This is a genomic window from Streptomyces sp. NPDC059166 (genome assembly GCF_042755185.1).
In the GTDB taxonomy this organism is placed as follows: domain Bacteria; phylum Actinomycetota; class Actinomycetes; order Streptomycetales; family Streptomycetaceae; genus Streptomyces.
In genome coordinates this window covers 1-56630 of the sequence record NZ_JBHZCI010000044.1, presented here as the reverse complement: position 1 = coordinate 56630, position 56630 = coordinate 1, and the positions used below count along the sequence as shown (strand labels likewise).

Here is a 56630-nt window from a genome sequence, read left to right as displayed (position 1 = left end):
CGCTGAGGGCCCGCGGCTTCGAGGGCCGCGTCACCCTGGTCGGCGACGAGCCGGGCGCCCCCGTCGGGCGCCCGCCGCTGTCGAAGGGGTTCCTCACCGGCGCGGTCGGGGACGAAGAGCTCGCGCTGCGCCCGGCCTCCTTCTACCGCGACCAGGACATCGAACTGGTGCCCGGCGAACGGGTGGAGGCGATCGACCGTGACCGCCGCGCGGTCCGCCTCGGGTCCGGGCTGTGGCTGCCCTACGGCGCGCTGGTGCTGGCGACGGGCTGCCGGCCGCGCGGCCTCCCGGTTCCGGGGGCGTCCCTGTCCGGGGTGCTCTCGCTGCGCGGTACGGCCGACGCCCTGCGGCTGCGCCGGGGGCTCGACGGCCCCGCGCGGCACGTCGTCGTGGTCGGGGCGGGCTTCATCGGCCTGGAGGTCGCGGCCACCGCGCGTGGCCTGGGCCACCGGGTGACGGTCGTGGAGGCACACAGCCGCGCCCTGGCCAGGGCGCTCACCCCCGCCATGTCGCAGCGCGTCGTCGACGAACACCGCGCCGCGGGCGTCCGGGTGCTGCTGGACCGGGAGGTCACCGCGCTGTACGGCGACGCCGAGGGCCGGGTCCAGGTCATGGAGCTGGACGGCGGCGAGCGGATCGCGGCGGACCTGGTCGTCGTGGGTATCGGTGTGCTTCCCAACACGGATCTGGCGCTCGGCGCCGACCTGGTGGTCGGCGACGGCATCGTGGTGGACGACCACCTGAGGACCGAGGACCCGGACGTGTACGCGATCGGGGACTGCGCCCGGTTCCCCAGCCCGCACGCCGGCCGCCACATCCGGCTGGAGTCGGTCCAGAACGCCACCGACCAGGCCAGGTGCGTGGCCGCGGCGATCTGCGGGGCCCCGGCACCGTACACAGCGGTGCCCTGGTTCTGGTCCGAGCAGTACGCGCTGCGGCTCCAGATGGTGGGCCTCACCTCGGAGCACGACGAGACGGTGACCGTCGGCGACGTACCCGGCGGCCGCTTCTCCGTCCTGTGCTTCCGCGGCGGACGGCTGATCGGGGCCGAGTCCCTCAACCGGCCCGCCGACCACGGGATCACCCGCAAGCTGCTGGCCTCCGGCACCGGCCCGTCACCGCACGAGGCCCGGCGGCCCGGCTTCGACCTCAAGACCTTCGTCCGGCCCCCCACACCCGCTCCGAGCGGCACAACCGCTCGCGGCGACACATCTGTTCGGAGCGCCGCACCTGTTCCGGGCGACGCACACACCAAGGAGAGGCAGACCGTCCATGTCTGAGAACACCACGTCGCCGGATCACCTGGCGCGGGCCGGCACACACCGTCCACGTCCGGCCGTCCTGCGGGTCATAGGCGTCTGGCTCGCGGTCCTCGCGGTCCTGGCCGGGGTCGGAACGGCGAGCGCGTCCGCCGGGGAGTCCGCGCGCCACCGCTCCGTTCCGACGTCCCTGGAGGGCGTCTGGGACCTGACCGTGACCGTCCACACGCCGGACGGTTCCTCGACCACGACCCCGCGCTTCGTCTTCCACGCCGACCACCAGCTGTCGGCCGAGGGCCCGCCGGACGAGAACGGCCTGCCGCAGTACGAGGCCAAGGGCTTCTGGAACGAGAAGAAGAACGGCTCCTTCGCCTTCTACGTGACCCACCCCGGCCGTGAGGACGGCGCCTACCTGGGAAGCGTCCAGGCCGTGCACATGGGCAAGATTCGCGGCACGCACTTCAGTTCGGCCGCGTACGCCTTCGTCACCACCAGCGAGAACGGCGCCCCGCAGGGGCCGATCGACGTGGACACCAAGGCCACCTGGGTGTCCGCTCTGCCGGCCTCCTGACCGCCAGGCCCTCCGCACGCCCACGGCCCGCGCCCGCGGCCGGCTCACCCGAGCCGGACGCGGGCGCGCCTCGTCCCCGGCTCCAGCGGCCGCCCCTAGCGTCGGAGCATCGTGACCACCCCCGCTCAGCCTGCGCGGACGAGCCCGCGCAGACGAGAAAGGCGAGACATGACCTCGTTCGATGCTGGAGCCCCCTGCTGGGTCGACCTGGCCGTCCCCGACCTGGAGGCCGCCAAGCGCTTCTACGGCGAGCTGTTCGGCTGGACCTTCGAGGCCGGCTCCGAGGAGTTCGGCCACTACACGCCCGCCCTCAAGGACGGCAAGGACGTGGCCGCGCTCGTGCCCGCCCCGGACGCCCCGGCCGCGTGGAACCTCTACCTGTCCACACCCGACGTCGAGGCCCTGGCCGTACGGATCGGCGAGGCGGGGGGCAAGGTGACCGCGGGTCCGCTCCCGATCGCGGACGCCGGCACGGTGCTCGTGGCCACGGACCCCGGAGGGGCGGCGTTCGGCGCCTGGCAGGCCGGCGCCCGGGACGGGTTCGCGCTCAAGGGCGCTCCCGGTTCCTTCTTCTGGCCCGAGATCTACACCCGCGACAAGGGCGCGGTGGACCCGTTCTACGAGCAGGTCTTCGGCTACGAGGGGCAGCAGGTCTCCGAGGGCGAGTTCGACTTCAGGCTCTGGTCGCTGCCGGGCGCCCCGTACCCGGTCGCCGCCCGCCTCCAGATGGGCTCGTACATCCCCGCCGAGGTGCCGGCGCACGCTCTCGTCTACTTCTCCGTCGAGGACACCGACGCCACCGTTGCCAAGGTGCGTGAGATGGGCGGCGACGTCAGCCGGGAGCCGTCCGACAGCCCGTTCGGCCGTTCCGCACTGGTCTCCGACGACCAGGGCGCCCGGTTCGCGGTGATGGGCCCCGTCAAGGACGCGGGCTGACCGCTCACGGCATACGGACGCGGAAGCGGACACGGCCCCGGGGATCTCCCCGGGGCCGTGTCCGTGTGCGGGAGGCGTCCCCGGTCCGGGCCCCGTCCCCGCGCGCGGATGCGTTCCGGCCCTGCCCGCAGCTCCCGTGCCGGCCGGCCGCCGTCGTGTCCGGCGCACGCGAAAGCCGGCTCCCCCGCACGGGAGCCGGCTTTCCTCGGTCGGGGGCGCCCCAGCGGCGGCTCGGCCGGGGCGCCCCCGGGGTCAGGCGCCCCGGACCACCGGGAGGCTGGTCAGTGTGTGGTTGATCTCCCCCGTGTGCCAGGGCAGTTCGCTCTCCGGTACCGCGAGCCTCAGGTCGGGGAAGCGCCGTACCAGGCCCTCGATGGCGATCTCCATCTCCATCCGTCCGAGGTGCTTGCCCAGGCAGTAGTGCATGCCGTGGCCGAAGGAGATGTGCGGGTTGCGCTCGCGGGCCAGGTCGAGCCGGTCGGGGTCGGCGAAGACCTCGGGGTCGCGGTTGGCCGACGCCAGGGACAGCAGGACCGCGTCGCCCTCGGGGATCGTCACCCCGCCGACCTCGATGTCCTCGGCGGCGATCCGGGGGAAGCCGGAGGTGTCGGTGGCGAACAGGTTGACGTGCCGCAGGAGTTCCTCGACGGCGGTGGGGATGCGGGAGGGGTCCTCGACCAGGTACCGCCACTGCTCCTGGTGGTCGACCAGCAGGGCGAGCACGGAGTTCGCGAGCTGGTTCGCGGTGGTGTCGAAGCCGGCGCCGATCAGGGTGAAGCCGAAGGTGACGAGCTCGGCCTCGCTGAGCCGGTCGTCGTCGTCGCGCGCCGCGATGAGCTCGGAGAGCATGTCGTCGGAGGGGTTGGCCCGCTTCTCGGCGATCAGGCCCACGATGTACTCGCTGAGCTTGCCCAAGGCGTGCAGGGACGCCTCGCCGCCGGCCCGGTCGTCGACGGTGGCGAACGCCCGCGCCCACTGCTCGAACTCCCGCAGGTCCTGCGCCGGCACTCCGAGCAGCTCGCCTATGACGGTCAGCGGCAGCGGTACCGCCAGCTGCTGGACGAGGTCGACCGTGCCGCCCTTGGCCTCCATGTCGTCCAGCAGTTCGTCCGTGACCCGCTGGACGTTGTCGCGCATCCGCTCGACCCGGCGCATCGTGAAGGCTCCGGCCACGAGCTTGCGGAGCCGGGAGTGCTCGGGCGCGTCCAGCGAGATGATCATCTCCGGGGTGGTGTGCATGGTGCCGCCGACCCGCGGGGCGCCCTCACCACAGGCCCGGGCACGGCTGAGCCTGGGGTCGGCCGACAGGCTGCGTACGTCCTCGTAGCGGGTGACCAGCCACGCGTCCACACCGCCCGCCGTCGGGACCTTGACCACCGGCTGCCCGGCCCGCAGCGCGCGGTAGGCGGGCGCCGGGCCCCGGTAGCTGGATCCCTCGAAGGGGAAGGTGTGGGCCACCGGGCAGCCGGTGCCCTGGGGCGCCGTCTCCTCGGTGGCTGTCTCCTGGGTGACTGTCACGGTGAAACCTCCGCTCGGGATTACGGGTCTTGGCCAACGTACGTACGGGGGATGGAGGCCACCTCGCCCGTTGCTCGAGCCCGCGGCGCGGTCAGGGGGTGAGCCGCTGGGGCGCAATGGCGTACGGGCGTACGGGCGTCGGGGCGTACGGGCGGTGCATACGGGCGGGGGCGCCCGGAAGTCCCGGACGCCCCCGCCGCGCACACGGCTCTCCGCTACGGCCGCCGGTCACGGCCCCCGGTCAGAGGAGGGCTCTCACTCGGCGGGGCCGAGCAGTACGGCCGAGTAGTTCTTCCGGGCCGCCGTGTCGTACTGGAGGGCGACATGGCTGGCGGCGGAGGTGATGTCCCGCCAGAAGCGCTGGAGCGCGTGCTCCTCGCCGAGGCCGCCCGTTCCCGCGGCACCGACGAGCAGGGTGACCGCCTCGCGCAGGCTCTCCGCCGCGTAGGTCGCGTTGCGTTCGTTGCGCGCCATGTGCTCCGGCGTGAACAGCCGGCCGTCCAGCACCTCGGCGTTCTGCCCGACGAGGGCGCGTGCGGCGTCGATCCGGCCCGAGGCGCGCACCACGGTCAGTTCGGCGGTCTCGTTGCGCCGCCGCCCGGTGACCGAGCCCGCGCACGCCGTCAGGGCTCCGAGGGCGGCCCCGACGACCGGGGCGATGAAGGTGAGCCCGCCGACGGCCTGGAACGGCACGTTGTGGGCGGGGACCCCGGAGGTCGCGTTGCGGCCGCTGAGCATGTCGGCCCGGTCGAAGGAGAGGTGCGCCGGCACCAGCACGTCGTCGACGACGACGGTGTGGCTCCCGGTCGCCCGCATCCCGACGCTGTCCCAGGTCTCCTGCACGGTGTACGTGCCGCGCGGCAGCGTGAAGAAGCGCAACCGGGGCGGTCCCTCGCCGCCCGGGACGGCGGCGCAGAGCATCACCCAGTCGGCGAAGTCGATCCCGCTGACGTAGGACCACCGGCCGGTGACCTTCCATCCGCCGTCCACGGCCCTGGCACGGCCGGCCGGCATGAGGCCGGTGGCCACCACGGTGTCCGGGCTCGCCCCCCAGAGCGCCTGGTGCCCCTCCTCGGGCAGGTGGGAGGCGAAGCGGGCGGAGTACGCGGCGAGCGAGGCGCACCACGCGGAGGCGGCACAGCCCTGGCCGACCGAGACGACGGCGTCGGTCAGTTCGGCGAAGGTGCCTTCGGAGCCGCCGAAGCGGGCGGCCACGAAGTGCCGGGCGAACCCGGCCTCGCGTATCGCCTCGGTCACCTCACGGCTGAGGGCACGGCCGGTGTCGGCGGCGGGGGCGTGCAGGGCGGCGAGCAGCCGCAGCCGGTCGGCGGCGGCGACCAGGCCGGTGTCCCCGCCCGCGGCGGTGACGGGTGCGGCGGGGGCGTCGACGCTCATGCGTCCACCCCGTCCGCCACGGCCTTCTCGAAGAGTGCCAGCGTCTCACCGGGGCTCGGACCGTCGAGCGCCTTGAAGATCCTCTCGGCGCCCGGACCGTGCTGGTCGAGCTTGACGTGTGCGAGCGACACCCGGGTGTGGGTGGCGTCCACGGCCTCGAAGTCGACGTGGATCTCGCTGGCGCCCTCGTCGGTGGGCAGGGACTGCCAGTTGGGGTCGATCCGCCAGGTCATCGCGACCCGTCGGCCCGGCACCCACTCGAGCACCCGGCCCCAGGCGATCTCGGTCCCCTCCACGTCCCATTCGTAGTACCGCCCGCCCACACCGGGCTCGAAGGCCAGTCCGGCGCGCTCCTTGCGCACGAGGATGTGGCTCGGCGGCCACCATGCGGCGGGCCGCTCGGTGAAGATCTTGAAGCACTGGTCGGGTGTCGCCGCCACGGTCACCGACTTCCTGACGTCGGGCAGGGTCTGCGTCTGCTCGGGCACGGGGCCTCTCCTCGCTCCAGCCGGGTGTCGGACCGCCCGGTCGCCGCATCGAATTGCCGCCCACACTGACGTCCCGCACTCGTCCCCTTGTCGAGCGCGGCTCGAACGGGTGCCGTCCACCCCGGCTCCACCGCGGTCCGAGAACTCCGCAAGGAGACGGGCCCACCGTCGACCGGACCGATACGAGCGATGGGGAGAGCACGATGACTGACACAGGACGACGCGTTGCCTTCGTCACCGGCGCGACCAGCGGGATCGGTCTCGCCGTCACGGAGCTGCTGGCCCGGCAGGGGGTCGCGGTGTTCGGGGTGGCGCGCGGCGCGGAGAGCGTGGCCACGGTGGTGAAGGAGCTGCGCGAGGAGGGCCTGGAGGTGGCCGGAACCGTCTGCGACGTGACCTCGCCCGCCCAGATCAAGGCGGCGGTGAGCGCGGCGGTGGCTGAGTACGGCCGGATCGACATCCTGGTCAACAACGCCGGCCGGGGCGGCGGCGGGGTGACGGCGGAGATCGAGGACTCCCTCTGGGACGACGTCATCGAGACCAACCTCAACGGCACGTTCCGGGTGACCCGGGAGGTTCTGAGCACCGGTCGCATGCGGGAGGGCGACTGGGGCCGGATCATCAACATCGCCTCCACCGGCGGCAAGCAGGGTGTCGAGCTGGCCGCCCCGTACTCCGCGTCCAAGCACGGTGTCATCGGCTTCACCAAGGCGGTGGGCAAGGAGCTCGCGGCGACCGGGATCACCGTGAACGCGGTCTGCCCCGGGTACGTGGAGACCCCGATGGCCCAGCGGGTGCGCCAGGGGTACGCCGGGCACTACGGGGTCAGCGAGGCGGAGATCCAGGACAAGTTCAACGCGAAGATCCCGCTGGGCCGCTACTCCACCCCCGAGGAGGTCGCCGGCCTGGTCGGCTACCTGGCCTCCGACACGGCCGCCTCGATCACGGCCCAGGCCATGAACGTCTGCGGCGGGCTCGGCAACTACTGACCGGGCGCACGCCCGGCGCACCTCCCCCCCGTCCTCCGACGTCGCAGCCCTCCACGGCACCAGTCCCGACGGCACGAGCCCTGATGTCCCGAGCCCTGATCTCCCGAGCCCTGACGTCCCGAGCAGAATCGGAGTTACCGACATGACCGCTGTCACCGCCGGCACACTGCTGGCAGAGCCCGATGTGGCCGCCTTCCGCAACGCGATGGGCCGCTTCCCCACCGGTGTCACACTGCTCACCCAGGGCAGCGGCGACGACGCCATCGTGATGACCCTCAACAGCCTGACCTCGGTCTCGCTGGACCCCATGCTGATCCTGGTGTCGGTGAAGGCGGACGGCCGGATGCGGCCGCGGATATCGCGCGCCGGGAGTTTCGCGGTGAACGTACTGACCGAGTCGCAGCGCGACCTGGCACAGGAGTTCTGCCGCCCGGACCGCTCGGAGGGCAGGGCGGCGATGCTCCGGCTGTCCGCCGAGGAGGGCGTCACCGGCAACGCCGTGCTGCCGGAAGCGGAGACGTACGTGGAGTGCGTGCTGGACGCCGAGTACGCCGCAGGGGACCACACGCTGCTCATCGGCAGAGTCGTGGCCCTGTCCGGCGGGCGCCCTTCCGCCGACCCGCTCCTCTTCCACCAGGGCCGCTTCGGCAGGCTGCCCGCGCAGGAGGCCGCCGCATGAGCACCGCCACCGCCGCGCACGTCGCCCCACCGGGCTCGCTGACCGAGGTCGCCGACGGGGTGTACGCCTTCGTGCAGCCCGCGGGCGGCTGGTGCCTGAACAACGCGGGCCTGGTCGTCGGCCGGGACTCCGCGGTCCTGGTCGACACGGCGGCCACCGAGTCACGCACCCGGCGGCTGCGGGAGGAGGTCACCCGGCTCGTGCCCGGTGGTCCCGACCACGTCGTCAACACCCATTTCCACGGCGACCACACCTTCGGCAACGGGCAGTTCGCCCCGCGCTCGGTGATCGTGGCCCACGAGGGAACCCGCGCCGACACGGCGGAGGCCGGACTCGGTCTGCGTCACCTGTGGCCGGACGTCGAGTGGGGTGAGACCCCGCTGACCCTGCCGACGCTCACCTTCAGCGAGCAGCTGACCCTGCACGGCGGCGGGCTCCGCACCGAACTGCTCCACGTCGGCCCCGCCCACACCGCGAACGACATCGTGGCGTGGGTGCCCGAGAGGGCCGTCCTCTTCACCGGTGACGTGGTCTGGTCCGGGGTGACGCCGTACGTCCTGATGGGGTCGGTGAGCGGTTCGCTGAAGGCCCTGGACCGGTTGCGGGCGCTGGCGCCGGCCGTGGTGGTGCCCGGACACGGGCCGGTCGGCGGTCCCGAGCTCATCGACGCCACCCGGGAGTATCTCGTCCGGCTGCGGGAGCTGGCCGTGGAGGGCCTGCGTCGTGGGGTGGACCCGCTGCGGGCGGCCCGCGAGGCCGACCTCGGCGTGTTCGGTGAACTCCTGGACCCCGAGCGGCTGGTGGGCAACCTGCACCGTGCGTACGCGGAGCTGGAGGGCCTCGCTCCCGGCGCCCGCATCGATGTGGCGGCCTCGTTCAAGGAGATGGTCGCCTTCAACGGCGGGCTGCCCGCCTGTCACGCCTGACCTCGCACCGCACATCCTGAAGGAGGACTCGTCGATGGAGACGATTCTGCTGGACCGCGAGACACCGATGCCGTCCCTCTCGGCCCCGCCTCGGGCCGCCCTGTTCGCAGCCGCCCCGCCACAGGCGGCCGTGGCCCGGGCCGGCCGGCCTCCGGCCGCCCCGGGCCCGGCCGCGAGGCCCACGGCCGAAGTGCCGGGCTGGGCGCCGCTGCTGCTGGCCGGGGACCCGGACGACGACGGGAGCGAGCCGCACATCTGCCGGGGGATCGACTGAGCGGCACGCCGGGACCGCGCCCGGCACATGGATGAGGGGCCCTGCGAGCAGGGCCCCTCATCCATGTGCCGGGCTTCGGACCGACGGTCTCTCAGCCGACGGGCAGGGTGACCGGGGTGTCACGGTGGATGACCCGCGAACTGGTCAGCAGCCGGCCGTCACGGCGGACCAGCACGTCGTCCACGGTGAAGGTCGGCTGGAAGGCGACCTTCCCCTCGCGGTCGGTCTGGGTGACCAGGGTGTAGTACGAGACGTGCAGGGTGTCCTCGTCCGTCACGTCGGGCTCGATGATCAGGTGACCGAACCAGTGGCGTACGGCGATGTCCCGGTAGCGGGGCAGGCTGGCGCGCATCCCGGCGAGCATCTCCGCCTTTCCGCTCTGCCGGTGGCCACCGGCGTGCACGATCTCACCGTCGTCCGTGAACGTGGCGGCGAAGCCCTCGATGTCCAGGGCGTCGACCCTTCGCATCTGCTGGGCGTAGAAGGTCTGCACCTCTGCGTACAGGTCTCCGGTGACCTGCTGGCGGAGGGTACCGGCCGGCTGAGACATGGTGAGCTCCTCTCGCGGCGTCCGCCCTCGCGGCTGTCCGCCGTGCACACCAGGCTTCCGTGCCGGGCTGCATTCCCGCTGGAGAGCGGCTCGGGGTCGCAGGGCGCGGGTGGTCCGGGGCGCTGTGATCCCCCGGCGGGCAGGGCGGCGGCCGGGCAGGGGCCGGGTGTGCGGGGGCGCTGCGGACGGCGTGGGCCCGGGAGCGGTGGCGGTGCTCCCGGGCCTCGGACGGCCGCTCGTCTCAGCCCTCCAGCCATGCCTCCGCGTTGCGTGCGACGTCGTACGCCCGTTCCACCTGGGTGGGCGTCAGCACACCTGCCGTCGGGGCCAGGGCGGACACCTGGCGTTCGCCGTACACCCGCACACCGGCCGGCGCGGCGGCCACCTCCAGCGTTGCCGCCCCGGTGAAGACCCGTACGGTCTCGACGGGTACGGCGAAGGCGCAGTAGGCCTCCAGCACCGTCCGCGCGTACCGGGCCTGGTGGTGGCCGGGCTCGTACGGCCGGGGCTCGCCGTCGCCGACGCGCAGGGTGCCGCCGTCGACGCGTACCGACTCGCCGGGGTGGTGCTCGGTGCCCACAGCGAAGACACCTCCCGGCCCGATCAGCAGGTGGCCGATCTCCGTGCCGTCCGGCAGCGGCACCGAGTGCAGGAGCCGCCAGCCGTGCCGTGTCAGCCGCCTGAGTTCGGCCCCGACCCGGCGCTCACCCGACAGGGCGCCCCGGCGTGGATCCGTCTCCCTGGTGCGCCGCAGCGCCGCCGTCGCCGTCCTGACCAGCGTCCCGGCCCCCGACTCGCCGAGCTGCTCGCGCAGTCCGGCACCGGGGCGCCGCCCGGCGAGGTCGCTCGCGGCGGTCAGCGCCGGCAGCACGACGGGACGCCGGCGCCGCCCGTCCTCCGCCGTGGTCACCTCCGGTACGGCTTCCGTCCGGGGCCCCGTGCCCTTCCCGCCTTCCGAACCTGGCCCCGCCTCCCGGCCGGGCCCGGCTTCCGGACCTGGCCCCGCTTCCCGGCCGGGCCCGCCTTCCGAACCTGGCCCCGCTTCCCGGCCGGCCCCGGGCCGGGGTGAGGTCACGGCGTCCGGTGGGGGCGCGTGCACCACGGCGGGACCGCGCTCCCGCACCGACACGGTGACCGGTGCCTCCGGTGCGGGCGCCGCGGCCTCCGGTGCGGATGCCGGTGCCTCCGGTGCGGGCGCCGCGGCCTCCGGTGCGGATGCCGGTGCCTCCGGTGCGGGTGCCGTGGCCTCCGGTGCGGGGGCCTCCGCCGAGGTGGTGCGCCGCTTCCGCAGCCCCCGCACCGGCCCGATCCTCGGGACGGGCGGAGGTATCGGCGGGCCCTGCACCACCGGCTGGAGGTCCTCCCCGACGAGCGCGGGCAGGTCCGGGACCTGGCGCGCGAGGGCGTCGGTCACGGCGTCGCGGTAGCGCGGGTGCAGCACCGTGATCGTGCCGTTGCCCCGGTCCGCCCACCCGATCGCGGTGCCGTCCGGCAGATTCACATAGAGCCGGTCGTGCCCGAAGAGCTGCCATGACGTGACCTTGAGATCCTGCATCGTGCCCCCTCTGTTCACCCGCCGGCTTCCTCGCTTCCCCCAGCCTGTACGGCGGTCCGGCCCTCGCACAGGGCGCAGAGCGGGCGCGCGGGATCGGGGACACGGCGTTCCGTGGCGGCCCGGGCCCGGTGTGCCCCGTCCCGGACCGCCACGGCGCCCTGCTCAGAGCAGCGGAAGGCCCGGTGCCGGATAGGCGTCCATCATGGTCCGTACCTCGTCCCGGACCTTGGAAACCGTCGTTTCGTCACCTGTACGGGCGGCGTCGACGACGAGGTCGATCCACTGGGCGACCGTCCCCATCTCCGAGGCGGGGACACCCCGGGACGTGAGGGCCGGGGTGCCGATGCGGATACCGGAGGGGTCGAAGGGCTTGCGGGGGTCGTAGGGGACGGTGTTGTAGTTGACGACGATCCCGGCGCGGTCGAGCGCCTTCGCCGCGACCTTGCCCGAGACCCCCTTGCCGGTGAGGTCGGCCAGCAGCAGGTGGTTGTCGGTGCCGCCCGAGACGAGGTCGAAGCCGCGTGCGGCCAGCTCCTCGCCCAGCGCCCGGGCGTTGCCGACGACCCGGTGGGCGTAGGCGGCGAAGTCCGGCCCGGACGCCTCCTTCAGCGCGACCGCGATCGCTGCGGTCGTCTGGTTGTGCGGGCCGCCCTGGAGTCCGGGGAAGACGGCCCGGTCGACGGCTCTGGCGTGCTCGGCCCGGGTCAGGAGCATCGCACCGCGCGGCCCGCGGAGCGTCTTGTGCGTGGTGGTGGAGACGACGTCGGCATATGGGGCGGGCGAGGGGTGCGCGCCGCCGGCGATCAGGCCGGCGATGTGCGCGATGTCGGCCACCAGGACGGCGCCCACCTCGCGCGCGATCCCGGCGAACCCGGCGAAGTCGATCACCCGGGGCACGGCGGTCCCGCCGCAGAAGATCAGCTTGGGGCGTTCGGCGCGGGCCAGGTCGCGCACCTCGTCGAGGTCGATGCGCCCCGTGTCCCGCCTGACGCCGTAGCGCACGCCGCGGAACCACGTGCCGGTGGCCGAGACGCCCCAGCCGTGGGTGAGGTGACCACCCATGGGCAGCGACATCCCGAGCACGGTGTCACCGGGTTCCAGGAAGGCCATGTAGACGGCGAGGTTGGCCGGGGAGCCGGAGTAGGGCTGGACGTTGGCGTGGTCCATCCCGAAGAGCGCCTGGGCGCGCTCCACCGCGAGGGTCTCCACCTGGTCGACGACCTGCTGGCCCTCGTAGTAGCGCTTGCCGGGGTAGCCCTCGGAGTACTTGTTCTGCAGCACCGTGCCGGAGGCCTCCAGCACGGCGGCGGAGACGTAGTTCTCGCTGGGGATCAGGCGCAGGGTGTCCGCCTGGAGCCGTTCCTCGTCGTTCACCAGGGCGGCGAGTTCCGGGTCTGCGGCGGACAGGGCGGGGCGGCGGTCACAGGACGGCTGTACGGCCACGGGTTTCCTCCCGGGTCGGTCGCACGCGGGCGACATGGACCCGGATTGCCCAGGCGGACGGCCCTCCGGCGACGACGCCCCGGGCGCGCCCGGAGTGTGCCGCTCCCTCGTGGTCGTTTCCACGGAGCACCCTGCCGGGTACGCGCCAGTCGCGGCGTTCCGTACCCTACTGCGCTCCCGGCCCGCGCGGGCCCCTTTCAGGCCGAGGTGCGCTTGCGCGTACCCGGGGAGGCCTTCTTCGCCGCGGTCTTCCCGGCGGAGGACTTCGCCGCCGCCTTCTTCGCGGGTGCCTTCTTCGCGGGCGCCTTCCTCTGCGCTGTCGTCTCCTTCTCCCGCGCGGGCTCCTCCCGCGGCGTCTTCTTCCGCGCGCCCTGCTTCTTCGCCGCCCTGCCGCCCCCGCTCCCGCCCGTCCGCGGGGTCCGCCCCTTGATGGGGTGGACCTCGGCGTGGGTCCCGTCGTCCTCGGCGCCCGCCTTCGCGTCCTCGGCCGCCCGGACGCTGCTCTCCAGGGCCGCCATCAGGTCGATCACCTTGCCCTCGGCCTCCTCGGGCTCCTCCTCCGCGACGGGTTCGCCCGCCGCCTTCGCCGCGACGAGTTCCTCGACCGCCTCGCGGTAGTCGTCGTGCAGGGTGTCCATGTCGGCGTCCCCGAGCGTGTTCATCAGGGCGTCCGCGAGGTCGAGTTCGGCGTCGCGGACCTTGACGCCGGAGTCCGGGGCGATGCCCTCGGGGGTGCGGATCTCGTCCGGCCACAGCAGCCCGTGCATCGCGATCACGTCGTCGACGACCCTGAGCATGCCGAGCCGCTCCCGGCCGCGGATCGCGAACCTCGCCACGGCGACCTTGCCGCTGCGCCGCAGCGCCTCACGCAGCAGGGCGTACGGCTTGGCGGCCGGGACGCCGTTCGCCGCCAGGTAGTACGCCGAGTCGAGCTGGAGGGGGTCGATCGCCGCGGGGGGCACGAAGCCCTCGATCTCGATGGTCTTCGCCGTCGGCAGCGGCAGCGACGCGAGGTCCTCGTCGGTCACCGGGACGACCGAGCCGTCCGCGTCCTCGTACGCCTTGACGGTCTCGGAGGCCGGCACCTCCTCCTCGTCCAGTTCGCAGACCTTGTGGTACCGGATGCGGCCGCCGTCGGACAGGTGGATCTGGCGGAAGGAGATCGAGTGGTTCTCCGTGGCGTTCATGAGCTTGACCGGGATGCTGACCAGCCCGAACGAGATGGAGCCGTTCCAGATGGACCTCACCGTTCACCCCTTACGACTGGTACGCAAGCATTCATCCGATTTCATGTGATTCTTATCGTATGACGCCGATCACGGAGGTGGAGGGGCGGCGGCTGTCGCTCAGCAATCTCGACAAGGTGCTGTATCCGGCCACCGGGACGACCAAGGGCGAGGTGCTGCACTACTACGCGGCCACGGCGGCCGAGGTCATGCTGCCGCACCTGCGTGACCGTCCGCTGTCGTTCCTGCGGTACCCGGACGGCCCGGAAGGACTCCGCTTCTTCACGAAGAACCCGCCACCGGGTACACCCGACTGGGTCGGCACCGCACCCGTCCCCCGCAGCGACGATCCGGAAGCCCGCCAGGTGCTGGCCCAGGACCTGCCGTCGCTGATGTGGGCGGCGAACCTGGTCGTGGAGTTCCACACCCACCAGTGGCTGCGGGACTCGCCGGCGATCGCCGACCGGATGGTGTTCGACCTCGACCCGGGCCCTCCGGCGGGAGTGGTCGAGTGCTGCCGGGTCGCCGTCTGGCTGCGGGAGCGGCTGGCCGCCGACGGGCTGTCCGCCTACGGGAAGACATCCGGCTCGAAGGGCCTGCACCTGCTCGTCCCGCTGGAGCCCACCCCGTCCGAGGACGTGACGGCCTACGCGAGGCGGCTGGCCGTGGAGGCCCAGGACGCGCTGGCCGGACTGGCCGTCCACCGCATGACGCGTTCGCTGCGCCCGGGCAAGGTGTTCGTGGATTTCAGCCAGAACGCCGCGGCGAAGACGACGGCGGCCCCGTACACCCTCAGGGCGAGGTCCGGCCCCACCGTGTCCGCTCCCGTCACCTGGGAGGAGATCGAGGCGTGCGAGACCCCGGAGGAACTCGTCGTGCTCGCCGGGGACATGCCGGCACGCCTGGACCGGTACGGCGATCTGCTCGCTCCGCTGCACGACTCCCGGCAGGCCGGGAAGCTGCCCGGCGACTGAGCGGAACGGGGCGCGCACAGCCTGTTCACGGACCGCAAAGCAGGCCGGGGAATGGCCGCACGAGGAGGGCGGATCGCCCCGGGGGTGGTGCACACTCTGCCCAGACACCGGGTCGCGGGCGACGGTCCGTCCGGGGGCCGCCAGCGGGCAGGACACGGGGAGGGCGTGGCGTGTTCACGGGGATCGACGAGGTCGACTGGGCCTCGATGAGGCATGCCTACGGGCCGGCGGACGATGTGCCGGTTCTCCTCCGCGGACTCGCCTCGGCCGATCCGGCCGAGCGGGAGAACGCGCTGGACGGCATGTACGGCGCGGTGCACCACCAGGGCGACGTGTACGCCTGCACGCTCGCCAGCATCCCGTTCCTCTTCGAGCTGGCCGTCGATCCGGCGATACCCGACCGCGGCGGTGTCATCGAGCTGCTGACCAGCATCGGCGGTATCGAGCTCGACGAGGACGAGGAGGACGGGCTCGACGATCTGGACGCCGAGGAGATCGAGGGCGTCGCCAACTACGCCATGGCGGCGGCGGCCGTCTCGGCCGGCTCACCGGTCTTCTTCGAACTGGTCGCCGACGAGGACCCCGGGGTGCGGCTGGCCGCCCCGCTGGCGCTGGCCACCCTGCACCCCGCGCCGGGCAGGGTCCTCACCCTGCTGCGGGAGCGGCTGCCCGTCGAGTCCGACGGCGAGGTGCGGCGGGCTCTCGTGGAGGCCGCCGGGCGGATCGCCCTGCGGCACCGGTCGCTGGCGCCCGGCGCGGCCGACTGGCTGAGCCGGCTCGCGTCGGAGGCGTACCCGCCCGGGCTCCGCCTCGCGGCACTCGCGCAGCTCGCCCGGTGCGCCCCCGACGCGCTCCCCGGCGACGTCGTGCCGGTGGTGTCCGGGCTGCTGCGGGACCTGCGCTCCGGTCCGGGCCGGCCGGCCCGGACCGGTGGCGTCCCGGCCGGAGGGGACGGCGCGGGGTCCGGTGGCCTGACCGGCCTGCTGCGGGAGCTCTCCGCCGGGGAGTCCGCCGGGCGGAGCGCTCCGTGGACCGCCGATCTGCTGCGGACCCTGCACGCCGGACTCGGCGACCGCGTGGCGGACCGCACGGCGCTGCTGAAGGACCAGCTGGGCAGCCCCGACCCCGGGCAGCGGCTGGACGCCGTACGGATGAGCGGTGGACTGATCGGGGGCTGGCGCGGGTCCTACGAGGAGCTGGTCCGGCTGGTCGGGACACAGCTCTCCGACCCGGAACCCCGGCTGGCCGAGGCCGCCGCGTACACCCTGGACGGGCTGTGCGCGCTGGCCGTACCGGCCGGTGACGCCCTGGCGCGGCGGGTGGCGGCGGATCCGGGGGCCTGGGTGAGGGAGTGGGCCAGTGGCCCCCCGGGGCTCGACCCGGCGGTGAAGGCCCTGGCCAAGGCGGGGGACATACGGGCGCTGCCCGCCCTGGAGGCCGCGCTGGACCGGCCCGAGGTGCCGGGAGACGTGGGGTTCGTGATCGGCTTCCTGGGCGATGCGGCCGCCCCGCTCGCCGGGCCGCTGCGCCGGAGGCTGGGTGAGGTCGGTCTGGACGAGGACGCGTACGACCGGGCGAGCCCGCTGCTGGCCGGCCTGACGGCGTTGCGCGCCGGTGAGGCGGCACCCGAGGTGCTGCGGGTGCTGCGGGAGGCGCCGGAGTACCGGGGCGAGTGGCTGCGCACCGCCGCGCTGCGGGCCCTGGGCTCCTTCGGCCCCGCGGCTCGCTGCGCGGTGCCGGAGCTCCGGCGGCTCGCGGGGCGGCCCGGTACGTCCTCGGCGGCCGAGGCCGCCGAAGCCCTGTGGGCGGTCACCGGGGACGCCGACGCGGTCCTGCCCGCGCTGGCCGAGGGACTGCGCGCCGAGCAGGCGCGGGACTGCCGGACCGCGGCGAGCGCGCTGGGCGCGCTGGGGCCCCGGGCCGCGGTCGTGGCGCCCCGGCTGCGGGCCCTGCTCTCGCACGGCGAGCTCTGGCTCCGGGTGGACGCGGCGATCGCCCTGTGGGAGATCACGGGACGGGCCGCCGAGGTGGTGCCCGTGCTCCTGAGCGCCTGGGAGGAGAACTGCCACGTCAGGATCCGGGTGGCGGAATGCCTGGCGCGCATGGGCCCCGGCGGTGCAGGCTCGGAGGCGACACGGGTGCTGCGCGCCGAGCTTTTGTCCGTACGCCGGCACACGGCGTCGGACGGCGGATTCGGCGCCGGGCACAACGCCCATGGGGACGAGAGGCTGCTGGCGCTGTGCCGGCGGGCACTTCAGGAAGACACGGGGAAGGGAACGACATCATGATCATCTTCGGTACGCGAGGCTACCTCTACCAGCTGGCGGTCCTCACGATGGTGTGCGGCTGGTGCGGCAACCCGGCGGCGCACACCCTGCGCAAGCGGGTCACCAAGTTCACGCTGTTCTTCGTGCCGCTCTTCCCCTTCTCCACGAAGTACGCGACGCAGTGCACCTTCTGCGGCGGGGAGCGGCAGATACCGAAGGAGCAGGCGGACCAGCTCCTGGCGCAGGCCCAGGGCGGCCAGGACGGCGCCAATCCCTTCGGCGCGGCGCCGCAGCAGCCCGGTTACGCGCCCGGCGGCCAGAACCCCTACCAGAACTGACCCGGCCGGGCGGGCCGCCGAGTGGTGCCACGAAGCTGACATAAGGGAAATAACACTCACCTCTTGCTACGTTGCGGAGCATGACCGCACCGACGGCGGACACACGCCCGCCCGAGCTACGCCTGCCCAAGCGGCGCGGGGTCGAGCTGTCGCTCCTGGTCGGGGCGGTGCTCATCTCCGTATACGGCTACGCCGCCGTCGGACTCGCCCGCAACGGCGCGGTGCCGCCGGATGTCGCCGGGTACGGCGCCGGGCTCGGGCTCCTCGCCCTCCTGGCCCACCTCGCCGTCCGCTTCCGCGCCCCCTACGCGGACCCGCTGCTGCTGCCCATCGCCGTCCTGCTCAACGGGCTGGGCCTCGTACTCATCTACCGGCTCGACCTGGAGACCCCGGGTGACCAGGCGGCGACGACGCAGCTGGTCTGGTCCACCCTCGGGGTCGCCTTCTTCATCGCCGTCGTGGTCCTGCTGGAGGACCACCGCGTGCTCCAGCGCTACGCCTACCTCTCGGTCGCGGCGGCGCTGGTGCTGCTGATCGTGCCGATCTTCTTCCCCGCCGTGAACGGCGCCAAGATCTGGATCCGGATCGGCGGACTCTCCTTCCAGCCCGGCGAGTTCGCCAAGATCCTGCTCGCCGTGTTCTTCGCGGCCTACCTCGCCGCGAACCGCAACGCCCTCGCCTACACCGGCCGCAGGATCTGGCGGATCCAGTTCCCCACGGGCCGGGTGCTCGGGCCCATCGTCGCCATCTGGCTGCTCAGCGTCGGTGTCCTCGTCCTCGAACGGGATCTCGGCACCTCGCTGCTCTTCTTCGGTCTCTTCGTGATCCTGCTCTACGTGGCGACCGGACGGACGGGCTGGATCGCCGTGGGGCTGCTCCTCGCCGCGGCCGGGGCCTTCGCAGTCGGCTCGTTCGAACCCCATGTGCACAGCCGGGTGGAGGACTGGCTCGACCCGTACGCCACGATCGACGCCGGACAGGGCCCCAGCCAGCTCGCCCAGTCGCTCTTCGCCTTCGCCGCGGGCGGCATGCTCGGCACAGGTCTCGGGCTCGGCCACTCCGTCCTCATCGGGTTCGCCGCGAAGTCCGACTTCATCCTGGCCACCGCGGGAGAGGAACTCGGACTGGCCGGGCTCACCGCGGTCTTCCTGCTGTACGCGCTGCTGGTGGCCCGCGGCTTCCGGGCGGGGCTGGCGCTGCGGGACCCCTTCGGGCGGCTGCTGTCCGTCGGGCTCGCCTCGATCCTGGCCCTCCAGGTCTTCGTGATCGCGGGTGGGGTGATGGGACTGATCCCGCTGACGGGCATGGCGATGCCGTTCCTCGCGCAGGGCGGCTCGTCCGTCGTCACCAACTGGATCATCGTGGCGCTGCTGATCAGGGTCAGTGACGTGGCCCGGACCCCCGACCCCGGCGCCGCGCCGGCCCCCGCCGTGGAGGAACGGTGATCCCCTACATCCGGCGTGCCGCCGCGTTCTGCCTCCTGCTGCTGCTCGCCCTGCTGGCGAACGCCGCCCGGGTCCAGCTCTTCGAGGCCGACGAACTCGACGCGAACCCGGCGAACCGCCGTACCACCATCGACCGTTACGACCAGCCGCGCGGCGACATCCTGGTCGGCGACGAGCCGGTCACCGGCTCGAAGGACACCGGAGAGCAGCTCGCGTACGAGCGCACCTACCGGCACGGCCCGCTCTACGCGCCGGTGACGGGCTACGCCTCGCAGACGTACGGCACCTCGCTGCTGGAGAACGCCGAGGACGACGTGCTGTCCGGCACCGCCGCGGTCCTGGCCCCGCTCCCGCTCTGGGGTGACCTGACCCGCAGCCGGCAGCCCGGCGGTGACGTCGTCACCACCGTCGACGACCGGGTGCAGCGCGCCGCCTACGAGGGCCTGGACGGCCGGCGCGGCGCGGTCGCGGCCCTCGACCCGGCCACCGGCCGGATCCTGGCCCTGGTCTCCTCGCCCTCGTACGATCCCGAGGTGCTCTCCGGCACCGGGTCCGCGGTCACGGACGCCTGGACCCGGCTGAACCGCGCGTCGAGCAGGCCGATGCTGAACCGGGCCATCCGGCAGACCTATCCGCCCGGTTCGGCCTTCAAGATCGTGACCGCTGCGGCGGCGCTGGACTCGGGCGTGGTCACCGACCCGGACGCGGAGACCGACACCCCGTCGCCGTACGTCCTGCCGGGCACCTCGACCGTGCTGCCCAACGAGGCACGGGGTTGCGAGAAGGCGTCGCTGGCGGACGCGATCCGGGTCTCCTGCAACACGGTGATGGCCCATCTGGGCGTCCAGGTGGGCCTGGACGGGATGGTGGAGACGGCGGAGGGCTTCGGTTTCAACGACGACGGCCTCGGGATCCCGTCACGCGTGGCCCGCAGCAACTTCGACACCGACATGAGCGACGACCAGCTCGCCCAGTCCTCGATCGGCCAGTTCGACACGGCGGCGACACCGCTCCAGATGGCGATGGTGGCCTCCGCGGTGGCCAACGGCGGCGAACTGATGCGTCCGACGCTGGTCGACCGGGTGACCACCGACGACGGCGACACGGTCCGCCGGCAGGGTACGGACTCCTACCACCGGGCGATGGAACCGACGACGGCCCAGCAGCTCCAGCGGATGATGGTGGACGTCGTGGAGAACGGCACCGGGGCCAACGCGGCGATCGACGGGGTGACCGTCGGCGGCAAGACGGGCACCGCACAGCACGGGGTGGACAACTCCGGCACCCCCTACGCCTGGTTCATCGCCTGGGCGCAGGCCCCGGACTCCGGCCGGCCCGCGGTCGCGGTGGCGGTGGTCGTGGAGGACGCGGCGGCCGACCGGGCCGACGTCAGCGGCGGCGGCAACGCCGCCCCGATCGCCCGGGCGGTGATGGAGGAGGCGCTGCGGGGCTGAGGCCGCTCCACCGACACTGGGTGCATGACATCGGCCCTGGAGGAGTCACTCGCCCGGATCGACCGGCTCGACCCGGAACTGTGCGCCTTCACGGAGGTGTGGCACGAGGAGGCGCGGGCCCGCCTGGAGACCGCCCTGCGCCTTCCGCTCGCCGGGCTGCCGTTCGCCGTCAAGGGCCGCACGGGGATCCGCTCGTACACCGCCCGCCGGCTCATCGCGGCCGGCGGCATCCCGGTCGGCGCGACGTCCGTCCCCGGCCCGGGCACGGCATGGCGGACCTGGGGGCAGGGGGCCCACGGACGTACGGTCAACCCCTGGCGCCGCGACCGGACTCCGGGCGGCTCGTCGGCCGGCTCGGCGGTGGCCGTCGCCGCGGGCATGGTGGAGCTGGCGACGGGCGCGGACGGCGCCGGGTCGGTGCGGATCCCGGCGGCGTGGTGCGGGGTGTTCGGGCTGCGGACGACGGCCGGCCTCCTGCCCTCCCCGGACCGTACGGGGCTGGCCTCCGCCGGGCTGCTCGCGAGGTCGGCCGCGACCGCCGCGCGCTGCCTGCCCCATCTCGTGGAGGGTTACGCACCGCGCCCGGCCCGGCTGCCTGTTCCGGCGGTCTACAGCCCGGACCTGGGCTTCGCACGGGTGGATCCTGAGGTGGAGCGGGTGACCCGTGGCGCCGTGGAGGCACTGGCTGCGGCCGGCGCGGTCCGCCTGGTGCCGGGCGTGTGCGACCTGCTCGACCCGGCGGAGGCATGGCAGGCGGTGCGCGCGGGAGCGCCGACGCCCGCCACGGACCGGCTCCGGGCGGCCAACAACCGCACCCTGGATGCCCTCTTCGACCGCGTACCCCTGCTGCTGACGCCGGTCACGCCCTGCCCTCCCCACGGCCACGAGGGCCCGGGGGACGTCTACTCCACAGCGCTCACCTGGGCGTTCAACCTCAGCGGCCACCCAGCCGCGAGCCTGCCCGCCGGCTTCACCGGCGACGGCTGTCCCGTCGGCCTCCAACTGGTCGCCGGCCGGGGGCAGGACGCGGCGCTGCTCGGCACGGCGTGCGCGCTGGAGCGTGGCCCCGGCCGGGTGCTCCCGGCGGGCACCGCGCCTCCGCTCATCCGGTGAGCAGCCCCCGCGCGGATGCCAGGGCGTAGGCCGCCAGCGTGTAGGCATCGGTGATCCGGTGCTCCGTGAGCAGGGCGCGGAACGCGTCGGGGGACACGGCACGGTAGGCGTCGATCCCCTCGGCCCGGGGGCCGGCACCGGGCTCGGACCGGATCTCCGTCCCCTCCAGGCGCGCCAGGTAGAGCTGGTCGGTTCCGGCCTTCAGACCGGTGTCGCTGTGCAGGGGACCGAGGTGGACGAGTTCCCCGACCGGCATGCCCAGTTCCTCGAAGAGTTCCCTGCGAGCGGTCTGCGTACCTCGCTCCCCCGGATCTCCGAAGCCCCGGGGAATCTCCCAGTGCCAGGCGCGGGCGGCGTGCCGGAACTGCCGGAGCAGGACGATGCGCCCGTCGGCGAGGACGGGGAGTACCGCGGCCCCGTCCGCGTCCCCCTGCGGCACCACCCGGACGTACGTGCCGAGATCTCCGGTACGGAACCGCACGGCGTCGCGGACCAGGGTGAAGTAGGGGTCGCTGTAGACGACTCCGATGTCGGCGTAGTGGGCCGGCAGCCCGCGCGCCGCCATCCTCCGCGCGGTGCTCTCGTACGCTCGCTCCTGGTCGGCCGGATCGAGCAGGATCTCGTAGGCCGCCCCGGGAGGGTTGACGAACATGCCCGGGCGGCCGGCCCTCAGCGCGTCGTACGCGGCGAGTTTGACCCGCCTGCCGGATGTGGTGCGCTCAGCGTCCACGCGGGCTCCTGTCCCCTCCGCACTGTCCCGTCGCGATGCCGTTCCGGGCCGGTTCGCACCATCATAGGTAGAGGGCCAGAGGCATCTGGTCGATCCGGGTGCCCAGTTGTGTGTAGGTGTCCACCGCGCGCCGGTAGTGCTCGTGCAGCGTCAGGACGACGTCGAAGACTCCGGTACCGGAGCTGTCCAGGGTCTCTCTGCTCGCCCTGAGCAGGGTGCTCACCGTGGACACCATCGCCCCGTCGGCGACCGACCAGAGCGGTACACCGATCGCTCCGGCTCCGCTGATGATCAGGGAGCGCATGAATCCGAGGACGTCACCGCCGTCCGAACGCATGCCCTGTCCGGCCAGGCAGGCCCCGAGCACGGTCAGTTTGTTCCTCGGCAGAGTGACCCGCAGTGCCACGTCGTACTGGGTGAGCCGGTCCGTGGTCCCCAGGTAGAGGAGCGGGTCACCCGACCCCCCGCTCCACTCCACATAGGTGCCGTGACCGGCGTAGACGAAGAACTCCGGTTCGGTCGCGACCAGTTCGGCCAGACCGTCCCAGTCGGCACGGTGAGCACCCGGGATGCGGCCCTCCAGAGCCGGCGGGACCCTGCCCGCGACGTGCACACGGTCCTCGGGCCATCCGGACGCGGTGAGCTCACCGCCCGTGGCGGCTTCGTCGGTGGACATCAGGGCGGCCAGATCGTCGTCGTCCTCCATGAGCTGCTTCTTGAGGAGGTGCCTCCCCCGCGCGACGAACGTCGTCACGCTCACGGAGTGCGAGAGCGGCACCCGGGCGGCCAGCGGGTCGAGACCGCCGGGCTCGGTGGCCACGTGCAGGGGGATCGCGAAGAGGTCGTCCGTGGGGACGAGGGTGAGGTGGGTGAGTGCCTCGCCTCGCCCGGCATGGGGCCAGAACGGGGCGATCAGCAGGTCCCAGACCTGGTGGCAGGTGTCCGGCAGCGGCACGTATCCGGTGCGGATGTCCGCGAGCACGCGTTCGGCGAGCGCGGCGACGTCCTGGTAGGGAAGGGGGCGGCACAGGGTGAGCAGCCCCGCCTTGCACACCATGATGCCGAGGGAGTCCGGCTCCGGCGTCTCCCCACCGTCGAAGCGCGGGTCGACGGGCCCGCCGTAGCGGAAGTACCGCACCACGCAGGCGCCCGGATGGTTGAGGGTGTACTGCACCAGCTGGTGCGCGATGTCCTCGTCGTGTGTGGCATTGCTGAGCGGGTGGCGGAGGAAGTGCTGCTCGTACTGCTCCTCACGTTCCTCCAGGAGCTTCCTCGCCGCGAGGGTCTCCGCCTCGCCCATCGACCCGAGCGCCGAGCGCCTGCCCGTCCCGCCGGCCCCGGCGGGGGCCGCGGTACCGGCCAGCATGGTGGAGGGCGGGCCGAAGGCGGGGGGTGCGGACGAGGCGAGCAGGTCCAGCAGTTCGCGGCCGGAGGACTCCTCGACGAGCGACAGAATCCCTTCGAGGCTCCTCTGCCGGTGGTCGCACGCGGTGACCCGCCTTCCGATCGCCCGGAGGAACACCGGCCGGACGTGGCGGGAATACGTCCTCTTGTACACGGGCAGGGCGATCGCCTCGCGCACCGAACGGGCCATCCTCAGCCACCGGTCGACCACGTCGCCGGGCCGGCTGCCGGCGGGCAGCTTCGCCGCCGCCTGGCTGTACAGGCCCAGCGTGTAGGCGTAGAAGTCGACGTCGAGTCCGGAACGCCGCTCGGCCCCGGCGGCGTCACGCTCCAGGTCGTCCAGCAGACGTGTCAGCTCGGGCAGCCCGTCGGCGCCCGCCCTCCCGGCCAGCTGCTGGCGCGCGATACGGCGTCCCCTGGGCCAGCCGGGGCCGGCCGTCCCGTCCTCGGCGGTGCCGAGGTCGCGCAGCGCCTCGAACAGCGGCGTCGGGTCGCCGGGGTCGCAGAACGCCTCGTTGAGCAGCGACTGGGCCATGCGGTAGACGTCGCCCAGCCCTTCCGAGACCGCCTTGGAGGCCCTGGTCTGCTGGAGCGACTGCTCCGTACGCCCTTCCTGGCGAAGGGCTGTGGCCACGTTGTGCAGGGCGTTGGACCAGCCGCGCAGGAACTCCCGGTGCCGGGCCGGGGTCGAGGAGGTGGGAACGGCCTCCAGAGTGACCCCTCGGGCCTGCGCGAGGCCGACGACGCGGTCCCGGGTCCGCCGCATCGGCGAGGCGAAGTCACGTGGCGCCCCGCCGCCGCCCTGCCGTGCGGCCTGGCCCTGCTCCTCGAACTCCGCCCGCGCGTGGTTGCTGATCAGATCCGGCCAGGCCCACCACACCCCATGGGCCTCGGCCACCCCGACCGCGGTCTCGAACGCGATCCTCGCCGCGGTGTAGCTCCCGAGCCGGTAACGCACCCTGCCCACGCCGTCGTACCAGCGGGCCACGACGTACGCCGTGAAGGCATCGGAGCCGGCCGGCGGCCGCCCGCCGGCGGTCAGGTCCGCGAGCAGCCGCTCGGCGTCAGGCCGGGACGCCTCGATGAGCCGCAGGGCGGTCAGCGGTTCGTACGTGACATCGGCCCGGACGATCTCGCACCAGTGGGCACCCACCCTCCGTGCGAGACCCCGGGCGCCTGTGGACGGATCGGGGGAATGGGCGCCGGCGAGGTGCAGCAGGCCGATGGCGGTCGCCTGCCTCATGGGGGCGTCGAAGTCGACGTCGTACCGGAGGATCAGGTCCTCCACGTCGAGGGAGCCGACGAAGTCCTCGATCGCCTCGACGTGCTCGCCTGCACGGCCGCCGCTCATGTGGAGGACCCCTGGGTCCGGCGTGCCGAGGTCGTGCGCCGCGGTCCTGACGGGGCGCCCTCGACGTGCGTGGCGCCGGACGAACGCCGCAGCAGCCGGTCGACGGCGAGGACCGCCGCCCCCGCGGCCGCCACGGCGCCGGGCAGGGTCCAGACGGCCTGCGTCGGTCCGGCCCCCCACACCACCCCGTAGCCGGTGACCGCGAGCCATCCGACGGCTGCCCCCGCCAGACCGGCCACCACCCGGTCCAGCCAGCGGTGCCGGTGGACGCCGAGTGCGACCCCGGTCCAGCGCAGCACCGATACCGGCAGGGCGAGCGCGAAGGCGGTCAGCACCGCGATGAGCGGGGACTGGAGCGGCTTGGGCAGCGGGAGTTCGTACTCCAGCGTCTGCACCGCGGCCAGGCCGGTGAGTACGGCGCCGAGCACGGAGGTCTGGATGAGCGTCAGCAGGCTGCGCTCGTCCGACATCGCCCGGTCGGTCGCCGCGCGGGCCTGCGCGCGCACGGAGTCCGCACGTTCCCGGGCCGCCTCCAGATGGAGGCGGTCGTCGTCGACCCTCTGGATCAGGCGCTCGGCGAAGGCCCGGTCGCTCTCGGGCCAGCTGGGACCCGTACCGATCCGCCGCACCGCCGGGGTGTAGGGAAGCAGGTTGTCCATACCGGCGGCAACCGTGTTGCTGAACTGCCTCTGCCGGGTGATCGTCCACAGCATGCCCTGGGGGCTCGTCTGGGTGCTGTCGAGCTGCGCCGCCGTCCGGACGACGCCCTCGAGCGACTGGCGTCCGCCGGCGGAGTCCAGCTCGCGCAGCAGGGCGTTGGTCCAGCGGTCGCTCTCCTCGATACGGCTGGGCACCGAGTCCCGTTCGTCGTACCGCTGCGCCTGGTACCGGATCTTCGACATGTGCATCAGGTAGCGGGCGAGCGGCCGCAGGCGGTGCTCGCCCGGGGCGTACCACACCCATTCGTCCAGAGCCGCTTCCCGCTCGGAGGGCGCCAGGACGTAGAAGCGCCCCGGGGTCTCCGGGGTGCCCGTCTGTTCCCGCCAGACCGAGAACCCCTGGTCGGTCCGGTCGAACCCCGCCCACCAGGCTCCTCGGCCGTGCCCTCCCGCGGGCGCGTGCGCGCGCACGGCCTCGCGGAGGAACCCGTCGTCAGCGGGCCCCTCGACGAGGGCCTCGAAGACGTGGTGCCGGCCGAGCAGTCCTCGGAGCACGTCCGGAGGCCCGGCCGCCCGTACAGCCCGCTCCCAGCCGTCGTGGATGTCCGCCCACTGCTCGGGGCCCGCCGCCGTGTCGTTCGGCGCGAGGACACAGACGAGCCCGGTCACGTCGCGGTCCGCGAAGGAGTAGGCCTGGTACACCGCCTGCGGATCCGGGCGGTACGCAGCCGACAGGAACCGGAGGCCCGGTACGACGGATTCCGCGCGGTCGAAGCCGCCGTGTTCGGCGGGCAGTCCGGTTCCCGGCACCTGCTCGGTCATGCCGAGCTCCCGGCACGCCTCCCAGAGGCACTCCAGTGCTCTCCGGCCGTCTCCGGTCCCTCCGGGGCCCTGCGCCGCGAACGCCATGGCGACGAGGGCCGGCTTACGGATCGCAGCGCGTCCGGAGCCGGTCACCTCGTGGTTTCCCGGGCCGGTGGCTCACCGGGGCCGTCCGGATCGGTACCCACCTCCGCGATCAGCAGGCTGCGCCGTTCGTCCAGTTCGTCGCCGATGGGGTGAACGCCCGGCCCCAGGGTGTGGGTGACTCGACGCGGCTGCTTCCGTTCGAGCGGCTCCAGCGCCGCGAGCGCGGTACGCACACCGTCGGTGTCCCCGGTGGCATGGGCCTCGTGGATCGCGCGGAAGACGTCGTCGACGATCCGCCAGTCCGCGTCGTCCAGGACCCACTGCCCGGTCTTGGCGATGCGTTCGATCAGTTGCCCTGTGTCCATGAGCCCCCCAGCACGACGAACGGCCCCGTCGTCGCCCGGCGCCGGCACGGCTGCGGCGGATGGGTGCACGGCCCGGCGGACGGGCCGTCAGAATAGCCGCAGGACGGCCTGTCCCGCCGTCGAATTCCCGTCAGTCACCGGGTGCCGGGGGCATCGGTCCCTCCGGTCAGGTGTCCGATGCGCCGCCGTCCGCGATCGCCTCCGCGACCTCCGCCACCCGGGCCTGCTCCTCGACGGCGAACCGGTCCCGGTCCAGCTGCTCGGCGATCTCCTCGTCCTGGGCCATCAGCAGGTCGAGGTCGGAGTCGCCCAGCTCGAGGACGCCCATGTCGACGTACGCCTTCTGGAGCCGTGCGCCCCAGAGACCGATGTCCTTGACGCAGGGGACGATCCTGCTGAACAGCAGCTTGCGGAAGAGCTGGAGGTACTCCGAGTGCTCGGAGAGCTCCTTGGCCTCCTGCCTGGCGATACCGAAGTTCTCCAGGACCTCGACGCCGCTGAGCCGGTCGCGCATCAGGTAGCAGCCCTCGATGACGAACTCCTCGCGCTCGCGCAGTTCGGCGTCGCTCAGCTGCTTGTAGTAGTCGCGCAGCGCCATGCGTCCGAAGGCCACGTGCCGCGCCTCGTCCTGCATGACGTAGGCGAGGATCTGCTTGGGCAGCGGCTTGGTGGTGGTGTCGCGGATCATGCCGAAGGCGGCCAGCGCGAGCCCTTCGATGAGGACCTGCATGCCGAGGTAGGGCATGTCCCAGCGGGAGTCGCGCAGGGTGTCGCCGAGCAGCCCCTGGAGGCTGCCGTTGACGGGATACAGCATCCCGACCTTCTCGTGGAGGAAGCGGCCGTAGATCTCCGCGTGCCGCGCCTCGTCCATGGTCTGGGTCGCGGAGTAGAACTTCGCGTCCAGGTCGGGGACCGACTCGACGATCCTGGCCGCGCAGACCATCGCGCCCTGCTCACCGTGGAGGAACTGGCTGAACTGCCATGAGGTGTAGTGCCTGCGCAGCGCACCGCGGTCCCGCTCGGTCATCTTCGCCCAGTGCGGGGTGCCGTACAGGGTGAGCGCCTCGTCGGGGGTGCCGAGCGGGTCGGCGGGATCGACCTCCAGGCTCCAGTCGATGCGCTTGTTGCCGTCCCACTGCTTGTCCTTGCCCTTCTGGTAGAGGGCGAGGAGGCGTTCGCGGCCGTCGTCGTAGTCCCAGTTGAAGCGGGCGGCCCCGGTGGCCGGCACCTGCCAAGTCGGCGCGGCGGGCGGGGTGGTGTAGAGGTCGTGTGTCGACACGGACAGCTCCTTCGCCTGGCGAGGGTCGTGCATTCCGTGGTGCTGACGTCAGTTGGCAGGTTCACACGTTGGTAGACGGGCGGTCAACAAGTCGCGCACGGGGGATTGACTGCCTTGCTGACAAGCAGTCTCATAATCCTGACCGGAAACCTGACCGCCGGTAACCCCTGTGCGAGGTGCGTTCAGCCATGACGACCGTGACCGACGAGGACATCCGGGCGCTGCGTGACGCGCTCGGCCCGCTCAAGGACCGCGAACAGGTCGCGATCCGCCTGCTCGAGGCCTCGGCCAAGCACTCCTTCGACCCCGACACCGACCTGGACTGGGAGTCCCCCGTCGAGGACGGCAAGTGGTTCTGGCCGCCGGAGCTGGTCTCCCTCTACGACACCCCGCTCTGGCGCCGGATGTCCGAGGAACAGCGGATGGACCTGGCCCGCCACGAGGCGGCCTCGCTGGCCTCGCTCGGGATCTGGTTCGAGATCATCCTGATGCAGCTGCTCGTGCGCCACATCTACGACAAGTCGGTGACCAGCAAGCACGTCCGCTACGCGCTCACGGAGATCGCCGACGAATGCCGGCACTCCATGATGTTCGCCCGCATGATCGAGTGGGGCGGCACGCCCAGCTACCCCGTCCCACGGCGCTACCACAACCTGGCGCGGGTGCTGAAGACGGTCTCCACCACTCCCGGTTCCTTCGCGGCCACCCTCCTCGGCGAGGAGATCCTGGACTGGATGCAGCGGCTCACCTTCCCGGACGACCGCGTCCAGCCGCTCGTCCGGGGTGTGACCCGCATCCATGTGGTCGAGGAGTCACGGCATGTGCGCTACGCTCGCGAGGAGTTGCGCCGCCAGATGGTGACCGCCCCCGCCTGGCAGCGCCGGCTGACCCGGATCAACTCCGGTGAGGCGGCCCGGGTCTTCTCCGTGTGCTTCGTCAACCCGCAGGTCTACGAGAACGTCGGGCTCGACCGCCGTGAGGCCGTCGCCCAGGTGAGGGCGAGCGGTCACCGGGCGGAGGTCATGCAGACGGGCGCCAAGCGCCTCACGGACTTCTTCGACGAGATCGGGGTGCTGAACGGAGTGGGGCGCAGGCTGTGGAAGAGCTCGGGACTGCTCGCCTGAGGGCCCTCCCCCTTCCGCGGGGAGCGCTTAGGCTTCGGAGTATGACCTCCGCACCCGCAGCACCCCCGGCCCGCGCCTACCGACGCCTCGGCGTCGAGGAGCGCCGCGCCCAACTGCTGGGCGCGGCACTGACCCTCTTCGCCCACCGGGCGCCCGACGACGTGTCGATCGACGAGGTGGCGGCGGCCGCCGGGGTGTCCCGTCCGCTGGTGTACCGCTACTTCCCCGGTGGCAGGCAGCAGTTGTACGAGGCCGCCCTCGGGTCGGCCGCGGAGCAGCTGACGCTGTGCTTCTCGGAGCCGGCCGTCGGCCCGCCCACCGAGCGCGTCAGCCGGGTCCTGGACCGCTACCTGGGCTTCGTCGACCAGCACGACGCCGGTTTCAGCGCACTGCTGCGCGGCGGGAGCGTCGCGGAGACCTCGCGTACGGGCACCATCGTGGACGGGGTGCGCCGGTCGGCCGCCGAGCAGATCCTGCTCCACCTCGGCCGGGGCGGCGGCCCCGGCCAGGAGCCGGCCGGACCGCGGCTGCGGATGATGGTGCGCACCTGGATCGCGGCGGTCGAGGCCGCGTCCCTGATCTGGCTGGACGAGGGCAAGCAGCCGGAGGCCTCCGACCTGCGGGACTGGCTCGTCGACCACCTGATGGCGCTGCTCGCGGTCACCGCCGCCTCGGACACCGAGACGCGGGCCGCCGTCGTGGACCTGCTGGGCCTGGAGACCGCCGACGGACCGGGCGGCCGGCTCGCGGCGCGCATCGTCCCGGTGGTGGGGCACGCGGCGCACCTCCTGCCGCCCGGGTGACACTGGCCGGGTGAAAAGCGAGAACACCTCCTTCCGCGGCGGCCCGCTGGACGGCCGGGTCCTGCCCGTGCTGCTCGGGCCGACCGGCCATCCCCCGAAGTGGTACGAGGTACCGGTTCCGGACGCCGACGGCGGTCCCGCCACCGTGTACGCCTACCGGCGTGTGCCCGCCGGCTACTCGAAGCGGCTCGGCCTCCAGCGCGGCTGGGTGTACGAGTTCGCCCCCGGCGGCCGCGAGCGATTCACCCCCAAGTGGCCCTGGAGCAAGCCCCGTAGCGGGTCCTGACGGCCGCGCGGCGCGGCGCCCGTAAGATCGGCGGTCAGGTGGCCGAGAGCACGGTGACAAGGGGGTGCGCCCATGGAGGCGCTGCGTCAGGACGATCCACGCCGCTTCGGCCCGTACACGGTGCTGGCGCGCTTCGGCGCGAGCGCGAGCGCCGTGCACTACCTCGCGCGTGACGTGTCCGCGCGGGACAGCTCCGGGACGGACTCGCTCGCCGTCGTGACGGTCGCGCGGCCCGGCCTCGCGGACGTTCCGGCCTTCCGGCGCCGTTTCCTCTCCGAGGCGCGCACGGCGGAGCGCCTGGCGGGGGGCTGGGTACAGCCGCCCCTGGTTCCGGTCACGGACGAGACGCTCTGGACGGTTTCGGAGTACGTGCCCGCGGTGACGCTCACCGAGGCCATCGGCCTCGCGGGTCCGCTGCCCGAGCGCGCCGTTCGGATAATCGGCGCGGGCCTGGCCGAGACCCTGTCCCGGGTGCACGCCACCGGGGCCGTGCTCCAGGGGCTTGCCCCCGGGACGGTGCTGCTGGCCGGGGACGGGCCCCGGCTCACGGCGTTCGGACCGCTGGGGGCCGCGGCTTCGGCCGAGGTCCGGGCGGGCGGGCAGCTCTCGGTACGGCTGGGCTACCTCACCCCTGAGCAGATCGGCGGCGAGGAGGCCGGCCCGGCCTCCGACCTGTTCGTCCTGGGGCTCCTGCTGGCGTACGCGGCCACCGGCACGACCCCGCTCGCCGACGGCCCGCCCGAGGAGGCGGCCGAACGCATCGCGCACCGGCCGGCCGAACTGGACTCGGTTCCGGCGGAGTTGCGGCAGCTGATCGCCGACTGCCTGGCGAAGGCCCCGGAGGACCGGCCCACCGCGGGATCGGTCGCCGCGGAGCTGGCGCTGGAGGGCGCGGCCGGTCTCGCCAAGGGCGGCTGGCTCCCCGCCACGCTGTCCGCGGCCCTGAGGGACCAGGCGTCGCGGGCACGGGCGTCGGAGGTCCCGGCGGATCCGGTCCAGGACGTCGAGGACGGCGGGCCCACGGACGCGAGGCCCGACGGCAGGGAACCCGAGGACCCGACGCCCGGCGACGCGACTCCCACGGACGCGACGCCCCACCACACGACTCCCGAAGACGCCAAGCCCGACGACGCGACTCCCGCAGACGCCAAGCCCGACGACGCGACTCCCGCAGACGCGACGCCCGAGGGTGGTACGGCCTCGGACGCCGTGCCGCCGGGCTACACCCCCTCCTCGAAGGCCGCGCCTTCGAACTCCCCGTACGGCACCGGGCAGGAGACCACCGGGGACGGCCCCGAGGACAGCGGGACCACCCGCTTCCTGGGGACCGGGGCACGTCCGCCGCAGACCGACCGGGCCACGACCCAGCTCGCCCTGCCCCGCGAAGCAGCCGGCATCGCGACCGGGCCGCAGGCGGTCGCCGCGCTGCCTCCCGCCGGGTCGCAGCCGCCGGCCCTGCCGCCCGCGACGCCGGTGCCGTCCGCACCCGCACCCGCACCCGCACCCGCACAGCCGTATCCGTACGCCTACCCGGCGGCGGCACCGCAGGGGCCGGCGGCGCCCGCGTCGCCGCCGTCGGCCCCGCCCGCCGCGTCCGGACCGGCTCCGGGGCGGCGGGCGGTGATCACCGCCGTCGCCGCAGGGGTGGCAGGACTCGTCCTCGGCGGTACGGCGGTGTCCGTCCTCGGGTCGGACGAGCCCGCCTCGGCGGCCGACGACAAGCCCGCGGCGGAGCCGGGACCCACGCTGCCCGGCCGCGCTCCGGATCCCCGTTGGATCCACACGCGGCCGGCCGGATCCCCCGTTCCCGCGACCGCGGGCATCTGGCGGAACAGGCTGCTGGTCCTCACCGACACGGCCGGGGCGACCGCCCTCGATCTGCGGACCGGGCGGAAGCTCTGGGACCGGGCCGACGCCGCGGGAGCCCAGACGGTCCTGGCGGCGGGTGACGACCTCTGCTTCCTCGCGAGCCCGACCGAATTCCTCTGGCTGTCGCCGAAGGACGGACGGATCGAGCACCGGGTCCGTTTCGTGGACCAGTTCACGGACGTGCCGAACATGAAGGTCGCTCCCCTCACCGGACTGTCCGGCTCCGTCCTCTGGTTCACCGGATCGCACACGGTCACCGTGAAGGCGCCGAAGCCGAAGAAGGGCAAGAAGCCCGGCAAGGACACCCAGGTGGCGAAGGCGTACCTCTTCGCCTACGACATCGTGCGGCGCGAGGAGCTGTGGCGTACCGCGATCCCGGCGGGCCGGGCACCCGGCACCCCGGCCTACCGTCTGACCGCGGTCCGTGACGCCGACTTCGTCGTACGGCAGACCGCGGACACCCTCACCCCCGCGGACGTCACCGCCGGCAAGGGCAAGGCCGTGTTCCGCTGCTTCGACCGGGCCACGGGCAAGCAGCTGTGGAGCCGTCAGTTCGGCACGGTCACCCTGGGCGGAGGCGCCGCAGGTGACGAGGAGGGGCGGCTGTTCGGAGCCGTCGGCGACGACCTCCAGGCCTTCGAGACCGGCACCGGAAAGCCGGTGTGGACCCTGAACGGCACCGCGTCCTCCGTCTTCGGCACTCCGCTCCCCGCGGGGAGCCTCCTGCACACGACCAACCGCAACCAGGAGGTGGGCGCGGTCGAGCGTGCCACCGGGAAGCCGGTCTGGCGGCGCTCCACCGAGGTGCCGCTCGGCGGCGGCACACCCGCGCTGACCCTCGGCGGAAGCGGGAAGACCCTCTTCGCGTCCGACGCCTCCCAGGTCACCGCGTTCGCCGCGGCCGACGGACGGCGGCTCTGGAAGTTCCAGGACATCGGGGTCCAGGACCCCGAGGGGGCAACCGTCACCGCGCCCTACCGGGTCCTGCCCGCGGAGAAGGCCGTGGTCATCCAGCGCGGCGGGGTCTTCTACTCCCTTCCGGCGGAGTGAGCCCCCGGACGGCGGACGGCGGGCGCGGCCCGGCGTCCGCCGTCCGGGGCACAGCCCGGGTGGCGCACCGGGAGGTCCTTGCATCGCCAGGTGGCGGATGACCGGATGGACGACATCCGAGCATTTGTGGGGTAGTCCGATTATTCGGTGCCGCCCCTGACACCGGAGGTGAGTCGTGTCGGGACGCGTCGTGCGCGCTCTCTGCTCGACGGCGCTGGCCGCCGTCGTCGTCGCCGCCTCCCCCGCCGTCGCCGAGCCACCGGGCCCCTCGCCCTCGCCGGAGGCCGGCACCGCTCCGGCGGCCGGCCCGGCGGCCCAGGGTGTGGCCGGGCTGCTCGAACAGCTGCAGACGCTCTACCGGAAGGCCGAGGAGGCCGGTGAGCTCTACAACGGCACCGAGGAGGAGCTGAGGAAGCGCACCGCCGAGGTCGAGCGACTGCGCACGGAACTCGCCGAGGCCAGGACAGCGCTGGACTCCGGCCGCCGGGACGCGGGACGGCTGGCACGCGACCAGTACCAGGGGCGCACCGACTTCTCCGTCTATCTGCGCCTGCTGCTCGCCCAGGACCCGGCGCGCGCCCTGGAGCAGAGCCATGTCATCGAACGGGCCCAGGCGGGCCGGTCGGCCGTGGTGGACCGCCTGGCCGGTGCCGAGCGTCACGCGGAGGACCTGGCGGCCAGGGCCAGGACTGCGCAGGGCCGGCAGCGCGCACTGGCCGCGCGGCGCAAGGAACAGCGGGACACCGTGGAGTCCCGGATGAAGGGCATCGAGGCGATGCTGGCGTCCCTGTCACCGGAGCAGATCGCCGCCCTGTCCGCGCTGGAACGCAGGAATGTGGGCAAGGCCCAGGACACGCTTGCGGCCTCGGGGGCGCTCAGCTCGGTCCGCCTCCCGTCCCCGGCGGGCAGCGAGGCCGTGCGCTTCGCGATCGAGCAGATCGGGAAGCCGTACGTCTGGGGTGCCGAGGGGCCGGACTCCTTCGACTGCTCCGGTCTCACCTCCCAGGCCTGGTCGGACGCCGGCCGCACCATCCCGCGCACCTCGCAGGAGCAGTGGAGACAGCTGACGAGGGTACCGATCGGCTCGCTGCGCCCGGGAGACCTGGTGGTCTACTTCCCCGGGGCGACCCATGTCGCCCTCTACATCGGCGACGGCCTCGTCATCCAGGCGCCCCGGCCCGGTGCCACCGTCAAGGTCTCGCCCCTCGCCTCGAACCCGCTGCTCGGAGCGGTCCGCCCGGACCCGGGCGGCGTGTCGTTGAGCTCGTACACCCTCCCCGAACTACCCGAAGGCGCGTCCTCCGGGGCCGACACGGGGTACGACGCCCCCGGCTCCTGAGCAGGCGGGGAGCGGGGGCGCGCCGTCCGTGGACCGCCGGAGGACGGCCCACGGACACCACGGAGACCGGCGTCCGCCGGTGCGGCCCCCTGCTCGGCGGGCCGGATGCCTACTGGCCGCCGGTGAGCGAGGCCAGGTAGGCGTTGGTCTTCTCCGGCTCGAAGAAGAAGTTGTCGAAGTCCGCCGGGTTGTTGAACCCGTTGGCGAACCGGTCGGCGGCCGGCTGGATCTGGCCCGAGGCGCCGATGAGGTTCAGGACGTGCTCCGGCGGCGGGCCGAGCATCGCGTTCGTCCACTTCACGACGTGCTGGGTGTTCTCCCAGTGGCGCTCGAAGGTCGCCTCCATCCACCCCTCGTCGAACGGCTGGTCGCCGTGCTCGAGGATCGAGTGGAGGTAGGAGTGGGCGCACTTGGACGCCGTGTTCGAGCCCTGCCCGGTGATCGGGTCGTTGGCCACGACCACGTCGCCGACACCGAGGACCAGGCCGCCGCCGGGCAGCCGGCCCACGGGCTTGCGGACGGTCGGGGCGTAACGGCCCGCCAGCGTGGCGTTGGCGTCGGTCAGCTCGACCTTGGTGGCGCGCGCGTACTCCCACGGAGTGAACTTCTCCATGAGCTCCAGCGTCTTGGCCAGGTGCTCGGACGGGTCCTTGATGCCCTGGAAGGCGTCCAGCGGACCGCCGGGGATGCCCTCCCAGAACAGGATGTCCGCGCGGCCGGAGGTCGTCAGGGTCGGCATGATGAAGAGTTCGCCGACGCCCGGGACGAGGTTGCAGCGCACCGCGTCGAACTCCGGGTGCTCCGGGCGGGGACCCAGGCCGTGGACGTAGGCGACGGCCAGAGCGCGCTGCGGGGTGTCGAAGGGCGAACGCGAGGCGTCGCGGCCGAACATGGAGACGAGTTCGCCCTTGCCCGCCGAGACCATCACCAGGTCGTAGGTACGCGAGAAGTAGTCCAGGTCCGACACGGCGGCACCGTGGATGACCAGCTGCCCGCCGCGCTGAGCGAACGTCTCCATCCAGCCGGCCATCTTCACCCGCTGGTCGACGGACTGGGCGTAGCCGTCGAGCTTGCCGACCCAGTCGATGACCCGCGAGGAGTCGGGGCCGGCCACCGACACGCCGACGCCCTCGATCCGCGGGGCCTGTGACTCCCAGAAGTTGAGCTGCAGATCGCGCTCGTGCTGGAGAGCGGTGTGGAACATGCACTGCGTCGACATGACCCGGCCGGACCGGATCTCGTCGGCGGTGCGGTTGGACATCAGGGTCACTTCGTAACCGTGGGACTGCAGCCCGAGGGCCAGCTGGAGACCGGACTGGCCGGCTCCGACAATGAGTATCTTCCGCATCGCGGTATTTCTCCGTTACGTGTTCAGGGTGCGTAGGTCGTTACTCGGGGGCGACGTCGAGGGCGTGGCCCACCAGGGCGAGCAGCGACTCGACGACCGTGATCCTCTTACGCGCATCCATGATCACAACAGGCACGTGCGGCGGCACGGTCAGGGCCTCCCGGACGTCGGCCTCCTCGTAACCGGTCGTGCCCTCGAAGTGGTTGACCGCGACGATGTACGGCAGGCCGCAGCTCTCGAAGTAGTCGAGCGCGGCGAAGCAGTCGGCGAGACGGCGGGTGTCGGCCAGGACCACGGCGCCGATGGCTCCGCGCACCAGGTCGTCCCACATGAACCAGAAGCGCTGCTGACCGGGGGTGCCGAAGACGTACAGGACCAGGTCGTCGTCGAGCGTCAGACGCCCGAAGTCCATGGCGACGGTCGTGGTGACCTTGTCCGGTGTGGCCGTGAGGTCGTCTGTCTCCTCACTGGCCTGCGTCATCAGCGCTTCGGTCTGCAGCGGGGTTATCTCGGAGACCGAGCCCACGAAGGTCGTCTTGCCGACGCCGAAGCCGCCCGCCACCACGATCTTGGTGGCGATCGGCGCGCGCGTGTGGTCGAGCTGCCAGGCCTGCACCGACTCCTCGGGCCGGGCCTGCGGGTCCCGCTCGCGCGGGGTGAAGAGCGGCGCCTCAGAGACGGCGGAGTCCATTGAGCACCCTTTCGAGCAGCGCGCGGTCGGGCTGGCCGGCACCGTGGCCGGTCCCGTAGACGCGGATCTTTCCCTGGTCGGCCAAGTCGCTGAGCAGCACCCGGACCACGCCGAGCGGCATCTTCAGCAGCGCGGAGATCTCGGCGACCGTACGCATACGGCGGCAGAGCTCGACGATGGCGTGGAGCTCCGGCATGACGCGCGAGGCGAGATTGCCGTTGGTGAGCTCTCTTCGTTCCTCCGGTGCGTCCAGCGCGGCAACGAAGGTCTCCACGAGCAGGACGTGCCCGAAACGGGTGCGGCCCCCGGTGAGGGAGTACGGGCGGACCCGCGCGGCCTTGCGGTCGGCACCCCGGACCGGGAGTTTTCGTACGGGTTCAGCAGCTGAGGTCACTGGGTGCTCTCCATCGATTTGCGCAGCTCACTGCGGAGTTCGGGGGTGAGTACATGTCCGGCACGGCCGACGAAGAGCGCCATGTGGTAGGCGATGACGCTCATGTCGCAGTCGGGCGTGGCGTGCACACCGAGCAGAGAGCCGTCGCTGATCGACATGACGAAGACACTGCCCTCGTCCATCGCGACCATCGTCTGCTTGACGCCGCCGCCGTCCATCAGCTTGGCGGCGCCGATCGTGAGCGATCCGATGCCGGAGACGATGGTGGCGAGGTCGGCACTGGAGCCGCGGGGCCCGGTCCGCCGTCCTTCCGCCCTCGCCGCCGCGAGACCGGGGTCCGAGGAGAGCAGCATGAGTCCGTCGGACGAGACGACGGTGACCGAGTGGACCCCTGGCACCTCCTCCACGAGATTGCTCAGCAACCAGTGAAGGTTCCGGGCCTCGGTGCTCAGCCCGAACGTGCTGGGCGCAGTCAACTGCGTGCCTCCTCGACTGTGTCCCCCGTCTCATCGATACGGCCGTCGGTACGGCCGCCGTCGCTCTGTGGGCCGCTGTCGGCGATCTCCGCCTCGACGTCGCGGCGGCCGTCCTTCGCACCCTGGTGGAAGCCTCCGAGCCGACGGCGCAGGGCCTCCTTGTCCAGGCCGCCCTTCCGCTGGGCGACGGGGGCCGGCGGCGGTGCCGAGATCTTGGGGGTGCGCTTGGGCAGCCCCTTGTCCGTGAGCCGCTCCGGCGAGGGCGCCGGGTCCGGCACCTCCTCGCCGAGCCCGGTCAGGGGCTGCCGGGGACCGGGAACGCTGTCGGCGGCCGGGGCGGGCTCCGGCGCGGGGGCCGGTTCCGGCGCGGCCGCCGGGCTCGTGTCCGCGGCACGCTCGTGGCGGTCGGGTCCGACGGCGTACGGGCTCGGCGCGGCCTGCTGCGGGGGCAGCCGGACCTGCATGGTGGTCTCGGACTCGGACTCCTCGGGTACCGCCCGCTCCTCGCGCGCACCGGCGGGGGCCTGCGGGGGTGCCTGGGCCGCCGCGGGTTCCGTGCCCGCCGCCTCGATGGTCCGCTCCGCGGCCGCGATCAGCGGATCGCCGCCGGGTGCCGCCGAACGGGGCGGCAGGGCGTTGGAGTTGGCCTCGGCGACCGACCCGGGGAGGTTGAGCGTGGGGGCGTCACCAGGACGCGGCACCGGCGGCGGCGAGGCGGCCGGCGGCGCCTTCGGCAGCAGCGCCTGCGGAAGGACGACCACCGCGGCCACCCCGCTCCCCTTCTGTTCCCGCAGCTGGACCCGTACCCCGTGGCGGGCCGCGAGCAGCGAGGTCACCTGGAGTCCCAGCCCCGCCCCGTCCGCGGCCTGTTCACCCGCCTCGAAGGACGCCGGGTCGGCGAGCCGCGCGTTGAGCTCGCTCATCCGGACCGCCGACATGCCGATGCCCTCGTCCTGCACGGAGAGCATCACCTCGCCGGTCTCCAGCAGCCAGCCGGAGAGCTCTACATGGGAGTCGGGCGGGGAGAAGGAGGTCGCGTTCTCCAGGAGTTCGGCGACCAGGTGGCTCAGGTCGTCCGCGGCGAATCCCGCGACCTGGGCGTGCGGCGGCAGGGACTGGATGGTGACCCGCTCGTACCGCTCGATCTCGCTGACCGCGGCGCGCAGGACGTCGACCAGCGGGATCGGGTTCGCGTGCCCCTGGTTGTGGTCCGTTCCCGCGAGGACCAGCATGTTCTCGCTGTGGCGCCGGATGACGGTGGCCATGTGGTCCAGCTTGAACAGGGTCGCGAGACGCTCCGGGTCCTGCTCGCGCTCCTCCATGCCCTCGATGACGCCGAGCTGGCGTTCCACGAGACCGAGCGTGCGCAGCGACAGGTTGACGAAGGTGTGGTGGACCGTGTTGCGCAGCCGTTCGAGCTGCCCGGTGAGTTCGGCCACCCTGACCTGGAGTTCGGCCCGCTGCAGGGTGAGGGCCTCGCGGCCCGTGATCAGTTCGGCGCGCTCCGTCTGCATGGTGCCGAGCCGGTCGCTGACGTCGTGGTGCAGCTCGTGCAGCTTGCCGTGCAGGGCGTTGATGGACCGCACGACCTGGGCGAACTCGTCGTTGCGCCCGGTGTAGCGGACCGGTTCGGCGGTCTCGGGCTCCGCCGCGATGCGGCCGGCCCCGATCCGCAGTACGGCGAGGGGCTGGGTGAGGGTGCGGGCCACGGCGGTGGAGACACCCACGGCGATCAGCAGACAGCCGCCGAGCAGCGCGAGGCGCAGCTCCAGCGCGGTCACGTCGTCGTCGCGGAGCGCCTCCAGGCGCTCGACCTGCTCCGTTCCGAGTGCGGACTCGACCCCTCGCATCCGGTCGATGCGGGAGGAGAGCGCGGCCGAGACCTTCTCGGGGTCGGCCGCGCGGTCGTCGTCCGAGAGTTCGGGGCGGTCGGTGAACCGGGTCAGGTACTTCTCGGCACGGGTGACCTCGGAACCGGTCACCGTGGAGGAGAGCTTGCTCCGGGCGGTGGATCCGGCCGCCTGGTCGAAGTCCGCGAGGAAGGCGAGCTCACGCACCCGGGCCTGCTGGGCAGCGGCGCTGAGCTCGTCGCGCGTACGGTCGTCCTCGCTGTCGCCGTCGTCCTGGCCCTGGACCGGCAGGCCGGTGAACGGGTCGGTCTGCGGCTGCCGGGGCTGGGTGCCGGGCACGGCGAGCGCGGCGAGGATCAGCCCGCGCGTGGCGGACGCCTGCTCGACGGCGTTGCCGAGGGCGAGCGGGGCGCGCGTGGCGTCGGCCGCGCGCGGCGGCGTCTTCTCGGCGAGTTCGTCCGCGAGGTCGTGGAGCTTGGCGATGACCTCGGAGTAGGCCTGGTAGGCCTCCATCGCGGAGCCCTTGCCGGTGAGCGCGGCACGCCGGAGCGAGGGGATCTCGGCGAGGTCCCGGCGCAGCGCCGCGGGCGCGGCGTCCCGGATCTCGTCCACCTGCTGGTCGACACGGGTCGCCGGGTTCGCGGCGCCGTCGGCGCCCTTCTCGTCCTCGCGGCCGCCGGCGATGTGGGTGACGACCTGGTCGCGCTCGTCCGCGAGGGAGTGCGCGAGGGTGATCGCCTGCTGGTTCAGTTCGGAGAGGGTGACCAGCCGCTGGGACTCGTTGAGGTCGGAGGACGCGCCGATGGCCGCCGGGGCTCCCGCCGCGATGACGGTGATCCCCACGACGGCGACGCCGGCCACGAGCCGGCTGCGCACCCGCACGGTCCGCTTGGCGGCACCCGCTGCCTGAGGCATCGCCCCGGGCTCCTCACGCGTGGTGTCCTTGCTCCGAGGCCGCTTCTTCTGCACCGGTGCTCGCAATCTTGACTCGTCCGCCCTTGAAGCAGAGATGACGCACGGTCACGTGGATGGGCACCCACCCCGTGCGCCCCGTACGGCTTCTGACCATTCCAGCGCTTTTGAGGGGGGGCCGTGCATCAACCGCTCCGCCACTCGAACGAGTGAACATCACTCCGGAGTTGGCGAACAAGTCTCCCCACCGGCGCCACGGCGCATGCGCGAAGGGCCGGGTGGAACTTACGGCCAGGCTTTGGCAGTATGCCCGCCCGCATATGCCTGGAGCCCTCGATTCCACGGCCGGTGGCCACCCTGACCTGCTGGTACGGTCCAACCCCCGGTTCGTGCAGGCTCCGTGAAGGCATCGTGCAGACTGGCTGGATGCGCATCGAACTCGCCACCGAACCGGGCAGCTCCGAACGCCCCAACGAGGACTGGGCATCGGCCTCCGTCCCTGCGGAGGGACGGGGCGGCACCCTCGTTCTGCTGGACGGCGTCACGCCCCCCGCGGGAAGCGACGGCTGTGTGCACTCGGTGCCGTGGTTCACGGCGAGGCTCGGGGGCTCCCTGGCCGAACTGTCCGCTTCGCGGCGGGATATGACGCTGGCCTGGATCCTGTCGGAGTCCATCCGGCGCACCGCCGAAGCGCACGGTTCACCGTGTGACCTTTCTCACCCCCGCACGCCTCAGGCGACGGTCGTTCTGGCGCGTTGGGACGAGGAGCGGGTCGAGCACCTCGTGCTCTCCGACTCGGCCCTGCTCGTCGAAGCGCCGGACGGCGGGGTCACACCGGTCCTGGACGACCGTATCGACAGGCTGCCGCCCGGTTCGCTCGCCTCGGAGGAGATCGCGGACACCCGTGTGCGGAACAAGGAGGGCGGTTTCTTCACGGCCGCCGCCGACCCCGGGGTCGCCTCGCGTGCCGTGACGGGCGAGACCCCCCGGAAGGACGTACGCGCCCTGGCCGCCCTGACCGACGGCGCGAGCCGCTGGACGGAGCGGTTCCAGGAGGGCGACTGGGGCGCCGCCCTGAAGATGCTGCGCGCGACGGGACCACAGGGGCTCATCGACCGGGTCCGGGAACTCGAGCGGGCGGACACGGACAGCGGCCGCCCGCGCCGCGGGAAGCCGCACGACGACGCGACGGCGGTCCTCGTCGAGCTCTGAGAGGGCCCCGAAGGCCCGACGGGGGCTCAGGAAGCCGCCGCCCTGGCCGCTCAGTCCTCGGAGCGCTCGTTGAAGTGGTGGAGCAGGCGGGCCAGTTCCGCGATCTCGGCACGGTCCCAGTCCGCGAGCTTGAGGGCGTAGCGCCCGCGCCGGGCGTCGCGGACGCTGGTGAAGCGTTCGAGCCCCTCGTCCGTGAGGTGGACCAGCGAGGCCCGGCCGTCGGCGGGATCGGTCTCGCGCGCCACCAGCCCGAGCCGCTCCAAGGCGTGCAGCTGCCGGCTCATCGTCGCCTTGCCCACCCCGAAGTAGACGGCGAGGTCGGTGGCGCGCTGCGGTCCGGTGGACTCCAGCCGGACGAGCAGCCCGTAGGCGGCCGCCTCCAGGTCCGGGTGGACCTCACGCGCCATCTCCCCCGAGTTGGCCCGCGCCCGGCGCAGGAAGACCGACAGCTCCCGCTCCAGGGCCAGGAACTCGTGGTCCACGCCCTGTCCGTGTTCGCCGCCGCTTCCGCTCGCGTGCACGTCAGCACCCCTCATACGCTTTCCCGACTCCGGCCTTCACCCCAGCCGGGCCAGTATTTCGCAGGTGCGGACCTGAGGGGTCCGGCCCCCTGGAGACGGAGGGCCGCGCGCGTCGGCGGCGCGCCCGGATGCGTGGGTGGCACCGGCGGGCGTCCGACCCGCCGGTGCGCACATCCCGCCCCGCACGCGGAACGTCCCGCCCTCCGGGGAGGGCGGGACGTCCGTACCGGCCGGGGACGTGGCGCCACGTCCGTCACAGCGTGAGGCCTACGCGGCGGCCGGGACCATCTCCCTCACCTCCGCCGAGGCCGGGGCGAGGGCGATCTCCAGCACCTGGCGCACATCGGTCACCGGGTGGACCTCCAGGGCGTCGAGGACCTCGGCCGGGACGTCGTCCAGGTCGGCCTCGTTGCGCTGGGGGATCACCACGGTCGTGATGCCCGCGCGGTGGGCGGCGAGCAGCTTCTGCTTCAGCCCTCCGATGGGCAGTACCCGTCCGGTCAGCGACACCTCGCCCGTCATCGCCACGTCCGTGCGGACCAGCCGCCCGGAGAGCAGCGAGGCCAGCGCGGTCGTCAGGGTGATACCGGCGCTCGGGCCGTCCTTGGGCACCGCGCCCGCCGGGAAGTGGATGTGCACGCCCCGGTCCTTGAGGTCCGCGACCGGGAGCTCCAGCTCGGCACCGTGCGAGCGCAGGAAGCTCAGGGCGATCTGCGCGGACTCCTTCATGACGTCGCCGAGCTGGCCCGTCAGGGTCAGACCGGACGCCCCGGTCTCCGGGTCGGCCAGCGAGGCCTCGACGAACAGGACGTCACCGCCCGCCCCGGTCACGGCGAGACCGGTGGCCACTCCCGGCACCGCCGTCCTGCGTCCCGCGGGGTCCTGTGCGGACTCCGGGACGTGGCGCGGCCGCCCGATCAGCCCCCTCAGATCCCCGTCGGACACCGTGAACGGGATCTTCCGCTCACCCAGTTCGTGCTGTGCCGCGATCTTGCGCAGCAGGCGTCCGACGGCACGCTCGAGGTTGCGCACCCCGGCCTCACGGGTGTACTCACCGGCCAGCTTGCGCAGCGCGGACTCGTCGAGGGTGACCTCACCCTCCTCCAGTCCCGCTCGCTCCAGCTGCCGCGGGAGGAGGTGGTCACGCGCGATGACGACCTTCTCGTCCTCGGTGTACCCGTCCAGCGTCACCAGCTCCATACGGTCGAGCAGCGCCTCCGGGATGGATTCGACGACGTTGGCGGTGGCCAGGAACACCACGTCGCTGAGGTCGAGTTCGACCTCCAGGTAGTGGTCGCGGAAGGTGTGGTTCTGGGCCGGGTCGAGCACTTCGAGCAGCGCGGCCGCGGGGTCGCCCCGGAAGTCGGAGCCGACCTTGTCGATCTCGTCGAGCAGGACGACCGGGTTCATCGAGCCGGCCTCCTTGATCGCGCGTACGATCCGCCCGGGGAGCGCGCCGACGTAGGTGCGCCGGTGTCCCCTGATCTCCGCCTCGTCCCGGACCCCGCCGAGCGCGACCCGGACGAAGGAGCGGCCCATGGCGTGCGCGACGCTCTCGCCGAGCGAGGTCTTGCCGACCCCGGGAGGCCCGACCAGCGCGAGCACCGCGCCGCCCCGCCGGCCGCCGACGACGCCGAGTCCACGGTCCGCGCGGCGCTTGCGCACCGCGAGGTACTCGGTGATGCGTTCCTTCACGTCCTGCAGGCCCGCGTGCTCGGCGTCCAGGACCTCCTGCGCGCCCCGGATGTCGTAGGTGTCCTCGGTCCTTTCGTTCCACGGGAGTTCGAGGACGGTGTCCAGCCAGGTCCGGATCCACGAGCCCTCAGGGCTCTGGTCGGAGGAGCGCTCCAGCTTCTCGACCTCCTTGAGGGCCGCCTCGCGGACGTGCCCGGGGAGCTCCGCCGCCTCGACGCGTGCCCGGTAGTCGCCCGACTCGTCGTCCGGCTCGCCGTTGAGGTCGGAGAGCTCCTTGCGCACGGCGTCGAGCTGACGCCGCAGCAGGAACTCACGCTGCTGCTTGTCGACGCCCTCCTGGACGTCCTTGGCGATGGACTCCGCGACATCCTGCTCGGCGAGGTGCTCGCCGAGCCACCGGATCGCCAGCCTCAGGCGGGCGACCGGGTCCGTGGTCTCCAGCAGCTGGACCTTCTGGGCGACGGTGAGGAAGGGGGAGTACCCCGAGTTGTCGGCGAGGGCGGAGACGTCCTCGATCTGCTGGACGCGGTCCACGACCTGCCAGGCGCCCCGCTTCTTCAGCCAGCTGGTCGCCAGGGCCTTGTACTCCCGGACGAGCTCGGCGACCGGACCGGGACCGGGTTCACCCCGGCCGGGGGAGGCCGAGGCCGGGGAAGGCCCGGGCACGGGTACCTCGATCCTGGTCCCCTCCACCCACAGCGCGTTCCCGGGACCGCTGGTTCCGGCGCCGATCCGTACCCGGTCGCGGGCCCGGATGAGCGCCCCGGGGTCACCGTCCGACAGGCGTCCGACCTGTTCGACGGTCCCGAGGACACCGGTCCCCGTGTAGTTGCCGTCGATGCGCGGCACGAGGAGCACCTCGGGCTTGCCGCCCTCGGGCCGTGCCACCGACTGCGCGGCCTCCACCGCTCCACGGACCTCCGCGTCCGACAGATCGAGCGGCACCACCATCCCGGGCAGCACGACCTCGTCGTCGAGCGGCAGCACGGGCAGGTCGACCGGCGTGGACACCTTGGACGCGGACTCTGAAGTCATGATCTCCCCTTCGGCAGGCAAGTTGAGCTATGCCGACTCAATGCTTGTGAGCGCCCGAATGTTCCCCGGCACCTGTTCGCTCAGAGCGATCAACCTGGAAGCACCTCCCGGCCTGCGAGGTTCCATGGGTGCCGACCGGCCCGGGAGCTCACCCCCCGGCGACGGCCGGGCAGCCCTCTTCCACCCGAGCATCCCCGAGCCTGCGGGCATTCCCGGCCGGAGGCACCCACCCGCCGCGGTGAGCCGGGCCGCCTTGCCCGGCTCACCCGGAGAGGCGCCGCCCCGAAGGGTGGCGCGGCGCGAATTCGCTGGCCCCGCGGCGGGACGACAAGAAAGATGGACGCGCACCGATGACCCCGAGCGCCCACCGGAGACCTCTCCCATGTCCGCCACAGATGCCAGCAGCCCCGTCGTCCTGGACCGGCGGGACGGCCCCTTCGGGGAAGTCGTCCTGCGTGAGCGGGGCGAGCACTTCGAGATCATCGCCAACGGCTGCTTCCTGATGGACACGTCCGACGGGCGCTCCGAACGGCTCCTGGTCGACGCCGCGCTCGGCGCCCTGCCCGAGGACCGGCGGGACCCCTCGGTCCTCGTCGGCGGTCTCGGCGTCGGGTTCTCGCTCGTACGGGCGGCCGAGGAGGACCGCTGGGGCCGGATCGTGGTCGTCGAGCGGGAGGCGGCGGTGGTCGACTGGCACCGCACCGGCCCGCTCGGCCGGATCACCGGGCCCGCGCTCGCCGATCCCCGGACGGAGATCCTCCGCGGCGATCTCGTCGAACACCTCCGTACGACCACGGAGCGTTACGACGCACTGTGCCTGGACATCGACAACGGCCCGGAGTGGACGGTCACCGAGGACAACGGCAGCCTCTACTCCCCCGCCGGACTCGCGGCCTGCCGGGCCCGCCTGACGCCGGGCGGGGTCCTCGCCGTCTGGTCCGCCCAGCCGTCCTCCGGCTTCGGCGCGGCGCTGCGGAATGCCGGATTCCACGCCGTAAGGACCGAAGAAGTAGCCGTTGCCCGAGGTGTTCCCGACGTGGTCCATCTCGCACTGCGCGGCGACTGAACCCCCACCCGGTATACGCGTCCCGGTCCTGCCGGGGGCGGGACGCCCCGAGCCCGCCGGTCCGTATCCTTTCCCGTGGGTAACACCTCCGTGCCGGACAACACCCTGCGTAGCCGGGAGACGTCCTCTGCCCTTACGCTGCTGACCGGCACACGGGCCTACCGACGAAATCCACAAGCGACAACCGTGCCTCCGGGGGAATGGCCTCCGCGAGAACGGGCAGGGGCGGGGCGATGGAACAGACACACACCACCCACAACGGCGCGGCGGCCACCCCCGGTGCTCAGCGCCGGGTGCTGGTGGTCGAGGACGACGCGACGATCGTCGACGCCATTTCCGCCCGGCTGCGGGCCGAGGGCTTCCTGGTGCAGACCGCGTCCGACGGCCCCTCGGCCGTGGACGCGGCCGAGGCATGGCAGCCGGACCTGATGCTGCTCGACATCATGCTCCCCGGCTTCGACGGCCTGGAGGTGTGCCGGCGCGTGCAGGCCCAGCGCCCCGTACCGGTGCTGATGCTCACCGCACGGGACGACGAGACCGACATGCTGGTCGGACTCGGGGTCGGCGCGGACGACTACATGACCAAGCCGTTCTCGATGCGGGAGCTCGCGGCACGCGTCCACGTCCTGCTGCGCAGGGTCGAGCGGGCCGCGCTGGCCGCCGTCACCCCCCGCAGCGGGATCCTCCGCCTCGGCGAGCTGGAGATCGACCACGCGCAGCGCCGGGTCAAGGTGCGCGCCGACGACGTGCACCTGACTCCGACCGAGTTCGACCTGCTGGTCTGCCTGGCGAACACCCCGCGCGCCGTACTGTCCCGGGAGCAGCTGCTCGCCGAGGTCTGGGACTGGGCGGACGCCTCCGGGACACGCACGGTCGACAGCCACATCAAGGCCCTGCGCCGGAAGATCGGCGCCGAGCGCATCCGTACCGTGCACGGCGTCGGCTACGCCCTGGAGACCCCCGCGCCATGACCCGGCCCGGGTCAGGACTACGGCCGTTCTCCATCAAGGCCAAGCTGGGCACGCTCGTCGTCGTCTCCGTGTTCATCACGACCGGACTGCTGATCGTCGCCCTGCGGACCAGGACCGAGTTCCGGTTCATCACCGTCTTCTCGGTGATCGCCACCCTGCTGATCACCCAGTTCGTGGCGCACGGCCTCACGGCGCCGCTGGACGAGATGCGCGCGGTGGCGCGGTCGATCTCGCACGGCGACTACACGAGACGGGTGAGCGGCGCCGGGCGCCGTGACGAGCTGGGCGATCTCGCGCAGACGATCAACCGCATGACGGACGACCTGGAGGCGGAGGACCGGCACCGCAAGGAGCTGGTGGCCAATGTCTCCCATGAGCTGCGCACCCCCATCGCCGCGCTCAGAGCGGTGCTGGAGAACGTCGTGGACGGGGTGTCGGAGGCCGACCCCGAGACGATGCGTACGGCGCTGAAGCAGACGGAGCGCCTGGGCCGGCTGGTGGAGACGCTCCTCGACCTGTCCAGGCTGGACAACGGCGTGGTCCAGATCAAGGCACGCCGCTTCGAGGTCTGGCCCTATCTCTCCGGCGTACTCAAGGAGGCGAACCTGGCCGCCTCCCACCGCCGCCTCTCCTCAGGTTCCGGCAACCACACCCGTACAGATGTCCATCTGCATCTGGACGTGTCGCCGCCCGAGCTGACGGCGCACGCCGACGCGGAACGCCTGCACCAGGTGGTCGCCAATCTCATCGACAACGCCGTCAAGCACAGCCCGCCGCACGGCCGGGTCACCGTGCTGGCGCGCAGGGGCGCGCATCCCGAGTCGCTGGAGCTGGAGGTCATCGACGAGGGGCCCGGCATCCCGGAGGCGGAGCGCCACCGGGTCTTCGAGCGGTTCAACCGGGGCCAGGCACCGTCGCCGCACGGCCCGGGCAGCGACGGGGGCACGGGGCTCGGTCTCGCCATCGCCCGCTGGGCGGTGGATCTGCACGGTGGCCGGATCGGGGTGGCCGAATCCGCCCGGGGCTGCCGCATCCAGGTCACCCTTCCGGGGATCGCCCCGTTCCGCGATTGACCCTGTGTTCGAAGCGGAGGGCCCCGTTTCTGCCTCCGGGCCGGGAAAGCGATACGGTCCAAGGGGCCGTACACCGGCCTCGCGTACCGAAGGGCAGCGGAACCCTGCTTGTTTCCCGCCATTTCATGCGCCGAAACCCGGCTTCCGATGTGATGTGCACGACGAAGACCGGCCCGGCCTGCACGTAACGGCTGGGGAGGCGTAGCCTTGATTTCCGCTGTCCATCACCTTGTGAAGCGGAAGAGGGCGGTTGCCGCCGTGTCGTCTCAGTCCCCCAGTAACTCGAGCATCTCGACCGATCAAGAAGCAGGCTCCGGGTCGAACCCCGCCGCCGCTTTCGGCCCGAATGAGTGGCTCGTCGACGAGATCTACCAGCAGTACCTCCAGGACCCGAATTCGGTCGATCGCGCCTGGTGGGACTTCTTCGCCGACTACAAGCCGGGCGCGTCCGGCACGGCGGACAAGCCCGTACCCGCACCCGCGGGAGCGGTGACACCGGCTCCGGCCGCCACCGCAGCGAGCACCGTGAACAACTCCGCCCCGACCCAGGCCGCGCCGGCGCCGGCCGCCCCGGCCAAGCCCGCGGCCGCCGCCCCGGCGGCTCCCGCGAAGGCCCCCGCCGCCCCGGCGAAGCCCGCGCCCGCCAAGGCCGCTCCCGCGGCGGCGAAGTCGGAGGAGGCTCCGGCCGAGGCCCCCGCCGGCCCCGAGTACGTCACGCTGCGCGGCCCCTCCGCCGCGGTCGCGAAGAACATGAACGCCTCCCTGGAGCTGCCGACGGCCACGTCCGTCCGCGCCGTCCCGGTGAAGCTGCTCTTCGACAACCGCATCGTCATCAACAACCACCTCAAGCGGGCCCGCGGCGGGAAGATCTCCTTCACGCACCTCATCGGGTACGCGATGGTGCAGGCCCTCAAGGCCATGCCGTCGATGAACTACTCCTTCGCGGTGAAGGACGGCAAGCCGACCCTGGTCAAGCCCGAGCACGTCAACCTCGGCCTGGCCATCGACCTGGTGAAGCCGAACGGCGACCGCCAGCTCGTCGTCGCGGCCATCAAGAAGGCCGAGACGCTCAACTTCTTCGAGTTCTGGCAGGCCTACGAGGACATCGTCCGCCGTGCCCGCGTCGGCAAGCTCGGCATGGACGACTTCTCAGGTGTCACCGCCTCGCTGACCAACCCCGGCGGCATCGGCACCGTCCACTCGGTGCCCCGCCTGATGCCCGGACAGGGCCTCATCATGGGCGTCGGCGCGATGGACTACCCGGCGGAGTTCCAGGGCACCTCCCAGGACACCCTGAACAAGCTCGGTATCTCGAAGGTCATGACCCTGACCTCGACGTACGACCACCGGGTCATCCAGGGCGCCGCGTCCGGCGAGTTCCTCCGGGTGCTGGCCCAGCTCCTCCTCGGCGAGAACGACTTCTACGACGAGATCTTCAAGGCGCTGCGCATCCCCTACGAGCCGGTCCGCTGGCTCAAGGACATCGACGCCTCGCACGACGACGACGTCACGAAGGCTGCACGCGTCTTCGAGCTGATCCACTCCTACCGGGTCCGCGGTCACGTGATGGCCGACACCGACCCGCTGGAGTACCGCCAGCGCAAGCACCCCGACCTCGACATCACCGAGCACGGCCTCACCCTGTGGGACCTGGAGCGGGAGTTCGCGGTCGGCGGTTTCGCCGGCAAGACGATGATGAAGCTCCGCGACATCCTCGGTGTCCTGCGTGAGTCGTACTGCCGCACCACCGGCATCGAGTTCATGCACATCCAGGAGCCGAAGGAGCGCAAGTGGCTCCAGGACCGGGTGGAGCGTCCGCGCCCCGCGCCGGAGCGCGAGGAGCAGCTGCGGATCCTGCGCCGCCTCAACGCCGCCGAGGCGTTCGAGACGTTCCTGCAGACCAAGTACGTCGGCCAGAAGCGCTTCTCGCTGGAGGGCGGCGAGTCCGTCATCCCGCTGCTCGACGCGGTCATCGACTCCGCCGCCGAGGCCCGCCTCGACGAGGTCGTCATCGGCATGGCCCACCGCGGCCGCCTCAACGTCCTGGCGAACATCGTCGGCAAGTCGTACGCGCAGATCTTCCGGGAGTTCGAGGGCAACCTCGACCCCCGCTCCATGCACGGCTCCGGCGACGTCAAGTACCACCTCGGCGCCGAAGGCACCTTCACCGGTCTGGACGGCGAGCAGATCAAGGTCTCGCTGGCCGCCAACCCCTCGCACCTGGAGGCGGTCGACCCGGTCCTGGAGGGCATCGCCCGCGCCAAGCAGGACATCATCAACAAGGGCGGCACCGACTTCACCGTCCTGCCCGTCGCGCTCCACGGCGACGCGGCCTTCGCCGGCCAGGGCGTCGTCGCCGAGACGCTGAACATGTCGCAGCTGCGCGGCTACCGCACCGGCGGCACCGTGCACGTGGTGATCAACAACCAGGTCGGCTTCACCGCCGCCCCGGAGTCCTCGCGCTCCTCGATGTACGCCACGGACGTGGCGCGCATGATCGAGGCGCCGATCATCCACGTCAACGGCGACGACCCGGAGGCCGTGGTCCGCGTCGCGCGGCTCGCCTTCGAGTACCGGCAGACGTTCAACAAGGACGTCGTGATCGACCTCATCTGCTACCGCCGCCGCGGTCACAACGAGGGCGACAACCCGGAGTTCACCAACCCGCAGATGTACACCCTGATCGACAAGAAGCGCTCGGTGCGCAAGCTCTACACCGAGTCCCTCATCGGTCGCGGCGACATCACGCTGGAAGAGGCCGAGCAGGCCCTCCAGGACTTCCAGGGACAGCTGGAGAAGGTCTTCGCGGAGGTCCGTGAGGCCACCTCGGCGCCGTCCCAGCCGCATGTCCCGGACGTCCAGGCGGAGTTCCCCGTCTCGGTCGGCACCGCGGTCTCCTCGGAGGTCGTGAAGCTGATCGCCGAGTCCCAGGTCAACATCCCCGACGGCATCACGGTGCACCCGCGTCTGCTCCCGCAGATGCAGCGCCGAGCGGCCTCCGTGGAGAACGGCACCATCGACTGGGGCATGGGCGAGACCCTGGCCATCGGGTCGCTGCTGATGGAGGGCACCCCGGTCCGGCTCGCCGGCCAGGACACCCGCCGCGGCACCTTCGGCCAGCGTCACGCGGTCCTCGTCGACCAGAAGACCGGCGAGGACTACACCCCGCTGCTCTACCTCGCCGACGACCAGGCCCGCTACAACGTCTACGACTCGCTCCTCAGCGAGTACGCGGCGATGGGCTTCGAGTACGGCTACTCGCTGGCCCGCCCGGAGTCCCTGGTGATCTGGGAGGCCCAGTTCGGCGACTTCGTCAACGGCGCCCAGACCGTCGTCGACGAGTTCATCTCCTCCGCCGAGCAGAAGTGGGGCCAGACGTCCGGCGTCACCCTGCTGCTGCCGCACGGCTACGAGGGCCAGGGCCCGGACCACTCGTCCGCGCGTCCGGAGCGTTTCCTGCAGATGTGCGCGCAGGACAACATGACGGTCGCGATGCCCACCCTGCCGTCGAACTACTTCCACCTCCTGCGGTGGCAGGTGCACAACCCGCACCACAAGCCGCTGATCGTCTTCACCCCGAAGTCGATGCTCCGCCTCAAGGCGGCCGCGTCGAAGGTGGAGGAGTTCACCAGCGGTGGCTTCCGCCCCGTGATCGGCGACGAGACGGTGAAGGCCGAGGGCGTCCGCAAGGTGGTCTTCGTCTCCGGCAAGCTCTACTACGACCTGGACGCCGAGCGCGAGAAGCGTGGCGACACGGAGACCGCGATCATCCGGCTGGAGCGTCTGTACCCGCTGCCGGGTGCGGAGATCCAGGCGGAGATCGCCAAGTACCCGAACGCCGAGAAGTACCTCTGGGCCCAGGAGGAGCCGGCCAACCAGGGTGCGTGGCCGTTCATCGCGCTCAACCTGATCGACCACCTGGACCTGGCCGTCGGCGCCGACGTGCCGCACGGCGAGCGTCTGCGCCGCATCTCGCGGCCGCACGGCTCGTCTCCGGCGGTCGGCTCGGCCAAGCGTCACCAGGCCGAGCAGGCTCAGCTGGTCGACGAGGTCTTCGAGGCCTGATCAGCGGCTGTACACGACCGGAGGTCCCGGCCCCGCGAACATCTCGCGGGGCCGGGACCTCCGGCTTTCCGGCCTCGTTATTCTGGTCCCATGTACTTCACGGACCGTGGCATCGAGGAACTGGAGAAGCGGCGCGGCGAGGAGGAGGTCACCTTCGAGTGGCTCGCCGAGCAGCTCCGCACGTTCGTCGACCTCAACCCCGACTTCGAGGTCCCCGTCGAACGCCTGGCGACCTGGCTGGCCCGGCTCGACGACGAGGACGAGGACGAGTAGTCACCTCCCGGGGCTCCCCGCCGCGGTGCCCCTGATCCGGTTGTAGGCGAGCCCCAGCACGCCCTGCGCGAGCAGGACCAGACCCGCCGTGATCCAGCCGCCACTGCGGCGCCGCGCTCCCCAGAGGGTGAGCGGAAGTCCCGCCGCGATCTGGGCGGCGGCCACCGTCCGGGCCCTCGGGCCCAGCACCCAGGGACCGAGGCTGCCGCTCTCCACGGCGTCCAGCTCGACGCGTACGGCATCGCGCCAGCCCGCCCATTCGATGAGTTCGGCCCGCGGGAGGACGGCGGCGACCGAGCGCAGCCGGTCGGCCGGCTCACCGGGCGTGAGACCGGCGGGCAGTTCCACACCCGCGCGGGCGAGGACGGTGAGCAGGTCGCGCAGCCGGGCGCCGGAGTCGGCCGCCGGGTCCTCCCTGGTGAGCGCTTCCAGAGCCTGGACGTCGAGCACGGGGTCGAGGCCGAGCCGGAGGGCGGAAGTACGCATCGCCTCCTCCTCGGCGGCCGGGGTGCCGTCCGCCAGCCAGATGTAGCCGACCGGACGGCGGAATCCCGAGGCCAGGGTGTAGCCGGAACCGTCCGCGTCCCACCACAGGGCGAGCACCGGCCAGGTCGAGCCGACCGCGAGGGCCGTCGCCCATCCCCCGACGACGCGGTCGACCGGCTCAGGCCTTTCGCCGTCGGCCGCGGACCCGCCGGGGGACGCGGTCCTGTCCACCGCGCCACCGTCGTGTCCGTCCCTCCGCCAGGGTTTCCCCTCGGGCACGAGCACACTCCAGCCCTCCCCCGCCGGTACGAGGAGCATGCGCTCCTGCAGCAGGTGCGCCACGGGCCGTACGGTCTCGGGTTCGGCCCGGCAGAGCAGCAGGGCACCCACGGATGTCGCGGTCATGCCTCACACGCTAGGTCACTTTCGCCCCATTTGAACCTTTTCACCCCTCCATGGCGCCCCCCGACCCCCTTGCCGCCGCCCTTCGGATTCCGCCCTTGACTTCCTCGATCCACGATATATCGTGTTCTCAGGAGACGCGATATATTGCGTCACACCGTCCAGCGGGAGGTCATACCCATGCCTGAGCCGACGTGGAACGTCGCCGAGCCCCGGAAGCTCACCTTCGACGAGCCCGTGACAGCACTCGACGTGCGCATCGTCGATGGCACGGTGAATGTCGTCGGCACGGACGAGCCGACCGCCCGGCTGGAGGTGACCGCGATCGACGGCCCCCCGCTGATCGTGACCCAGGAGGGCGGATCCCTCACCGTCACGTACGAGGACCTTCCGTGGCAGGGGTTCCTCACCTGGCTCGACCGCCGGCGTCCGCGCCGCACCGCCGTGGTCTCCCTGGCGGTGCCTGCGGGCGCGACGGTCAAGGTCGGAGCGGTCGGAGCGGAGGCGGTCGTCTCGGGGATCCGCGGGCGCACCGAGCTGAGGGGCGTCTCAGGCGACAGCACCCTGGTGGGTCTCTCCGGCGTGGTCCGGGCCGAGACCGTGTCGGGCCACCTGGAGGCCCAGACGGTCACGGGCGACCTGCGCTTCCAGTCCGTCTCGGGGGACCTGACCGTCGTCGAGGGTGCGGGCACCTCGGTGCGAGCGGAATCGGTCACCGGCCACATGGTGCTCGACCTGGACACCTCCTCGAAGCCGACGGACATCCGGCTGACCTCGGTCTCCGGCGAGATCTCCATCCGGCTGCCGCACCCGGCGGACGCACGGGTCGAGGCCAACACGGCGAGCGGCGCCGTCTCCAACGCCTTCGAGGACCTGCGGGTGGGCGGCCAGTGGGGCGCCAAGAAGATCACCGGCACACTGGGCGCGGGCACCGGGACCCTGAAGGCGACCACCGTCTCGGGTTCGATCGCCCTGTTGCGGCGCCCTCCCGCCCAGGACAGCGCACACGATGCCGAGCAGACCGGAAAGGTGCTCTGACATGCCCCCCGTATTCGCCCATGGCCGTCTCCGCCTCTACCTCCTGAAGTTGCTGGACGAGGCCCCCAGGCACGGGTACGAGGTGATCCGGCTCCTGGAGGAGCGCTTCCAGGGCCTGTACGCACCCTCGGCCGGCACGGTGTATCCCCGCCTGGCCAAGCTGGAGGCCGAAGGGCTCGTCACCCACGCGACCGAGGGAGGGCGCAAGGTCTACTCCATCACCGATGCCGGGCGCGCCGAGCTGGCGGGCCGCGGCGGGGAACTGGCCGATCTGGAGCTGGAGATCCGTGAATCGGTCTCCGAGCTGGCCGCGGAGATCCGCGACGACGTGCGGGGCGCGGCAGGCCGGCTCCGCAGCGAGATGCGTGCGGCCGCCTCCGAGTCCAAGCACGCCCCTGCCGGAGACCACCGGACCGGATGGGACCCGGGATCAGGAGAGAGCGAGGCCTGGCGCACGGCGAAGGAGGAGCTGCGCAAGGCCAAGCAGGAGTGGAAGGAACAGGCCCGCAAGGCGAAGGACGAGTCCCGCAAGGCCCGCGAGGACGCGGACCGCGCCCGCCGCCAGGCCCAGGAAGCTCAGGAGAAGGCGCGGGAGCAGATGCAGAACGCCGCGCGGCAGGTCCAGGAGCACTTCTCGCGGGGTGACTGGCCGGCGGGGGTGCGGGACGGTCTGGCCGAGATCACCGGACAGCTGGGCAATTTCGCCAGGACCGGCTCCTGGCCTTCCTACAGCCGGCCCGCGCCCGGGGAGCCGGACATCGAGTGGGCCGCCGACACCACCGGCACGGGCGATCCCGCCCGCGACCTGGACCGCCTGCTGGACCGGTTCCGCGACGACGTCCGCGACGCGGCCCGGGACCACGGGGTGAGCGAGACTCAGCTCGCCGAGGCACGCCGCCATCTGGCGTCGGCCGCGACCCAGATCGGCTCGGTGCTGCGCGGCACCGCGGCCGGCAGGAACGGGCCGTCCGGCACGCGGTGAACACCACGCAGGGGGCTCCGGCCCGCGCCCCGTTCAGCGCGCGCCGGCGGGCCGGGCACGGTCCAGTCCGCCGCCGCCCTGCCGATACGGCGGCCGACAGGCGGTGACGACCGCGCAGGCAACGCCGGCCCGTACCGCTCTCAGCGCGGGCCGACAGGCAGGGCACGGTCCAGTCCGCCGGCCGCCCTCCCGACAGGGCGGCCGGCACGCGGATGCTGTCGGCTCGGTGGCGCGGAAGGCGAGGTCAGCTCGCCCGGGCCTGGCCTTCGCCGCCATCCCCGTACAGAGCTCGCTCCACGCTCTCGTACGTCGCCCCGTGCTCCGCGAGCACGTCGGCGACCACGCCCGGGCAGGCGGTCAGAGCCAGCAGCAGGTGCTCCTCACCGATGAAACGGTCGCGCCTGCCGAGCGCGATGCGGAGCGACTTGGCCAGGACGCCCTTGGCGCCGTCCGCGAACGGTCGGTGCCCGTTCCGCCACCGGCGATTCCCCCGTGGTGGAGCCAGAACACCTTCGCCGTGCACATCCTCCATCCGGGCCACGATCTCGGACACGTCGATACCGAGGCCGGCGAGCGCCTCCTCGTCGGCGCTGGTGAGCCCTCCTCGGCGGCGAGCCCGTTCGAGTGACGCCTCGACGGAGGCCCGACGGTCCACGAGGCCGAGCGCTGTGACGGCGAACGCCCCACGCCCCTCCCCCTGGTCCAGCAGGGACAGCAGCAGGTGCTCCTCGGCGACCTTGTCCGCACCGGCCCGCTCGGCATGGGACACAGCCCCGGTCACCACCACCCGGGCGCCCTTGGTGAATCGCTCGAACATCAATGCCTCCCGTACTTCTTGTGGACGGCCTGCCTGCTGACACCCAGTTCGGCGGCGATCTCCTGCCACGACCACCCCTGGACGCGGGCGCTTCTCACCTGGACGGCTTCGAGCTGTTCGAGCAGCCGCCGCAGAGCGGCGACCGCCCGGAGCCCCACACGCGGGTCGCGGTCACCGGCGCGCGCGGCAAGATCCGTTGCTTCGGTCATGATGTCAACTTACGTTGACATGCGAGGCGGCGTCAACCAACGTTGACAAGATTCGTGACGAGGCGTGCGTGCCGCTCCACGTCGTAGCGGATATTCCCGTAGCGAAGCTTCCCCCGCTCGATTCCCTCGGCGGCGAAGCCGGCCCGCCGGGCCACGGCACATGACGCGGGATGTTCACCCGGTACCCGAGCTCGAGACGGTGGAGCCCCAGGTCGTCGAAGGCCCAGCGGGCCGTCGCTCGTACGCCCGCGGCGGCGATGCCGGCGCCCCGAGCCGATTCGGCCGTCCAGTACGAGACCCAGCCGGTGTCGTGCACGCGGTTCACCGCCGTCACCGCCACCGACCCTAGGTGTATTGCCCTGTGAGGTTGGGGACGCGGCTGGCGGGTGGTTTGCCTGCGAGTGCGGTGTGGCCGCGGTGGTGATTGTAGGAGTGGAGCCAGTGGGGGAAGGCGTCGCGTCGTTCCTGTTCTGAGCGGTAGGGCTTGGCGTAGGCCCATTCGTCGAGCAGGGTGCGGTTGAGGCGTTCGACCTTGCCGTTGGTCTG

The 56630-nt window shown here is 72.5% G+C and carries 49 protein-coding genes and 1 pseudogene (1 of these 50 running past the window's edge); 26 read left to right on the top strand and 24 right to left on the bottom strand.

The annotated features are described in order from the left end of the window. From ACFXOA_RS27310 to ACFXOA_RS27300, 3 genes are all read left to right on the top strand, one after another. Window positions 1-1280, top strand: partial view of an NAD(P)/FAD-dependent oxidoreductase gene (locus ACFXOA_RS27310; RefSeq protein WP_385033901.1) — the 3' portion only. The gene continues 61 nt to the left of window position 1, outside the view; the window shows 1280 of its 1341 coding nt (coding positions 62-1341); its start codon lies off the left edge, out of view; the stop codon is at window positions 1278-1280. Continuing rightward, the gene (locus tag ACFXOA_RS27305) at window positions 1273-1830 is read left to right on the top strand and encodes a hypothetical protein (protein ID WP_385033898.1); all 558 of its coding nucleotides are present in this window, start codon (window positions 1273-1275) and stop codon (window positions 1828-1830) included. The genes ACFXOA_RS27310 and ACFXOA_RS27305 overlap by 8 nt, the downstream gene beginning before the upstream one ends. Window positions 1831-1998: 168 nt before the next feature. Then, window positions 1999-2766 (top strand): VOC family protein, encoded by a 768-nt coding sequence (locus ACFXOA_RS27300; RefSeq protein WP_385033895.1) that lies wholly within the window; start codon window positions 1999-2001, stop codon window positions 2764-2766. A 252-nt stretch (window positions 2767-3018) separates the two neighbouring features. Here the strand turns inward: ACFXOA_RS27300 and ACFXOA_RS27295 are convergent, their stop codons facing one another. The 3 genes from ACFXOA_RS27295 to ACFXOA_RS27285 all read right to left on the bottom strand — a co-directional run bounded on the left by ACFXOA_RS27295 (window position 3019) and on the right by ACFXOA_RS27285 (window position 6167). Further along, window positions 3019-4284 carry a cytochrome P450 gene (locus tag ACFXOA_RS27295; RefSeq protein ID WP_385033892.1) on the bottom strand — a complete coding sequence of 422 codons (1266 nt, stop codon included), beginning with the start codon at window positions 4282-4284 and terminating at the stop codon, window positions 3019-3021. A gap of 255 nt (window positions 4285-4539) precedes the next feature. Beyond that, window positions 4540-5679 (bottom strand): hydrolase, encoded by a 1140-nt coding sequence (locus tag ACFXOA_RS27290; protein ID WP_385033889.1) that lies wholly within the window; start codon window positions 5677-5679, stop codon window positions 4540-4542. Further along, on the bottom strand, window positions 5676-6167 hold the full coding sequence (locus tag ACFXOA_RS27285) for an SRPBCC domain-containing protein (RefSeq protein WP_385033886.1): 492 nt from the start codon (window positions 6165-6167) through the stop codon (window positions 5676-5678). Before ACFXOA_RS27285 ends, ACFXOA_RS27290 begins: the two co-directional genes overlap by 4 nt. A 203-nt stretch (window positions 6168-6370) precedes the next feature. On the opposite strand from ACFXOA_RS27285, the gene ACFXOA_RS27280 reads away from it, so the two are divergent. The 4 genes from ACFXOA_RS27280 (at window position 6371) to ACFXOA_RS27265 (ending at window position 9035) form a co-directional block, all read left to right on the top strand. Continuing rightward, window positions 6371-7156, top strand: coding sequence for an SDR family NAD(P)-dependent oxidoreductase (locus ACFXOA_RS27280; protein ID WP_385033883.1), 786 nt, complete (start codon window positions 6371-6373; stop codon window positions 7154-7156). 142 nt (window positions 7157-7298) lie between these two features. Then, on the top strand, window positions 7299-7835 hold the full coding sequence (locus tag ACFXOA_RS27275; RefSeq protein WP_385033880.1) for a flavin reductase family protein: 537 nt from the start codon (window positions 7299-7301) through the stop codon (window positions 7833-7835). After that, window positions 7832-8761 (top strand): MBL fold metallo-hydrolase, encoded by a 930-nt coding sequence (locus ACFXOA_RS27270; protein WP_385033877.1) that lies wholly within the window; start codon window positions 7832-7834, stop codon window positions 8759-8761. Before ACFXOA_RS27275 ends, ACFXOA_RS27270 begins: the two co-directional genes overlap by 4 nt. A 34-nt stretch (window positions 8762-8795) precedes the next feature. Continuing rightward, entirely contained in the window at window positions 8796-9035 is a 240-nt protein-coding gene (locus ACFXOA_RS27265) for a hypothetical protein (protein ID WP_385033874.1), read from the top strand. Window positions 9036-9126: 91 nt separating this feature from the next. On the opposite strand, the gene ACFXOA_RS27260 is transcribed toward ACFXOA_RS27265, so the two are convergent. The 4 genes from ACFXOA_RS27260 to ACFXOA_RS27245 all read right to left on the bottom strand — a co-directional run bounded on the left by ACFXOA_RS27260 (window position 9127) and on the right by ACFXOA_RS27245 (window position 13830). Next, window positions 9127-9585, bottom strand: coding sequence for a nuclear transport factor 2 family protein (locus ACFXOA_RS27260; RefSeq protein ID WP_385033872.1), 459 nt, complete (start codon window positions 9583-9585; stop codon window positions 9127-9129). A gap of 241 nt (window positions 9586-9826) precedes the next feature. Next, entirely contained in the window at window positions 9827-11140 is a 1314-nt protein-coding gene (locus ACFXOA_RS27255) for an NERD domain-containing protein (protein WP_385033869.1), read from the bottom strand. A 162-nt stretch (window positions 11141-11302) separates the two neighbouring features. Further along, window positions 11303-12583 (bottom strand): serine hydroxymethyltransferase, encoded by a 1281-nt coding sequence (gene glyA / locus ACFXOA_RS27250; RefSeq protein WP_385033866.1) that lies wholly within the window; start codon window positions 12581-12583, stop codon window positions 11303-11305. A 197-nt stretch (window positions 12584-12780) separates the two neighbouring features. Next, window positions 12781-13830, bottom strand: a complete 1050-nt coding sequence (locus ACFXOA_RS27245) for a Ku protein (protein ID WP_385033863.1) — start codon at window positions 13828-13830, stop codon at window positions 12781-12783. 59 nt (window positions 13831-13889) lie between these two features. Here ACFXOA_RS27245 and ligD point away from each other — a divergent pair, with 59 nt between their 5' ends. The 6 genes from ligD (at window position 13890) to ACFXOA_RS27215 (ending at window position 21400) form a co-directional block, all read left to right on the top strand. Next, window positions 13890-14783, top strand: a complete 894-nt coding sequence (gene ligD / locus ACFXOA_RS27240; protein ID WP_385033860.1) for a non-homologous end-joining DNA ligase — start codon at window positions 13890-13892, stop codon at window positions 14781-14783. Between the two features lie 170 nt (window positions 14784-14953). After that, window positions 14954-17071, top strand: a complete 2118-nt coding sequence (locus tag ACFXOA_RS27235) for a HEAT repeat domain-containing protein (protein ID WP_385033857.1) — start codon at window positions 14954-14956, stop codon at window positions 17069-17071. Next, window positions 17068-17388 carry a zinc-ribbon domain-containing protein gene (locus tag ACFXOA_RS27230; RefSeq protein WP_385033854.1) on the top strand — a complete coding sequence of 107 codons (321 nt, stop codon included), beginning with the start codon at window positions 17068-17070 and terminating at the stop codon, window positions 17386-17388. Before ACFXOA_RS27235 ends, ACFXOA_RS27230 begins: the two co-directional genes overlap by 4 nt. Before the next feature lie 80 nt (window positions 17389-17468). After that, window positions 17469-18833, top strand: coding sequence for an FtsW/RodA/SpoVE family cell cycle protein (locus ACFXOA_RS27225; protein ID WP_385033851.1), 1365 nt, complete (start codon window positions 17469-17471; stop codon window positions 18831-18833). Further along, window positions 18830-20287, top strand: a complete 1458-nt coding sequence (locus ACFXOA_RS27220) for a peptidoglycan D,D-transpeptidase FtsI family protein (RefSeq protein ID WP_385033848.1) — start codon at window positions 18830-18832, stop codon at window positions 20285-20287. Before ACFXOA_RS27225 ends, ACFXOA_RS27220 begins: the two co-directional genes overlap by 4 nt. Before the next feature lie 24 nt (window positions 20288-20311). Beyond that, on the top strand, window positions 20312-21400 hold the full coding sequence (locus tag ACFXOA_RS27215; protein ID WP_385033845.1) for an amidase family protein: 1089 nt from the start codon (window positions 20312-20314) through the stop codon (window positions 21398-21400). Here the strand turns inward: ACFXOA_RS27215 and ACFXOA_RS27210 are convergent. The 5 genes from ACFXOA_RS27210 to ACFXOA_RS27190 all read right to left on the bottom strand — a co-directional run bounded on the left by ACFXOA_RS27210 (window position 21390) and on the right by ACFXOA_RS27190 (window position 28097). After that, on the bottom strand, window positions 21390-22130 hold the full coding sequence (locus ACFXOA_RS27210) for an NUDIX hydrolase (RefSeq protein ID WP_385033842.1): 741 nt from the start codon (window positions 22128-22130) through the stop codon (window positions 21390-21392). The two genes, ACFXOA_RS27215 and ACFXOA_RS27210, sit on opposite strands and share 11 nt — an antisense overlap. A gap of 61 nt (window positions 22131-22191) precedes the next feature. Beyond that, window positions 22192-24885, bottom strand: a complete 2694-nt coding sequence (locus ACFXOA_RS27205) for a CHAT domain-containing protein (RefSeq protein ID WP_385033839.1) — start codon at window positions 24883-24885, stop codon at window positions 22192-22194. Next, a complete protein-coding gene (locus ACFXOA_RS27200) occupies window positions 24882-26501 on the bottom strand; it encodes a CATRA conflict system CASPASE/TPR repeat-associated protein (RefSeq protein WP_385033836.1) in 1620 nt (539 codons plus the stop codon). The genes ACFXOA_RS27205 and ACFXOA_RS27200 overlap by 4 nt, the downstream gene beginning before the upstream one ends. Beyond that, window positions 26498-26818: a CATRA system-associated protein gene (locus ACFXOA_RS27195; RefSeq protein ID WP_385033833.1), complete on the bottom strand. Its 321-nt coding sequence runs from the start codon at window positions 26816-26818 to the stop codon at window positions 26498-26500. Before ACFXOA_RS27195 ends, ACFXOA_RS27200 begins: the two co-directional genes overlap by 4 nt. A 166-nt stretch (window positions 26819-26984) precedes the next feature. Continuing rightward, window positions 26985-28097, bottom strand: coding sequence for a diiron oxygenase (locus ACFXOA_RS27190; RefSeq protein ID WP_385033830.1), 1113 nt, complete (start codon window positions 28095-28097; stop codon window positions 26985-26987). A gap of 188 nt (window positions 28098-28285) precedes the next feature. Between ACFXOA_RS27190 and ACFXOA_RS27185 the strand changes: the two genes are divergently transcribed. From ACFXOA_RS27185 to ACFXOA_RS27165, 5 genes are all read left to right on the top strand, one after another. Next, on the top strand, window positions 28286-29221 hold the full coding sequence (locus ACFXOA_RS27185; RefSeq protein WP_385033828.1) for a diiron oxygenase: 936 nt from the start codon (window positions 28286-28288) through the stop codon (window positions 29219-29221). A 41-nt stretch (window positions 29222-29262) separates the two neighbouring features. After that, window positions 29263-30024, top strand: coding sequence for a TetR/AcrR family transcriptional regulator (locus ACFXOA_RS27180; protein WP_385033826.1), 762 nt, complete (start codon window positions 29263-29265; stop codon window positions 30022-30024). Window positions 30025-30034: 10 nt separating this feature from the next. Further along, a complete protein-coding gene (locus ACFXOA_RS27175; RefSeq protein ID WP_385033823.1) occupies window positions 30035-30310 on the top strand; it encodes a hypothetical protein in 276 nt (91 codons plus the stop codon). Window positions 30311-30382: 72 nt separating this feature from the next. After that, entirely contained in the window at window positions 30383-33229 is a 2847-nt protein-coding gene (locus tag ACFXOA_RS27170) for a PQQ-binding-like beta-propeller repeat protein (RefSeq protein WP_385033820.1), read from the top strand. Between the two features lie 175 nt (window positions 33230-33404). Continuing rightward, window positions 33405-34568, top strand: coding sequence for an NlpC/P60 family protein (locus tag ACFXOA_RS27165; RefSeq protein ID WP_385033817.1), 1164 nt, complete (start codon window positions 33405-33407; stop codon window positions 34566-34568). A gap of 109 nt (window positions 34569-34677) precedes the next feature. Here ACFXOA_RS27165 and ACFXOA_RS27160 read toward each other — a convergent pair whose 3' ends face one another. From ACFXOA_RS27160 to ACFXOA_RS27140, 5 genes are read right to left on the bottom strand one after another with little or no spacing between them, the layout of a single operon-like run. Next, window positions 34678-35916, bottom strand: coding sequence for a styrene monooxygenase/indole monooxygenase family protein (locus ACFXOA_RS27160; protein WP_385033814.1), 1239 nt, complete (start codon window positions 35914-35916; stop codon window positions 34678-34680). Between the two features lie 40 nt (window positions 35917-35956). Further along, the gene (locus tag ACFXOA_RS27155; RefSeq protein ID WP_385033811.1) at window positions 35957-36607 is read right to left on the bottom strand and encodes an ATP/GTP-binding protein; all 651 of its coding nucleotides are present in this window, start codon (window positions 36605-36607) and stop codon (window positions 35957-35959) included. Further along, window positions 36588-37001 (bottom strand): DUF742 domain-containing protein, encoded by a 414-nt coding sequence (locus ACFXOA_RS27150; protein ID WP_362554468.1) that lies wholly within the window; start codon window positions 36999-37001, stop codon window positions 36588-36590. Before ACFXOA_RS27150 ends, ACFXOA_RS27155 begins: the two co-directional genes overlap by 20 nt. Continuing rightward, window positions 36998-37477, bottom strand: a complete 480-nt coding sequence (locus ACFXOA_RS27145; RefSeq protein WP_362554466.1) for a roadblock/LC7 domain-containing protein — start codon at window positions 37475-37477, stop codon at window positions 36998-37000. Before ACFXOA_RS27145 ends, ACFXOA_RS27150 begins: the two co-directional genes overlap by 4 nt. Further along, window positions 37474-40296, bottom strand: a complete 2823-nt coding sequence (locus tag ACFXOA_RS27140; protein ID WP_385033807.1) for a nitrate- and nitrite sensing domain-containing protein — start codon at window positions 40294-40296, stop codon at window positions 37474-37476. Before ACFXOA_RS27140 ends, ACFXOA_RS27145 begins: the two co-directional genes overlap by 4 nt. 369 nt (window positions 40297-40665) lie before the next feature. Between ACFXOA_RS27140 and ACFXOA_RS27135 the strand changes: the two genes are divergently transcribed. Next, window positions 40666-41451: a hypothetical protein gene (locus tag ACFXOA_RS27135; RefSeq protein WP_385033804.1), complete on the top strand. Its 786-nt coding sequence runs from the start codon at window positions 40666-40668 to the stop codon at window positions 41449-41451. A gap of 50 nt (window positions 41452-41501) precedes the next feature. On the opposite strand, the gene ACFXOA_RS27130 is transcribed toward ACFXOA_RS27135, so the two are convergent. Both ACFXOA_RS27130 and lon read right to left on the bottom strand, forming a co-directional pair. Further along, window positions 41502-41987, bottom strand: a complete 486-nt coding sequence (locus tag ACFXOA_RS27130) for a MarR family winged helix-turn-helix transcriptional regulator (RefSeq protein WP_385033801.1) — start codon at window positions 41985-41987, stop codon at window positions 41502-41504. 252 nt (window positions 41988-42239) lie between these two features. Beyond that, window positions 42240-44702, bottom strand: a complete 2463-nt coding sequence (lon, locus tag ACFXOA_RS27125) for an endopeptidase La (protein ID WP_385033798.1) — start codon at window positions 44700-44702, stop codon at window positions 42240-42242. Window positions 44703-45084: 382 nt separating this feature from the next. Here lon and ACFXOA_RS27120 point away from each other — a divergent pair, with 382 nt between their 5' ends. The 5 genes from ACFXOA_RS27120 to ACFXOA_RS27100 all read left to right on the top strand — a co-directional run bounded on the left by ACFXOA_RS27120 (window position 45085) and on the right by ACFXOA_RS27100 (window position 52150). Continuing rightward, the gene (locus tag ACFXOA_RS27120; protein WP_385033795.1) at window positions 45085-45768 is read left to right on the top strand and encodes a spermidine synthase; all 684 of its coding nucleotides are present in this window, start codon (window positions 45085-45087) and stop codon (window positions 45766-45768) included. A gap of 233 nt (window positions 45769-46001) precedes the next feature. Further along, window positions 46002-46739, top strand: coding sequence for a response regulator transcription factor (locus ACFXOA_RS27115; RefSeq protein WP_385033791.1), 738 nt, complete (start codon window positions 46002-46004; stop codon window positions 46737-46739). Continuing rightward, window positions 46736-47812 carry an ATP-binding protein gene (locus ACFXOA_RS27110; protein WP_385033788.1) on the top strand — a complete coding sequence of 359 codons (1077 nt, stop codon included), beginning with the start codon at window positions 46736-46738 and terminating at the stop codon, window positions 47810-47812. The genes ACFXOA_RS27115 and ACFXOA_RS27110 overlap by 4 nt, the downstream gene beginning before the upstream one ends. Window positions 47813-48070: 258 nt before the next feature. Next, entirely contained in the window at window positions 48071-51877 is a 3807-nt protein-coding gene (locus ACFXOA_RS27105) for a multifunctional oxoglutarate decarboxylase/oxoglutarate dehydrogenase thiamine pyrophosphate-binding subunit/dihydrolipoyllysine-residue succinyltransferase subunit (protein ID WP_385033786.1), read from the top strand. Between the two features lie 90 nt (window positions 51878-51967). Further along, on the top strand, window positions 51968-52150 hold the full coding sequence (locus tag ACFXOA_RS27100) for a DUF6104 family protein (protein WP_003961784.1): 183 nt from the start codon (window positions 51968-51970) through the stop codon (window positions 52148-52150). Here the strand turns inward: ACFXOA_RS27100 and ACFXOA_RS27095 are convergent, their stop codons facing one another. Beyond that, entirely contained in the window at window positions 52151-53041 is an 891-nt protein-coding gene (locus tag ACFXOA_RS27095; RefSeq protein ID WP_385033784.1) for a hypothetical protein, read from the bottom strand. 177 nt (window positions 53042-53218) lie between these two features. Here ACFXOA_RS27095 and ACFXOA_RS27090 point away from each other — a divergent pair, with 177 nt between their 5' ends. Both ACFXOA_RS27090 and ACFXOA_RS27085 read left to right on the top strand, forming a co-directional pair. Beyond that, window positions 53219-54076, top strand: coding sequence for a hypothetical protein (locus tag ACFXOA_RS27090; protein ID WP_385033781.1), 858 nt, complete (start codon window positions 53219-53221; stop codon window positions 54074-54076). Window position 54077: 1 nt separating this feature from the next. Then, window positions 54078-55058, top strand: coding sequence for a helix-turn-helix transcriptional regulator (locus ACFXOA_RS27085; protein ID WP_385033778.1), 981 nt, complete (start codon window positions 54078-54080; stop codon window positions 55056-55058). Between the two features lie 244 nt (window positions 55059-55302). Here the strand turns inward: ACFXOA_RS27085 and ACFXOA_RS27080 are convergent, their stop codons facing one another. The 4 genes and pseudogenes from ACFXOA_RS27080 to ACFXOA_RS27065 form a co-directional block, all read right to left on the bottom strand. After that, window positions 55303-55875: a Clp protease N-terminal domain-containing protein gene (locus ACFXOA_RS27080; protein ID WP_385033776.1), complete on the bottom strand. Its 573-nt coding sequence runs from the start codon at window positions 55873-55875 to the stop codon at window positions 55303-55305. Further along, window positions 55875-56084, bottom strand: a complete 210-nt coding sequence (locus tag ACFXOA_RS27075; RefSeq protein WP_014154112.1) for a sigma factor-like helix-turn-helix DNA-binding protein — start codon at window positions 56082-56084, stop codon at window positions 55875-55877. Before ACFXOA_RS27075 ends, ACFXOA_RS27080 begins: the two co-directional genes overlap by 1 nt. 32 nt (window positions 56085-56116) lie before the next feature. Next, a pseudogene (locus tag ACFXOA_RS27070) lies at window positions 56117-56433 on the bottom strand (GNAT family N-acetyltransferase); the annotation flags it as partial. Next, window positions 56430-56630 (bottom strand): integrase core domain-containing protein (locus ACFXOA_RS27065; RefSeq protein WP_385033772.1); only part of this gene is annotated, 201 nt, incomplete at its 5' end. The gene ACFXOA_RS27065 and the pseudogene ACFXOA_RS27070, both read right to left, overlap by 4 nt.

Bases quoted from the DNA above. Each gene is read 5' to 3' on its own strand.
- ACFXOA_RS27100 (WP_003961784.1), top strand. From the start codon at position 51,968: ATGTACTTCACGGACCGTGGCATCGAGGAACTGGAGAAGCGGCGCGGC.
- ACFXOA_RS27115 (WP_385033791.1), top strand. From the start codon at position 46,002: ATGGAACAGACACACACCACCCACAACGGCGCGGCGGCCACCCCCGGT.
- ACFXOA_RS27180 (WP_385033826.1), top strand. From the start codon at position 29,263: ATGACCTCCGCACCCGCAGCACCCCCGGCCCGCGCCTACCGACGCCTC.
- ACFXOA_RS27095 (WP_385033784.1), bottom strand. From the start codon at position 53,041: ATGACCGCGACATCCGTGGGTGCCCTGCTGCTCTGCCGGGCCGAACCC.
- ACFXOA_RS27260 (WP_385033872.1), bottom strand. From the start codon at position 9,585: ATGTCTCAGCCGGCCGGTACCCTCCGCCAGCAGGTCACCGGAGACCTG.
- ACFXOA_RS27305 (WP_385033898.1), top strand. From the start codon at position 1,273: ATGTCTGAGAACACCACGTCGCCGGATCACCTGGCGCGGGCCGGCACA.
- ACFXOA_RS27170 (WP_385033820.1), top strand. From the start codon at position 30,383: ATGGAGGCGCTGCGTCAGGACGATCCACGCCGCTTCGGCCCGTACACG.
- ACFXOA_RS27155 (WP_385033811.1), bottom strand. From the start codon at position 36,607: ATGGACTCCGCCGTCTCTGAGGCGCCGCTCTTCACCCCGCGCGAGCGG.
- ACFXOA_RS27215 (WP_385033845.1), top strand. From the start codon at position 20,312: ATGACATCGGCCCTGGAGGAGTCACTCGCCCGGATCGACCGGCTCGAC.
- ACFXOA_RS27280 (WP_385033883.1), top strand. From the start codon at position 6,371: ATGACTGACACAGGACGACGCGTTGCCTTCGTCACCGGCGCGACCAGC.
- ACFXOA_RS27225 (WP_385033851.1), top strand. From the start codon at position 17,469: ATGACCGCACCGACGGCGGACACACGCCCGCCCGAGCTACGCCTGCCC.
- ACFXOA_RS27075 (WP_014154112.1), bottom strand. From the start codon at position 56,084: ATGACCGAAGCAACGGATCTTGCCGCGCGCGCCGGTGACCGCGACCCG.
- ACFXOA_RS27255 (WP_385033869.1), bottom strand. From the start codon at position 11,140: ATGCAGGATCTCAAGGTCACGTCATGGCAGCTCTTCGGGCACGACCGG.
- ACFXOA_RS27205 (WP_385033839.1), bottom strand. From the start codon at position 24,885: ATGAGCGGCGGCCGTGCAGGCGAGCACGTCGAGGCGATCGAGGACTTC.
- ACFXOA_RS27135 (WP_385033804.1), top strand. From the start codon at position 40,666: ATGCGCATCGAACTCGCCACCGAACCGGGCAGCTCCGAACGCCCCAAC.
- ACFXOA_RS27185 (WP_385033828.1), top strand. From the start codon at position 28,286: ATGACGACCGTGACCGACGAGGACATCCGGGCGCTGCGTGACGCGCTC.
- ACFXOA_RS27230 (WP_385033854.1), top strand. From the start codon at position 17,068: ATGATCATCTTCGGTACGCGAGGCTACCTCTACCAGCTGGCGGTCCTC.
- ACFXOA_RS27110 (WP_385033788.1), top strand. From the start codon at position 46,736: ATGACCCGGCCCGGGTCAGGACTACGGCCGTTCTCCATCAAGGCCAAG.
- ACFXOA_RS27300 (WP_385033895.1), top strand. From the start codon at position 1,999: ATGACCTCGTTCGATGCTGGAGCCCCCTGCTGGGTCGACCTGGCCGTC.
- ACFXOA_RS27290 (WP_385033889.1), bottom strand. From the start codon at position 5,679: ATGAGCGTCGACGCCCCCGCCGCACCCGTCACCGCCGCGGGCGGGGAC.
- ACFXOA_RS27275 (WP_385033880.1), top strand. From the start codon at position 7,299: ATGACCGCTGTCACCGCCGGCACACTGCTGGCAGAGCCCGATGTGGCC.
- ACFXOA_RS27265 (WP_385033874.1), top strand. From the start codon at position 8,796: ATGGAGACGATTCTGCTGGACCGCGAGACACCGATGCCGTCCCTCTCG.
- ACFXOA_RS27270 (WP_385033877.1), top strand. From the start codon at position 7,832: ATGAGCACCGCCACCGCCGCGCACGTCGCCCCACCGGGCTCGCTGACC.
- ACFXOA_RS27090 (WP_385033781.1), top strand. From the start codon at position 53,219: ATGCCTGAGCCGACGTGGAACGTCGCCGAGCCCCGGAAGCTCACCTTC.
- ACFXOA_RS27160 (WP_385033814.1), bottom strand. From the start codon at position 35,916: ATGCGGAAGATACTCATTGTCGGAGCCGGCCAGTCCGGTCTCCAGCTG.
- ligD (WP_385033860.1), top strand. From the start codon at position 13,890: ATGACGCCGATCACGGAGGTGGAGGGGCGGCGGCTGTCGCTCAGCAAT.
- ACFXOA_RS27085 (WP_385033778.1), top strand. From the start codon at position 54,078: ATGCCCCCCGTATTCGCCCATGGCCGTCTCCGCCTCTACCTCCTGAAG.
- ACFXOA_RS27130 (WP_385033801.1), bottom strand. From the start codon at position 41,987: ATGAGGGGTGCTGACGTGCACGCGAGCGGAAGCGGCGGCGAACACGGA.
- ACFXOA_RS27080 (WP_385033776.1), bottom strand. From the start codon at position 55,875: ATGTTCGAGCGATTCACCAAGGGCGCCCGGGTGGTGGTGACCGGGGCT.
- ACFXOA_RS27195 (WP_385033833.1), bottom strand. From the start codon at position 26,818: ATGGACACAGGGCAACTGATCGAACGCATCGCCAAGACCGGGCAGTGG.
- ACFXOA_RS27120 (WP_385033795.1), top strand. From the start codon at position 45,085: ATGTCCGCCACAGATGCCAGCAGCCCCGTCGTCCTGGACCGGCGGGAC.
- lon (WP_385033798.1), bottom strand. From the start codon at position 44,702: ATGACTTCAGAGTCCGCGTCCAAGGTGTCCACGCCGGTCGACCTGCCC.